Here is a 50577-nt window from a genome sequence, read left to right on the forward strand (position 1 = left end):
CCGGGGACAGGTCAGTATCCAGCTGTCCCTGCATACGCCCCGTGGCGTTGTACTCCGTCTGTCCGTGACGGACCAAAAAGACCCTGCGCTCGCCCATGGTGAAGACTTATCAGCTTTTACAGCTCGTCGGCGTCCGGGGCAGGGCCGGCCAGCGGCAGGTCGTCGATGCTGGTGGCTTCCAGAACATCTACCTCTGCATCGGCGGCCCAGTTACTTCCACGGTCTACCTGCTCCACGCCCTCGACCTCGATCTGCGGGGCATCGCGCCACAGGCGGTCTAGCGCGTAGAACTCGCGCTCTTCCTTACGCTGCACGTGCACCACAACACTGCCGTAATCCAGCAGCACCCAGTGGCCCTCACCGCGGCCCTCGCGGCGGGTTGGCTTGGGCCCGTCCTGGCCCACCTCGTACTCCACCTCGTCGACGATGGAGTTCACCATGCGCTCGTTATCTCCGCTGACGATGACGAACACGTCCGTAATGGCCAAACGGTCCGAGACATCGAGGACCAGGATGTCCTCCCCCAGCTTCTCGGCCGCTGCGCGTGCCGCCACTCCGGCGAGCGCGATCGAATCTGCAGTAGCAGTCAAAAAATTTCAGCCCTTCATAATTGGTTTAAAACACATCCAGTTTAGCAACCCGCCAGCTATTCGCTGGGAACGTACATGCCGTGCTTGGCGATGTACTGCACCACGCCATCGGGCACCAGGTACCACACGGGTCGGCCATTCGTCGCCCTCTCGCGCACGTCGGTGGAACTGATGGCCATGGCGGGAATCTCCACCAAGGACAGGCGCCCGGCGGCGACTTCCTGCGATAGCGGATCGTCGCTGCCCTCGTCACCCTTCGGCAGTTCATAGCCGGGGCGGGTAACACCCACGAAGTGCGCCAGGTCGAAGATCTTCTCCCAATCCCGCCAGGTCACGATCTTCTGCAGTGCGTCGGCGCCGGTAATGAAGAACAGCTCGGCCTCTGGGTACTGGGTGCGAATGTCCGCCAGGGTGTCCACGGTGTACGTATCCCCGCCGCGGTCAATATCCACCCGGGAGACCAAGAAACGGGGGTTCGAGGCTGTGGCGACGACCGTCATCAGGTAGCGGTCCTCCGCCGCAGAAACCTGCTTGTGCTTTTTCTGCCATGGCTGGCCGGTGGGCACGTAGATCACCACATCCAGGTCGAACAGGTCCGCGACCTCACTGCCGGCCACCAGGTGCCCGTTGTGGATGGGGTCGAACGTGCCGCCCATGATGCCAACCCGGGTGGGCTGTGTGGTGGTGTTCTGCACTGTTGATTCTGCCTTTTCTTTCTCCGGGCCGTCTGCGGTCTTTATATTGACTGCCGGAAGATTCTAGTCTGGGGATGTGTGGGCGTTCGATCGCCCAAATTATAGGTGAAACAGCAGGGAGTGTCCGATCTAGCGATGAGTACAAACGCGTGGGTTCCAAACCAGCACGGCGCATGGGCGATGCTCATTCTGCCAATCACCACAGGTCTGATCACCGCCGCCGTTATCGCTCCGTCCTACGGCAATCCGGTGCAGTGGTTGGCATTGACTTTTATGCCTCTGGCCTGGGTATTCGGCTACTTCACCTTCTTCGCTTTCGGCCTGTGGTTCAAGACCCGCGCCCCTGCCCGCCGTCGCGCATACCTCTGGCCTACGTTGACCTACGGTGCGCTCACAGCCATTTTCACCGTGATTGTGTTGTATCTGCAGCCCCGATTGCTGTGGTGGTGCGTGCCGTTCGTACCGCTGATTGCGGTAGCTCTGATGGAGGTCTTCAGGAGGCGCCCCCGCAGCCTCATCTCCGGTATCTCCACCACGGTGGCAAGCGCCCTAATGTACATCGTCGCTGTTTCGGCCAGCGGTTTTTCGATTCTGCCGTGGTTCTTCAGCGAGGCGCCCGTCGCAATTTGGGTAACCACCCTCGTCATCGGCTTGTACTTCACGGGCACGATTTTCTATGTGAAGACGATCATCCGCGAGCGGGATAATGCCCCCTTCGAGCGGGTTTCGCTGCGCTATCACCGCATCGCTTTGTTGATCACGCTCATCACCTCGATCGCGGCCGTTATCGACGGTGGCTATACCGCCAGCGGCCCACTGATGATCCTGGTGATGGCAGCCGCTGCCCTGCGCGCCAAAATGATCCCACCGATCGCCAAGGCAAACCCACGCGAGTGGACGCCCAAGAAGGTCGGCATGTGGGAAATACCGATGTGTCTGGTACTGGCGCTGGGTGCGAGCCTTACGCTCGTGGTGTAGCTGTTCTTTCTTTATGACGCCCACTTTTCAACTGGCAAAGTGAGCGCCATCGCCACACTTAGGGGCGAACCTGGCCTTCGCCGTTGATAACCCACTTGGTGCTCGTCAGCTCCGGCAGCCCCATCGGGCCGCGGGCGTGCAGCTTCTGGGTGGAGATACCGATCTCCGCGCCGAAGCCGAACATTTCTCCGTCTGTCCACGCGGTAGAGGTGTTGATGGAGACAGCAGCTGCGTCGACGTACTGCTCGAAGTAGCTGGTGGTCTTGTAGTCGCGGGCGGCAATACCCTCGGTGTGGCTGGTGCCATAACGGTTGATGTGGGCCACAGCCTCCTCCACGCCGTCGACGATGGCCACTGCAATGTCAAAGCTCAGGTACTCGTCGGTCCAGTCGGTTTCTTCCGCCTGGACGACGTCGTTGATCAGCGGATCCAGCTGCTTCTTCTCACCGTGCAGGGTCACACCGGCCTTCTGCAGTTCCTGTAGGACGTAGATTTTGTCCGGGTCCGGCAGGGCGGAATCCAGCAGTACAACCTCGGTGGCGTTGCAGACGGAGCAGCGGCGGGTCTTGCCGTTAATAACCAGCTTGGTGGCTTCCTCGATGTCCGCAGAGGAGTCGATGTAGAAGTGGCAGTTGCCCGTACCGGTCTCGATGGTGGGCACGGTAGCACCCAGCACCACTGCGTTGATCAGCCCAGCGCCACCGCGCGGGATAACCAGGTCTACTAGGCCACGGGCGGTAATCAGGTCCTGCACCGAGTCGTGAGTATCGCACGGTAGCAACTGGACTAGCTCACGCGGCAGGTTGTGGCTTTCAGCAACATCCTGCAGGATCTGCACCAACTTCTCGTTCGTGTGGCGGGCGGACTTGGAGCCGCGTAGCAGCGGCACGTTGCCGGACTTGATGGCCAGGCCGAAAGCATCGACCGTGACGTTGGGGCGGGCCTCGTAGACCATGCCCATCACACCCAGCGGCACGCGCACCTGCTTCATGCGCAGGCCGTTGGGGCGGGTGTGTCCGCGTACGATTTCGCCCACCGGATCCGATAGCCCGATGACCTGGCGCAGACCGCCGGCAATACCGGAAATTCGCTCGGTATCCAGGGCCAGGCGGTCCAGCAGGGAGTCGGCGAAGCCGCGCTCCTTGCCCGCGGCAATATCTTTTTCGTTGGCGGCGATGATGTCTGCCGCATTAGCCTCCAGCGCATCTGCCGCGTCAGCCAGCAGATCGTTCTTCTGCTGGGTGTTCAGCAGCAGCTGGGAACTGACCTCCTTGGCCTTTTTAGCCTTGGCTAGAACCTCGTCGCGTTCTGCCTGACGTTCCGGGGAAAGGGCGTTCTCTTTAGCTTCGTTGGAGTTTGTCATACCAACCCATGCTAGCGAATTAGCCCCTAAGCTGCGGCACGTTGTTGGAAACCTGAATACAGCATCGGTTCCTTGAGGGTAGTGTGACTTAAAGCACCACTTCCCCGAAGTTGAAGCATATTTTCATGAACTGCTTTGTCTTCGACTTTCGCAGAAAGGAATCCGAATGAGTGCCCTAGCAACAGGCGGCAGCTACCTTTTGGCTGCCGTTCTCGCCGGTGACGCATTGATCTCCGTCAAACCGCCTAAGTTCATACGCCGTTGCCTGGAGGGCGTTAAGTTTCCCGAAGATTGGTGGTGGACGCTGATCGCGATCAAGTCTCTCGCAGCCACAGGACTGGTTTACGGTGCGGCTACCGGCAACGCCTCAGTCGCGACAACCGTCTCAGTAGGTGTACTGGGCTATTTCCTTTCCGCAATCATCGCTCACATTAAGGCGAACTTCCTCGGATCAGAATTCTGGATCAACTGCCTGGGAATGACGGCTCTTAGCGCAGGCGTCCTCTCCTTTAATGCGAAGTCCATGTAGGGGCTTGCTTCACCACACAACGAAACCTCCGCATAGTTAACGTAGCTTGAGCCCTCCGGGAGACAAGGGCTCACTCCCTACTAGCCCCTAAGCTGCGCCCGGTTAGAGTAATGGGACATGTAGTCGGCGTGCACCACCGGCCTGCGGGCAAACTCCGGCAAGTCGGAGGTCGACTGGCCTATCAGGTCGTGCAGCATGGCGGAATCGTATGCCACCTCGCCACGGCCAACAATGTTGCCGTCCGGCCCGACCAGGTCCACCACGTCGCGCTGGGAGAAATCGCCCTCGACCTTGGTGATACCCACCGACAGCAGGGATTTGTGATTATCCGTCACGGCGCGCACCGCACCGGCGTCCAGGTGTAGCTGGCCATAAGAATCTGCGGCGTACAGCACCCAGAACTTCCATGCGCTCAGGCGATCCTGGTCCGGCCAGAAGCAGGTTCCTACCTCCGCGGTATCCAGGGCCGCGCCAATGTTCTCCGTGGACGTCAGTAGCACCGGCACACCCGCGCGGGAGGCTAGGCGGGCAGCCGATACCTTCGCCGCCATACCACCGGTGCCCAGGCGGCCACCGTCGCCTGCGGCCACGCCCTTCAGATCCTTGGAGGTTTTCACCTCAGCGATGAACTGGGCACCCGGTTCGGCCGGGTTGCGGTCGTACAGACCGTCCACGTCAGAGAGCAGTACGCAAGCATCAGCGAAGGCCAGGTGGCTTACCAAAGCGGCCAGGCGGTCGTTGTCGCCAAAACGCATCTCAGAGGTAGCAACCGTATCGTTCTCGTTGACGATCGGCACGGCCTTCAGCTGGCGCAAGCGGTCGATGGTTCGCTGGGCGTTGCGTGCGCGGTCGCGCTCTGCGGCGTCCGAAGCAGTAAGAAGAACCTGGCCGATAGTACGACCGTAACGGGCGAAGCTACGCGCCCACTCCTGAGCCAGCAGCACCTGTCCGACAGACGCGGCGGCCTGCTTGGTAGCCAGGTCGGTGGGGCGCTGGGCAAGCTCCAGAGGGCCCATGCCGCAGGCCACAGCACCGGAAGAAACGACGATGAGGTCGGTGTCGCGCGCCATGCGCGCCTCCAGCGCGTCGGCGATCATGTCAATCTGGTTCGGATCCACACGGCCGTCGTCGTCGGTCAGGGAGGAAGATCCGATCTTCACCACCAGGCGGCGGGCGTGAGCAATGTCCGCACGCACATCGGAATCGTGCCCCATCGCCGGATCGTCTTCGTCCGCCTCCGGTTCGGGAAACTCAATGGACGTCGCGGGCACCACTGGGCCCGGCTCGTGCACTGGCCTTTGCCCGTAGGTAGGCACGGGCGCGGCTAATTCGGGAGTCATCTCCCCCGGCCCTGCGTAGCTAAACGCGGACTGGGCTGAACTGAACTCTTTTTCGTCTGCAATGTCGGAATCGGAGGATGACATACACACTAGTATGCCAGCCCCGCTCCCGAGGTTGTGCAGATTGGTTCAACGTGGCTACCCCTGCCAGCGCTCGCGCTCTGCGACCTCCCCGTCGCCGAAATCGTTCTCGTCGATCAGGCCACGGCGGGCCTGCGAGGCACGCTTGCGCTCCTCCGGGGTAGCACGAGTGTTCTGCTCCAGGCGGATGTCGGTGCCGCGCCCACTGCGCATCACGTCCACACCGGCAGCGGTCTGCGGATCCCACTCGAAGGTGATCTCCCCGATCGTTACCTCGCTGCCCGCATCTGCGCCGGCCTTGTAAAGCGCTTCCTCCACGCCGGCCTTCGCCAGACGGTCGGCCAGGTAGCCCACGGCCTCGTCGTTTTCGAAGTCGGTCTGGCGGATCCAGCGTTCAATCTTTTCGCCGCGGACAATGAAGGCGTCCTCGGCGGACGGGTCAGCTTCCACCTCGAAGTCGGCGAACCGCCCGCCGGAGCGCTTGCGCAGCCCCTTCGGGGTAATCACCTGCGCGGGCTTCTCCTCCACCGGGTTGGCCTTGCGGTGTGCCTTCACAATGTCCAGCAGCGCGTACTTCAGCTCGTCCAAGCCCTTGTGCGCCACGGTGGAGATGCGGAAGATCGGCCAGCCGAACTCCTTGAGTTCCTCCTCCTGCAGGTCGGCCATGTCGGCGGCATCCGGTACGTCCATCTTGTTCAGGATGATCACACGCGGGCGCTCGCGCAGGTCGCCCAGCCCGGAATCGCTCGCCAGTTCCTCCTGGTAGTTGGCTAGCTCCTTTTCCAAGGCCTTGATGTCCGCGACCGGATCGCGGTCTGCCTCCAGCGAGGCGGCGTCCACCACATGGGCCAGAACGGCGGTGCGCTCGATGTGGCGTAGGAAGTCCAACCCCAGGCCCTTGCCTTCGCTAGCGCCGGGGATCAGACCCGGCACGTCGGCGACGGTGAACACCTCGTGGCCAACGTTGACCACACCCAGGTTCGGCACCAGGGTCGTAAACGGGTAGTCCGCGATCTTCGGCTTCGCAGCCGACAGCACGGAAATCAGCGAGCTCTTACCTACCGACGGGAAGCCCACCAGGCCGACGTCTGCCATGGACTTGAGTTCGAGGATGACGTCCTTTGCCTCGCCAGGTTCACCCAGTAGCGCGAAGCCCGGGGCCTTCCTGCTTTTGGACGCCAACGCTGCGTTTCCCAACCCGCCGTGTCCGCCCGCGGCGACGATCATCCGCGTGCCCTTGCCTGTTAGGTCGGCAACCGCCTCACCCTTGGAGTTAAGCACCACGGTGCCCTCCGGCACTTGGAGTACGAGGTCTTCCCCGCGCGCACCGTGTCGGTGATCGCCGGCGCCGTTGTTGCCGCGCTGGGCCTTGATGTGCGGGTGGAAGTGAAAGTCCAGCAGGGTGTGTACCTGCGGGGATACTTCCAGGATGATGTCTCCACCGTGGCCGCCGTTTCCGCCGTCGGGGCCGCCGAGGGGGACGAACTTTTCGCGGTGGACGGAGGCGCAGCCGTGGCCGCCGTCACCGGCCTGCAAATGCAGCACTACGCGATCAACGAACTGTGGCATGGCTTTCCTTTCGCCCCAATTAAATCTTCGGGTTCCGAGTCTATCGGCTATTCGGACATCAGCCTAAAGTGCGCACTCCTTTGGCATACACGGGGCGCAGGTGAGGCATAGACGGTCGAAAGAGCACCCCCTCCCTTTCAACCACAATCACCATGAACTATAGTTAGCCTACCCTTGCTCCTATAAGGCTAGGCTAACCTTTTGATCGAGGTTGGCCTTCTGAACACACCCCTCACACAAAGGAATAACTATGCGTTTTTCTCCGCTACGCAAAGCCTGCGTGGCTGTAGTTGCAGCAACCGCCACCTTGGGCCTCGCAGCCTGTGGCGCAGCCGGCACCAGCAACTCCGAAAGTTCCGATGGCGCCAACGGATCCGGTAACGCCGTTACGATCACCGACGTGACCGGTCGCCAGGTCCACCTTGATTCGCAGCCGAAAAAAGTCCTTCTCGCAGAAGGCCGCGGACTGTTTGCCACCTCGCTGCTGAACAAAGAAAACCCAACGGAAAACGTGGTGGCCATCGGCTCCGATCTGCACAAGGCAGCTCCGTCCTACGAGGCGAAGCTCTCTGCGGTGCATAAGCAGTACAACGACCTGCCGACGGTGGGCAACATCGCCAAGGGTGACGTCAGCGTGGAGGCACTGCTTTCCCACAAGCCGGACATCACCGTCCTCTCCCTGGACCACAAAAAGGCCGCTGAGGAATCCGGTCTACTGAAGAAGATGGATCAGTCCGGCCTGAAATACGTGTTCAGCGATTTTCGGCAGAAGCCGCTGGAGAACACCACGAAGACAATCGCCATGTACGGCCAACTTTTCGGCAAGGAAGATAAGGCGAAAGAATTCAATGACTTCTACGACAGCAAGGTAAAAGACATCACTGACCGTGTCAGCGCGGCTAAGAACAAGCCAAAGACTCTGGTATGGCGGGCAGCCGGCATGAAGGACTGTTGTTCCACTGTGAAGGATTCCAACCTTGGTGACCTCGTCAATGCCGCCGGCGGCAAGAACATGGGCGATGAGTTGTTGGATACCGAATCCGGTGACCTCACTGCAGAAAAGATCCTTGCTGAACAGCCCGAGCAAATCATCGCAACCGGCGGTTCCTGGGCCAAGGATCCGGACGAGCCAGAGGTGCTGCCCCATGTCGAGCTCGGTTATCGCGCTCAGCCTGCTACTGCAGAAAAGACCCTCAAGGGGCTTCTTTCGACGCCAGGTTTCACCGCCCTAAAGGCTCCGAAGAAAGGAAACCTGCACGCTGCCTACCACCAGTTCTACGACTCCCCGCTCAACGTGTTCGCCCTAGAGCAATTCGCCCAGTGGCTACACCCGGAGCTGTTCCAGGATGTTGATGTGGAACGCGATTTCGCAGACTTCCACAAGCAGTGGATGCCTTTTGAGTACTCCGGAACGTTCTTCACTTCCGCCAAGAGCTAACCCCAACCGAGAAGAAGTTCGATGTCTCAGCTTGTAACCCCAACCTCATCCCCTGCCACTAGCACTCCCGATTCAGTCGGCCCCACCGATCCAGATGACTCAGTCGATGCACGCGCGGCCACTGGTGACGTCATAGCGGATTATCGCCGTCAATCCCGGCGCAAGATCCTGGCCATTATGGTCCTGACACTTGGCGCCTTAGTGGCCTTCACCGTCGCGACCGTTGTCGGCCCGATTAACCTCAGCTGGGCAGAACTCTGGAATGGACTGTTCAACCCCAACGGTGTGGACGAAACTACCCGCACGGTGTTGTGGAACCTGCGCCTGCCGGCCGCGGGCATGGCGGTTCTCATTGGGGCAGGACTTTCCTTGTCTGGCGCCCACATGCAGACCATCCTGGACAATCCCCTCGCAGAACCCTTCACTTTGGGTATTTCCGCAGCAGCAGCCTTTGGAGGTGCCGCCTCCATCGTGTTGGGCTGGACGGTGCTGAGCAACCCACAATTCAATCTCGCCGCTATGGCGTGGGTGGCGGCCTTGGTTGCGGTGTTCGTTGTGGCAGGCGCCGCAGTGTGGCGGGGAGCCAGTGCGGAATCGATGATTCTGCTGGGAATCGCTCTGGTCTTTCTTTTTCAGGCGATGCTTTCCCTTATGCAATACAGCGCCACCACTGAGGCCTTACAGCAGATTGTCTTCTGGACGATGGGCTCGCTGCAGCGAGCGAACTGGACGTCTAACGCCATCCTCCTGGGAACCCTGGCTATAGCAATCCCCTTCACGGTTGTGAATTCTTGGAAGCTCACCGCGCTCCGGCTAGGCGACGACCGAGCCGCAGCTTTGGGAATCAACGTCCAACGCCTGCGCGTGACCACGCTGGTTGTTGCATCCCTGCTGGCTGCCAGTGCGGTGGCTTTTGCTGGCGTGATCGGATTTATTGGCCTGGTAGGCCCTCACGTCGCGCGAATGCTGGTAGGCGAAGATCAACGGTACTTCGCCCCGGCCTCCATGGCCGCCGGTGCGCTATTGCTGTCTGCTGCCCATGCGGTTTCCATCACGATTGTTCCAGGTGTCGCGGTCCCCATAGGCATCATTACGTCCCTGGTGGGCGTGCCGTTCTTCCTGATCCTAATCTTCGCCCGCCGACGCACCATCTGGAGGTCTTAAGCATGCTCGCTCTGGAAGATATTCACGTCCACTATGGCAAGCACTCGGTGCTGAAGGGAGTTACCGCTACCGGATTCACGCCAGGCAGCATCACAGGCCTGCTAGGGCCGAACGCTGCTGGTAAGTCCACCCTGGTGAAGACGATCGCGGGGATACAGGGGGCGTCATCAGGCACCTGCCACATCACCCACAACGGCGAAGCACTAACCGGCAGTGCGCGGCGCGAAGCTATCGGCTATGTGCCGCAAGATCTGCTGTCGAGTGCGTCGCTCACGGCGTTCGAGTCGATCCTTGTGGCTGCGCGCCGATCCTCGTCGGCGCAGGTCAACATCAACGGCACTAGCCCAGCTAAAGCCGCACAGGAGCGAGCCGCCGCGGTGATGGACAGGCTCGGGATCACTCATCTGGCTTCGCGCCACGTCCATCAGCTTTCGGGCGGGCAACGCCAGTTGGTTGCCGTCGGACAGATGTTGGTACGCGAGCCGGAGGTTCTGCTTCTCGACGAGCCAACCTCGGCGTTGGACCTGCGGCACCAAGTCGAATTGTTGCAACTCATTAGTCGCGAAGTGCGCCGGAACGATTCGATGGCGCTGATTGCGATTCACGACCTGAACTTGGCTGCTCGCTACTGCGACCGGCTGATTGTGCTGCACCAGGGGTGCCTAAAGGCGCAAGGACAGCCCGCGGAGGTGCTTACTCCGGATCTGCTTGAGGAAGTCTACGGCCTGCGGGCCAAAGTGCTCGATGATGACGGCACACCCGTCATCTGCCCGGTAGAGGAGTAAGCCCGCCCTCCCTGGTGGCTTTTGGTGGTTTGTGCACCGGGAGGGCATGTCAAAATAAAAAATCCAGTGCACGCATCCGCTGCGTCCACTGGATTCTTGTGGTTTTGAGGCTAGTGCCTAAAAGGCGCTAGAAGCTTAGGCCTCTACTGCCTCGTCCTCGACGATGTTCACCACGCGACGACGGCGCTTGGTGGCGAACTGGACGGCGCCGGCCTTCAGGGCGAACAGAGTGTCGTCACCACCGCGGCCAACGTTAACGCCCGGGTGGAAAGAGGTACCACGCTGGCGGATCAGGATCTCGCCGGCCTTGACCTGCTGGCCGCCGAAGCGCTTCACACCGAGACGCTTGGACTCGGAGTCACGGCCGTTGTTGGAGCTAGATGCACCCTTCTTGTGTGCCATTAGTCTCTCCCTCCTTAAGGAAGAAAATCGAAGTGTCTCGGTAGTTTACTTGATACCGGTGACCTTCAGAACCGTGAGGGTCTGACGGTGGCCGTAGCGGCGCTTGTAACCGGTCTTGTTGCGGTAGTGCATGCCGCGGATCTTCGGTCCGCGAACGTGCTCCACGATCTCAGCGTTGACATTTACAGATGCCAGCTTGTCACCGGTGGTGACGTTTGCGCCATCGACGACGAGAACCGGGGTGAGAGCCACGGACGAACCCGGCTCACCCTCGATCTTCTCGACCTTGACGAGGTCACCTTCGGCAACCTTGTACTGCTTTCCGCCGGTCTTGACGATCGCGTACATGTAGGGCTACCCCTTTATTTCTCTAATCGGCTCAGGCAGCCCCCTGCGGGAAGGAAGCATCCTGACTGTTACTTTTGCTTAGCTGCGTTCGTTCCCCCAAAAATGCCCGGGGCACTTCTGTGCACACTGTGCGAACGCACCCTGCTGGAAGCTGGTGCACTCGCGCAGTCCCCGGCGACGCGCGCGTTAAGGCTGGTCACCGGCGGAACGAACAGCGACTGGTTAAGACTACCCGGTCAGGGGGCTAAAAACCAAATCCCTTCGCTTTCGCTCGGAACTAGTTCGTCTTGCGCACCACTCGCCGACGCCGGCCGCGCGAACGGGTGTTCTTGGTCTTGTTCTCGGCGCTCTTTTCGGCGCCCTTCTCGGCACTCTTGTCGTCACTATTTTTTGTGACGCCGAAGTCCTCCGGCCGTGGGGCAAAGTCAGACTTGGAGTTGCCCCGTGTCTGCCGCTTCCGGCGTGGAGATTCCTCGAACTCGCGCTTGGCTTCCTCGTACCTGGATCGGTTAGCGGAGGAAGAGTTGGCGTCCCGATCCGAAGAAGAACGAACACTGCGCGCGCCGGTGTCCGTCGAGCGCACCACGCGGCGGCGACGGCGAGACCTAGTGTTCGCGGTCTTATTCTGCTCCGGGCGCTCGGCGTTGTTGGCTGCCGAAGGCTCGTCCGGATCCTCCTGGGCGGAGCGCTTGCGGGCGTTGGCGACGATGCTGTCGATGTCACTGTTAGACGCCTTGGAGTTGCGACCCTGTCGCTCTCGCTCCGCGGCCTGGGCGGCGTGCGGGTTGCCGCGGCGGACTACGCGGCGGACTCGACGGCGAGTGCCCTGCTGAGGCTTATCATTCTGAGCTTCGCTCTTCTTGGGCTCACTTTGCTGGGACTGTTGCTGGGACTGCTTGTCCTCGCGCTGCGTGTGCTTGTCCTCGCGGTGTGCTCGTTTATCCTCGCGGTGGTTCCGCTCCGAGTCCTTGCCCTGGTTCCGGCTCTTGGCCTGGTTCTGGTTCCTGCCCTGGTTCTTAGCCTGCTGGCGCTCCTTGCGGTGCCCGTGGTCGCGTCGCGGCTCCGGATCCTTCTGCTCCACCGGGTCCGGATGCATGATGAATCCGCGGCCATCACAGGCCTCACACGGGGTGGAGAAGGTCTCCAGCAGCCCGGTGCCGAGGCGCTTGCGGGTCAGCTGCACCAGGCCCAGCGATGTCACCTCGCCCAGCTTGTGGCGCGTGCGGTCGCGGCCCAGGAACTCTGACAGGCGGCGCAGCACCAGATCCTGGTTCTGCTGCAGCAGCATGTCGATGAAGTCCACGACGATCATGCCGCCGATGTCGCGCAGGCGCAGCTGGCGGACGATCTCCTCGGCCGCCTCCAGGTTGTTCTCCGTGACCGTGGCCTCGAGGTTGCCACCGCTGCCCACGAAGGAGCCGGTGTTCACGTCGATGACCGTCATGGCCTCGGTGTGGTCGATGATCAGGTAGCCGCCCGATGGCAGCCACACCTTGCGGGCCATGGCCTTTTCCAGCTGCTGGTCCAGGTCCAGCGGCGCGAAGGCATCCTGGCCGTCGTGCTTGCCACGGTTCCACTTGTTCACGCGATCCATCAGTTCCGGGGAGGTCCGGCCCAGGTAGTCGCGCACGGCCTGCCAGGACTTATCGCCGTCGATGATCAGCTCAGTGAAGTCCGCGTTGAAGACGTCGCGCACAACCTGGATCAGCATGTTCGGCTCTTCGTAGAGCGTCACCGGCTTGGAGCCCTTGGAGTTGCGCTCCTTGTTCTCTAGCTTCTGGATCTCCTGCCAACGCTTCTCCAGGCGCTGCACGTCCTCGGTGATCTGCTCTTCCGTCGCGTTCTCCGCGGCGGTGCGGATGATTGCGCCGCCATCGCCAGTGATGACCTCGCCCAGGATGTCCTTCAGGCGCTTGCGCTCGCCCGCGGGGAGCTTGCGGGAAATACCGGCAGTCGTGCCCGCCGGGAAGTACACCAGGTAGCGGCCGGCGAAGCTAATGCGGTTGGTCAGGCGCGCACCCTTGTGGCCGATCGGATCCTTCAGCACCTGCACCAGAATCTGGTCGCCCGGGCGCAGCGCCTGGTCGATCTTACGGTTCTTGGAGTGCAGGTGCGGCGAACGCCAGTCCATCTCGCCTGCGTACAGCACGGCGTTACGGCCCGTGCCGATGTCCACGAAGGCGGCCTCCATGCTGCCCAGCACGTTTTGCACGCGGCCCAGGTACACGTTGCCGATCAGCGACTGGTGCGTCGCATCCGCTACGAAGTGCTCGACCAGCTGGCCATCTTCGACCACGCCGACCTGCGTCATCATGCCCTTGTGGTCGGTGCGCTCCGAGTCGCGGACGATCATCGTGCGCTCCACGGACTCGCGGCGCGCCAGGAACTCGGCGCGGGTGATGGCCTTGTAGTTCTTGTCGCGGTTCTTCGCCCGCCAGCGGCGCTGCGATTCGAGGCGGGTGGAGCCCTTCATCTTCACCGGCTCGTCCACCAGATCTTCGGTGGCGCGCTCGGCCGGGTGCAGATCCTCGGGCGCGACGTTCTTCGCGGGGGTCTCTTCCGGTGCGTCACCGCGGTCGTTGTTGCGTTCGCCCTTTTCTTGTGACGCCCGCTCCTCCGCCCGGCGCGCACTTCCCACGCGGCGTACGACTCGGCGGACTCGGCGGCGGCGCACCGGCTTCGGCACGGAGTTCTCTTCCTGAGCTTTCTCCTCCTGCAGCTCCTGCGCTGCCTCCTTTACAGCAGGCTTTGCCGCCTTCTTCGTAGAACGCTTGGCAGTTCGCTTGGCCGACTTTTTCTCTGACTTCTCAGCAACCTCCTCGGCAGGCTGCCCCACCTGCTCGTTCTCCTCAGCGGGCTTCTCCTCGGCAGGCTCGGCGGACTTCTTGGCGGCCGTCTTCGTCTGCTTCTTCGCCGACTTCTTCGCAGTCTTCTTTGCCGTCTTCTTGGTGGCCTTTTTTGCCGTCTTCTTCGCAGGTTTCTTGGCTTCCTTCTTCGGCTCCTCAGCTGCAGAATCCTCAGCAGCCGAAACCTCGGAAGCTTCCGCCTCCGCAGGCTTCTTGTCTTCCTGAGATGGTTCAGAGTTGGCACTGAGGGCGTCCAAAACAGAAAAGACCTGCGCCTGAGTCAGCGACGAGGCCGTCTTCTTCCCCTCAATGCCGTGGTCCGCCAGAATGGCCAGGAAGTCCGTCGCGCGGATCCCCAACTGCTTGGCAACAGTGTGGACGCGAACCTTCTCCCCCACACTCTCTCGATCAATTTTCGCAGCCTGAGCTGCAATTTCCGGGCTGGTAGTCGCCACGAAATCTCCTTTTAAAGTCTTCAAAGTTTTCCTGATCGCCATGCCGCATCGTCGTTGTGGGCATCCGATCTGTCCCCCATTGTCTCATATCACTGCATATCCATCCGACAACCCATCCGACAACCCTGTGCTAAAGCGCCCGGCTGTTACGCTGAACGCTATGCCCACCCCCTCGTCGCCCTCCGTCGCCTTTGACCAGACAGTGCTCAACGATGTCCAAAACGGCATGCGTCCCAGCAAAGCTGCGCAGTTTGTGATTTCGCTGATTTTCGGACTGATGTTGTTCATCCTCTGCGCGCCAGTCAACGGACCGTTGCCGGCGCTGGGGATCCTCGTCACTGCCGTCCTGGCCTGCGTCGTGTGGTGGCGCTACCTGCGGCGAAGCGGCGTGCGAGGCAACGACTACTCCCCTATGAAGACAGACGCCGAAGCCGCCCGCACCCCTTTTAGCTGGAAGGAGGAAGGCCGCCTAGTACTGGTGCTTGCGCTTGTTTTCGGACTCTCGCAGGCCGCAAGCATGTTTAGCGGCCAAGCCAGGTGGGGCTTCGCCGCTATTGCCGCCCTGATCACCGTTGGGTTGATGTACTGGGTCGTTACTTTTGACGCCTGGCGCCCCGCCCGCTACACCGACCCGAAGAAGCTGGGGCAGGATATGGAGATTGAGAACCCCACCGAGTGGCTGCAGGCATTCCTCTACTGCCGCCGCTGCGTCCCGGGCGGGCTGCAGATCCTGAGCGACACCTTGAAGGAGGATCTGTCGCACTACGGCTGGACCGCTCACAGCGTGAACGAGGCACTGGACAAACTGGTCAAACAAGGCAAGGCCGTGACGATCCGGGAGCTGCGCTCGGCCGATGGAGCGCGGAAATGGGTCACGCTGACGGAGGAAGGCTCGCAAGACTTCCAGGCACGCCACGGCGGCTAACCCTTAAAGCCCCGGATATACGCCCCGGATACGCAAAAACCGCGGACGCGCTGCGCCCGCGGTTTACTTGTCCAGCCTTCTTACAGGTTCGGGAACCAGATGCCGATTTCGCGCTCTGCGGACTCCGGGGAGTCGGAGCCGTGCACAACATTCTCGCCAACAGTCAGGGCGAAGTCGCCGCGGATGGTGCCCGGGGTGGCCTTCTCCACCGGGTGGGTGCCGCCGGCCAGCTGACGCCAAGCGGCGATAGCGGACTCGCCCTCAACGATGCCTGCAACCAGCGGAGCGGAGGTGATGAAGTCCACCAGCTCGCCGAAGAAAGGCTTGTCAGAGTGCTCAGCGTAGTGCTTCTCCGCGGTCTCGCGGTCAGCGGTACGCAGGTCCAGCTCCACGAGCTTCAGACCCTTCTTTTCAATGCGGGAGATAATTTCGCCCACGTGGCCGTTCTTAACACCGTCGGGCTTAATCAGAATCAGAGTGCGTTCAGTCATGCCAGTGATTCTACACGTGGCGTCACCGCACCACAGTGCTGCAACGCCTCGGCGCTACACGCGATTGCGGATCTGATTCATCAGCGCGTAGGCACGGTCACCCGGGCATGCGGTCGCAGTTGAGACGTCACCCCAGTCACGGTGGCCGGTGATCGTGCGGCGGGTCAGGTTCAGGCGGGCCGCGTTGTTCACGTAGCGCACGTGGCCACGCGGATCCAGGCCCAGCCCACGGCACAGGTGGCCGAGAACGCGCACCAGAGAGTTGATGGCGGCGGGGGTAGGAGCCTGCTGCATGAAATTACCCAGCAAGCACACGCCGATGTTGCCATCGTTCGCGTTGTACACGTGGCCTGCGGTGACGGACATGGGCGATGCGCCCAGGCTGCCAGATTGGAAGACCGCCTGGCCATCCGTGCCGGTAGTGCGCCCCTGGAACACGGTGCCATCCGGGGCGATCAGCAGGTGGTAGCCGATGTCGCCCCAGCCGCGCCCACCGTTCGCCCGGGAGGCGTGGAAGGCGTAGATGCTGCGGACGTTCGCAGCGTAGTCGCCGTTGGCAGGGGTGGCCATCGCCGTGTGGTGCACAGTGATGAGCTGCGCGCGGGTGAAGCGGGGAGTCCACCCCATCAGCGACTCGTTGGCGCCCCACTCGCGGCGGGAAACCACTCGCAGGCCGTTGATCACGTTCGCACCACCGATACCAGCGCCGCCACCTGGAGTCGGAGCACCCGGGTTGGCCAGGCCACTGGACTGCAGGATCCCGGCGATGGTGCCCGCCAGCGCAAGTGAACCAACCACGGCCGCAGCTCCGGTTTCCAGACTGCTTTGCAGCTCAGCCGGGTTTGAGGGCAAGTCCATCGGTGCAGCATAGGGCGCAATGCCCGCTCCGAAGATCTGCTCTTCCTGCCCCTTCGGAGCCTCCACAATATGGAGGAACAGGCGCGTCGCCGAGTCGTTAACCTCGCCGGGCAGCCACACGGCAGTGGCACCCTCGGGCAGGTCTACGGGCTCGGACTTCAGTTCGGAATCATCGTCCTCGCGGTCGTGAGCCTCGGGCTGGACCACGCGGTCTTCGGTGCGGCCACCAGGGAACTCGAAGCGCAGGGTCGCCTGCGTGCCCTCGGTCGCTGCGGGTGCAAAGGTGATCGTGAGGTACCCGGCGCCTCCGGGTAGCTCGCCCTTTTGGTTGACGCCGATTCCCGTTCCGGTAAAACCCTCCGGCTCGGCAGAGTTCAGGGCGCCGGCAGCTCCGGCGGGATCTGCACCGGGGAGTGCGTCGTCAGCGGAGGAGAAGACCCCCATGTTGTTGCGGTTGGCAAAGAGGAGGGAGCCACCAACGGCGGCCCCCAGGGCGGTGGAAGAACGGAAGAATGCACGGCGCGTTAACGTCATGCACCGGATAGTAAACCACATTCGGGGGTAGCGGGAGGCTTACCCCTATTTAAGGGTATTCCCAGGTGAGTGTTGCTGGTGTTAAAGGCGGTGCGAATGTGGCGTCATGAAGACTAGTCAGCGGGGGTAGCCGGGCGCCGCACGTTACCTTCCTCATCGAGGTGCTGCGAGGGCAGCAGGCCGCGCTCCATGCGGCGCATCAGGTTGGATCGCAGGTGGTAGATGTACCACCAGCACAGGGCGAAGATCACGCCCATCGCCCCCATCGCCGGGTGCACGATAAAGCCCGCGATGGCCAGCACCTGCAGGGCAATGTTCAGCCAATCGGCCCACTTGGCTTTCTGCAGGAAGGCGGCGACGATCATCGCAATCCCCAGGCCGATCACGTAGGCCATATTGAAGGTCGTGGCGGAAGCACCGGCATCCACCCGGGTGATGACGGTCAGCACCAGCAGGATCACGATGGCTTCCATGATGTGCGTTCCGGCCATCACGCCGCGCAGCCCCTTCATCGGATCGTTCGCCGGGGTCTGGCCGGGGCCCAGCGGACCGTACTCGCCCTGTCCACTGCCCTCGCCAGCCTTACTGCGGTTGTCCGGGTTCTGTGCCACGATTGTGCAGCTCCTTGGTAGTTCTTCCGTTTGAAAATTCTTCCGGCGCCTACGCCGGTTCCTTGCCGAACAGCGTACGGGCTTCCCCGGCCGTCACCACTGAGCCGGTGATTAGCACACCCGCGCCGGACAGCACGCCGTCCTCGTCATCCTCGGCCAGTTGGGTGGCGATCTCCACTGCTCCAGGCAGGTTCGCTGCTACGTGCACGCGCTCTTCGCCGAAGGCATCCCGCGCGTACTCGGCCAGCACGTCGACCGGCAGAGCGCGCGGCGAGTTCACCTCAGTTACCACGATCTCGTCCATCACTGGCTCCAGGGCGGCCAGGATGCCGCGGGCGTCCTTGTCCCCCAGCACTCCGACCACACCGACCAACCGACGGAACTCGAAGTCGCGGTCGATGGCCGCCGCCAGGGCCTTCGCCCCGTGGGGGTTGTGTGAGGCGTCGATAAACACGCTCGGGGTAGAGCGCACGCGCTCCAGTCGGCCGGGCGAAGCGACAGAGGCGAAGCCCTCCCGCACCGTGTCCACGTCCAGCTGCCGCTCGGCGCCGGCCCCGAAGAACGCCTCCACAGCTGCCAGGGCCACGGCGGCGTTGCGCGCCTGGTGTTCGCCGGAGAGCGGCAGGAAGATGTCTGTGTACTCGCCGGCCAGTCCGCGGATGGTCACAGTCTGCCCGCCCACGGCGATCTGGCTGGAGAGCACGCCGAACTCACTGCCGGCGCGGGCGACGGCGGAATCCTTCGCCACGGCCTCCTCCAGCAGCACGCGCATCGCCGCTGGCTCCTGCTCGGCGACAACGGTCACGTTATCTGGTGGGGTGAGCAGATCGTCGGCATCCCAGCGGGCCTTGATAATCCCCGCCTTCTCGCCCGCGATGTCCTCTAGCGTGTCGCCCAGGTAGTCCGTGTGGTCCAGCCCGATCGGGGTGATCACGGCAACGTCGGAGTTCACCACGTTCGTCGCGTCCCAGCGTCCGCCCATGCCGGTTTCTACCACAGCAACGTCCACCGGTGCGTCGGCGAAGGCCGCGTAGGCCATGGCCACCAGCACTTCGAACTTGCTCATCTGCGGGCCGCCTTCGGCCTGGCTCTTCGCGTCCACCATTTCCACCATCGGCTGAATATCGCGCCAGGTGTCCACGTAGTCGCGTGGGTGGAGCGGCTTGCCGTCGATGGCGATGCGCTCAGTGACGAGCTGCAGGTGCGGACTGGTCGTCCGCCCGGTGCGACGGTGGAATGCGCGCATCAGCGATTCGATCATTCGCACCACGGAGGTTTTGCCGTTGGTTCCCGCCACGTGGATCACCGGAAACGCCCCCTCCGGGTGGCCGAGCAGGTCCATCAGCATTTCGACGCGCTCGAGCGTCGGGTCGATCTTGGTTTCCGGCCAGCGCTGGTTCAGCTCCGCATCGACCTCGGCCAGCGTGGCAAGATCCTCGGGCGTAATGGGACGTTCTTGTACGGACGCCACCTCGGGCTCATCCGCCCCCACACCGTCGATAGGCAGGGCTAGGCCTGCCTCGTCGAGCGTGACCTCTTCCGGGTAGCTATCCCCGACCTTGTCCTCGGTGAACTTGTCGTCGGTCATGCCTTCGGCAGGCCTTCCAGGCGGGCAGTGATGCGCTCGAATTCCTCCTGTGCGACGCGCTGGCGCTCGCGGATTCCTTCGACGACCTTCTCCGGAGCCTTGGCCAGGAAGTTTTCGTTACCCAGCTTCTTCGCCGCGTTGTCCAGCTCCTTCTGAGCTGCCGCGAGGTCCTTCTCCAGGCGCTTGCGCTCCGCGGCAACGTCGACGGTGCCGGAGGTATCCAGCTGCACTGCGATGGTTGCCTGGGACAGGCGCACCTCGATGGACGCAGTCTCCGCGAAGCCTTCCTCCGGGGTTTCCAGGCGCACCAGGGAGCGCACGGCCTCTTCGAAGTCGGCCAGGTCGGCGGCGGCGAAGTCCAGGGCAGCGGGCACCTTCTGGGAGGGCTTAACGCCCTGGTCGCTGCGGAAGCGACGGAGCTCGGTGACCAGCTTGTCCACGTCCGCCATGCGGCGTACCGCATCGGCATCGGTCTGCGACCCACCGTTGGTGAGGTCGGCGGTCGGCCAGTCGGCGGTAACCAGAGAATCGGAGTAGCCCTCTTCCCCATCGGTCAGTGCCTTCCACAGCGTCTCGGTCACGAAAGGCATGGCCGGGTGCAGCAGACGCAGTACCGCGTCCAGCACGCGTCCCAGCACGATCTGGGTGCTGATGCCCCGTTGGACCTGTTCCTCCGTGGCGCTATCCCAGTCGCGCGGGATCTGCACCTTGGCGATCTCCAGGTACCAGTCGCAGAACTCGCCCCAGGCGAAGCGGTACAGGTTCTCGTTCGCCAGGGAGAACTCGTAGCGGTCCAGCGCGTCGTCTACCAGCTGGCGGACCTCTTCCAGGCGGTCCAGGATCCAGCGGTCGGCATCCGTCAGGGTCTCGCGGGCGGGCAGCTCGCCCACACGCGCGCCGTTCATGAGGGCGAACTTGGTGGCGTTGTATAGCTTGGTGGCGAAGTTGCGGGAGGACTGCGCGGCATCCTCGCCCACCGGCAGGTCGGAGCCAGGGTTGGCGCCGCGCGCCAGGGTGAAGCGCAGCGCATCTGCGCCGTAGTCGCGCACCCAGTCCATCGGGTCGATGCCATTGCCCAGGGATTTGGACATCTTGCGGCCGTGCTCATCGCGCACCAGACCGTGCAGGAAGATGTCCTCGAACGGGATCTGCGGGCGCCCGTCCTTTCCCTCTCCGAGCACATCTTTGGTGTGCTTAGAGGCGAAGGTAGCGAACATCATCATGCGGGCCACCCAGAAGAACAGAATGTCGTAGCCCGTCACCAGCACGCTGGTTGGGTAGAACTTCTCCAATTCCGGGGTCTTCTCCGGCCAACCCATCGTGGAGAACGGCCACAGGGCGGAGCTGAACCAGGTGTCCAGCACGTCCTCATCTTGGCGCCAGCCCTCGCCCGTCGGGGCTTCGTCGTCCGGGCCGCAGCACACGATTTCGCCGTTCGGGCCGTACCAAATTGGAATGCGGTGGCCCCACCACAGCTGACGGGAAATGCACCAGTCGTGCATGTCGTCCACCCAGTCGAACCAGCGCGGTTCCTGGGAGGATGGGTGAATCACCGAGTCGCCGGAGCGGATCGCATCGCCCGACATCTTCGCCAGCTCGTCAACCTTGACGAACCACTGCTCGGACAGGCGCGGCTCCACGGCCTCCTTGGAGCGCTCGGAGTGGCCCACGCTGTGCACGTAGGGGAACTTGCGGGCCACGATGCGCCCCTGCTCCTCCAGCGCCAGGCGGATTTTCTCGCGCGCCTCGTAGCGCTCCATGCCATCGAACTCAGTGCCGGTGTTCGCAATGTGGCCGGTCTCGTCCATGATCACCGGCATCGGCAGGTCGTGGCGCTGACCCATCGCAAAGTCGTTCGGGTCGTGCGCCGGAGTGATCTTCACCGCGCCAGTACCGAACTCCGGGTCCACGTAGTCGTCGGCCACCACGATCATCTGCCGGTCCGGCAAGAACGGGTGCGGCAGGGCCTTGCCCACCAGATCCGCGTAGCGCTCATCCTCCGGGTGCACGGCAACAGCCACGTCGCCCAGCATCGTCTCCACACGAGTGGTCGCCACGACCACGTGCGGCTCGGAATCGTCCAGCGAGCCATAGCGGATGCTCACCAGCTCGCCCTCGTCGTCGGAGTACACAACCTCGATGTCGGAGATCGCCGTCTGCAGCACCGGGGACCAGTTCACCATGCGATTCGCGCGGTAGATCAGACCGGCGTCAAAAAGCTCCTTGAACATCGTCTGTACAGCGCGGGACAGACCATCGTCCAAGGTAAACCGCTCGCGCGACCAATCCACGGAATCACCGATGGCGCGCATCTGGCGCTGGATCACGCCACCGTACTGGTCCTTCCACTCCCAGACCTTCTCCACGAAATCCTCGCGACCGTAGTCGAAGCGGTCCTTGCCCTCAGTTTCCTTCAGGCTGGCCTCGACCTTCGTCTGCGTGGCGATGCCCGCGTGGTCGGAGCCGGGCAGCCACAGGACCTCGAAGCCCTGCATGCGCTTGCGGCGGGCCATCGCATCCATCAGCGTGTGGTCCAGCGCGTGGCCCATGTGCAGCTGGCCGGTCACATTCGGCGGCGGCAGCACAATGCTGAAGGGCGGCTTGTCGCTGGAAGGATCGGCCTTAAAATAGCCGGAATCCACCCATCCCTGGTAGAGGTTTTCCTCTACTGCGGCGGGATCCCATGCCGCGGGTAGCTGTGCCGAACGGTCGGCACCAATCGGGTTAGAGCCATTTGCCTTAGAACTGGAGTCACTCACGTCTGCCAAGTCTAGTAGACGGCCCAGACAGGGCATACACCCCGCCTACTACCTGCCTGCAACTCACTCACCCACTGCGCATTTACATCTCGAGCGCCGCCCGCAACACACCGGCAGCCTCGTCCAACGCCCGCCCGGAATTACGCCACACGCCCGAAGAATTCACGAAGGGGTGGATCAGGCCGGGGTGGCGTCGGAAAGAAACAGGCACACCTGCTTCCCGTAGCTTCTCGGCATAGGCAGTGCCCTCGTCGCGCAGCGGATCGAAGCCGGCGACGGCGACATAGGCCGGAGCCACCCCGCTGACGTCCTCGGCGAGCAGAGGTGAAACATCCGGGTCCAGCCGCTGCACATCGTCGGTGAGGTATTGGTCGCGGTACCACTGCATGTGCGCCTGGGTGAGGAAGTACCCCTTGGAGAACTCCTTGTGGCTGGGCGTATCCAACCTGGAAAGGTCCGTGACCGGCACAAACAGCAGCTGTGCACGCGGCTGCTCCTGCCCTTCGCGCTTACGGCGCAGGCATACCACGGCGGCCAGGTTGCCTCCCGCGGAATCACCGCCGACGGCCACCCTGTTCTTATTGACGCCCTTAACCTCGCCCGCCATTGCGGCATCGACTACGTCGCAGCAATCGTCCGGCGCGGCGGGGAAAGGATGCTCCGGGGCCAAGCGGTAATCCACGGAGAGCACTGCCACGCGGGCAGCCTCACACAGCCAGCGGCAGGTGGAATCGTGCGAATCGAGGGAGCCGACCACCCAGCCGCCGCCGTGGAAATACACCAGGGTTGGCAGGTCCTCGTCCGGCGAGACGGCACCGGTGGGACGGTAGTGGCGCACGCGCACGCCCCGGATCCGCTCCTCCACTACGGAGCCGACCTGGGTAACGTGCCCGCCGGCCATGTACGCGGCATCCTCCACAACCGCTCGGGTTGCCTCGACGGACTGCTGAGAATAGTCCGCCGGGTGTATCAGGTCGGTGACCAGGCTAGAGGCACGGACGTCGGAATTCAATCGTTCACCGTCGGAGTTGGTGCGAGAGCCGAATATCCGCAGAACTGGCTCGGGGAACGCGGGCAGCAGCCACCCGGCGCGGGCGGTGAGCTGGCTGAAAAGCGAGTGCTGGAGTGGTTGGGAGTGGATCGGAGCTGTGGTGCCAGTGGCTTCGGTAGATTCAGTGGGATTTGTCATGCCTAACATAAAACCACCCGACCAGGCGGCCGGGTGGCGATATGCAGAAAAAAGTTTTTCCTTAAGAAACTACAGAAAAACTACAGCAGGCCAGCCTCCACGACAGCGGCCTTTTCGTCCTGCAGCTCCTTGATGTTTGCGTCGATGCGCTCCTGCTGCGCCGGGCTGATCTCCAGGCCCTGCACGATCTCCCACTCGCCATTGACGGAGCGGCAGGGGAAGGAGAACACCAGCCCCTCCGGGATGCCGTAGGAGCCGTCGGATGGCAGGGCGACGGAAACCCAGTCGCCCTCAGCGGTGCCGTGTACCCAGTCGCGCATGTGATCCAGCGCGGCGCTGGCTGCGGACGCTGCCGAGGAGCGTCCGCGAACCTCGATGATCTCCGCGCCACGCTTGGCTACGCGCGGAATAAACTCGTCGTTAACCCACGCCGCATCCAGCTTGTCAGCGACCTTCTCACCGTTCAGTGTCAGCTCCGCAACGTCCGGGAACTGGGAGGCGGAGTGGTTGCCCCAGACGGTCATGTTCTCCAGGTCGCGCACGGCCACGCCCAGCTTGTCCGCTACCTGCGCCAGGCCACGGTTGTGGTCCAGGCGGGTCAGAGCGGTAACGCGGCGCGGGTCGAGGCCTTCGGCGTGGGCTGCAACGATCGCGGCGTTGGTGTTGGCCGGGTTGCCGACGACAATCACGCGGACATCATCGGCGGCGTGTTCCGCGATTGCCTTGCCCTGCGGGCCGAAGATCTTGCCGTTGGCGGCCAGCAGGTCGGCGCGCTCCTCACCCTTCTGGCGGGGCTTGGCGCCCACCAGGAAGACTGCGTTGGCATCCTTGAAGCCCTCGTCGAGTTCGGTGGTGATAGCGACCTCCCCCAGCAGCGGGAAGGCACAGTCAGCCAGTTCCAGGGCCACACCGCGGGCGGCCTGCACGCCCTGCTCGGTCTCCAACAGACGCAGGTTCACTACGCGGTCGCCGAAAACCTCCCCCTTGGCGATGCGGAACAGCAGGGAGTAGCCGATTTGGCCGCCTGCGCCCGTGACGGTGACGGTAACGGCATTCTGGTTGTTGGTGGTCACGCGGGGCTCCTTAAGCGATGCGTTGGTGAGAGTTTTCTTAGATCCTCTCCCCACTGTAATAACCTGCCCGACACCCTGCACTCTCACTGCACTCTTACTTCCAGCCACCCCCGCACGAGCCTGGATTAGCTGCACATTGCTGCAGGTTCGGCTTCTTCATAGATAAACTGAATTGGTGCAGAATAAGCCCCACCTTCCCGCCTCTGCGGCCTGGTACGGCCTCGGAGAACAGCAGTACATCCAGGCCATGAACACCGCCGTGACCATCGCCATCCGGGTCGGTGCTGCATTCACGCCGGAGCACCTGGCCACGATCGCCCAGGCTGCACGCCTGCCGCAAAACTGCGAGCTGCTGAATTCCCCGACCCGACTGTACGAGGAGGCGTTGCGCTATGCCCACTCCTCCATCTGGCCGGTGCCGCTGAATGGTTATGGCAACCCGGAGATGGATAACTCCCCGGTCCGCGAGATGCGCAAGCTAGTCGCCGCCACTTACACGCGCTTTGCCACGCACCCGGACGCGGTGCGCCTGATTGTCGCGGAGAACCTTCTGGGCGATCCGGAGCTCGTCCACCGCGTAGGCGTGTTGGAGGATTCCCCGGTGGTACTACACCTGGATCGCGTGCTGATGCGCGGCCACGATATCGGTGCGTTCCGCAGTGGCGTGTCCGCGGAGGATGCTTATGCGCTCATTACCGCGTTGTGCTCCTTCGCCGTCACTCAGGGCCCGACTTTCCACGCCCTGTATGGGATGGATTCAAACGCCCCCGAAAACGAGGATGGCCTGCGCAATCTGACCTGCGATGCGGTCATCGCTTTCCTCACCACCACGATGCCCACCAACCAGGGCGCGTCGTACACCCACGCTTCGCATTCTTCGGTGATTGGTTCCTCGGTCGCCGCGTCGCTCTACCACCATGCGCGGCACGAGGATGAAGAGGTTGATGACGCCCCCTCGGCGCCATCGGACCTATATCACGACTAGGCGCTCTTCTTATCCCGCTTGGCGACCTCTTCGTGGGTCAGCAGGGTCGGTTCCGCTTCCCCGCGGGCACATGCACCGGTGATGATGACCTCGCCGGTTTCCTCATCTTCCGGAATGGCGAACATGGTCGGCAGCAGCAGGGTTTCCATGATGGACCGCAGGCCGCGGGCGCCAGTCTCGCGCGCCAGCGCCTTTTGGGCGATCTCCCGCAGCGCCTCGTCCTCGAAGGTCAGGCGCACACCGTCCATGTCGAACAGGCGCTGGTACTGGCGCACTAGGGAGTTCTTCGGCTCGGTGAGTACGCGCACAAGGGCGTCCTCGTCCAGGTGGCCAACGTGGGTCAGTACCGGCAGGCGGCCGATCAGCTCGGGGATCAAACCGAACTTCACCAGGTCCTCCGGCTCCACGAACTGGAACGGGTTCGGATCCTCCTCGGACTTCGCGCTGATCTCCGCGCCGAAACCCAGACCCTTCTTGCCGCGGCGCTCGGAGATGACCTTCTCCAACCCGGAGAACGCACCCGCCACGATGAACAGCACGTTCTTCGTGTCGAACTGGATGAACTCCTGGTTCGGGTGCTTGCGGCCTCCCTGCGGCGGCACGGCGGCAACGGTGCCTTCCAGGATCTTCAGCAGGGCCTGCTGCACGCCCTCGCCGGATACATCGCGGGTGATGGACGGGTTCTCCGACTTGCGGGAGATCTTGTCCACCTCGTCGACGTAGATGATGCCGCGCTGGGCCTTCGCCACGTCAAAGTCGGCGGCCTGGAGAAGCTTCAGCAGGATATTCTCTACGTCTTCACCGACGTAGCCGGCTTCGGTCAAACTGGTGGCGTCAGCAATGGCGAAAGGCACATCGAGCATCCGGGCGAGCGACTGCGCCAGATAGGTCTTGCCCGAACCAGTCGGCCCCAACATCAGAATGTTGGACTTCGCCAGCTCCACCTCGTCGTCAGAGCGGCGGGCAGCAGCGTTCGACTCCTCGACCTGAATGCGCTTGTAGTGGTTGTACACGGCAACGGCCAGGGTGCGCTTGGCCTCGTCCTGACCAATCACGTAGCTATCCAGGAACTCGGCGATGGCCGCGGGCTTCGGCAGCTTCGCCGAGCTCTCTGCGGGATCGACCGCCAGCAACTCCTCTTCGATGATCTCGTTACAAAGCTCGATGCATTCGTCGCAAATGTAAACACCAGGGCCGGCAATCAGCTTGCGGACCTGCTTCTGGCTCTTACCACAGAAGGAGCACTTCAGGAGCTCTGCGCTTTCAGGCATGCGGGAAATCAGGCTTTCTTGGGTCGGGTAACTTGCGGGACAGCTAGATTAGCACCCTCGTAGGCCTTCAATTCTACTGCGCCACACCAAAAACCCCGCGGAAGCTGAAAGCCCCGCGGGTCGCTAGTGTTTGCCGGGCGCTAGTTCTGCGCCGACAGCTTGCGGTAGTCGAAGACCTGGTCGACGATGCCGTACTCCTTGGCCTCCTCGGCCGTTAGGATCTTGTCACGGTCGGTGTCGATGCGTACCTGCTCGGCGGACTTGCCGGTGTGGCGTGCCAGGGTCTCTTCCATCAGCTTGCGCATGCGCTCGATCTCCTTGGCCTGGATCTCCAGGTCGGAAACCTGGCCCTGCACACCGCCGGTGGCGGGCTGGTGAATCAGCACGCGGGCGTTCGGCAGGGCAGCGCGCTTGCCCGGGGTACCGGCGGCCAGCAGCACAGCAGCCGCGCTGGCGGCCTGGCCGAGGCAGACGGTCTGCACGTCCGGGCGGACGTACTGCATCGTGTCGTAGATAGCCATCAGGCTGGTGAAGGAACCGCCGGGAGAGTTGATGTACATCGTGATGTCCCGGTCCGGGTCCAACCCCTCCAGCACCAGCAGCTGCGCCATGATGTCGTTGGCGGAAGCGTCGTCCACCTGGGTACCCAGGAAGATGATGCGCTCCTCGAACAGCTTGTTGTACGGGTTGGATTCCTTCGCGCCGTAGCTGGAGTGCTCCACGAACGACGGCAGGATGTATCGCATTTCTGGCATCTGCATCTCTGACATGTCTTAGCTCTCCTTCGCAGAGGTGATGACGTGGTCGACGAAACCGTATTCCTTGGCCTGCTGGGCGGTGAACCAACGGTCGCGGTCGGAATCCTTGGTGATCTGCTCAACGGTCTGGCCGGTGAACTCCGCGATCAGCTCCGCCATCTCCCGCTTGGTGTAAGCGAACTGCTCCGCCTGGATGGCGATGTCGGCGGCGGTGCCGCCCACGCCTGCGGAAGGCTGGTGCATCATGATGCGGGCGTGCGGCAGGGCGTAGCGCTTACCCTTCGTGCCTGCGGAAAGCAGGAACTGGCCCATGGACGCCGCCAGGCCCATCCCGTAGGTAGCGATGTCGCACGGCGCGTACTTCATCGTGTCGTAGATAGCCATACCCGCGGTGACGGAGCCACCGGGAGAGTTGATGTACAGGCTGATGTCGCGCGTCGGATCCTCTGCGGACAGCAGCAGAATCTGGGCGCACAGCTCATTGGCGATCTCATCGTCCACCTGGCTGCCCAGGAAGATGATTCGCTCGCGCAGCAGGCGCTCGTAGACTGAGTCTCTATGGTTTGGGGTTTCCGAACTCAACTTCGCTCCTTGCCGAAAGTTTTACGAAAGTTCACTTTTGTATGCGCCCCAGCCTAGTCACACCCGTCGGCAAAGCGTGCCTTCCGGTGGGGTTGTTCGCTGTCAGCGCACGATATGGCTGCGCACCGGGGCGGGTAACGGGAAAGGCGGGACAAAAAGAAAACCGCCAGAACCTCGCGTGGAGGTCCCGGCGGTGTAGGACGACTCTTAATCTTCCTTCTTCTCCGCTGCCTTCTTTGCAGTGGTCTTCTTGGCAGTGGACTTCTTCGCCGTAGACTTCGTAGCCTTCTTGGTGGTCGACTTCTTGGCCGTGCTCTTCTTAGCAGTGGACTTCTTGGCGGTCGACTTCTTGGCCGTGCTCTTCTTAGCAGTCGACTTCTTCGTGGTGGACTTCTTGGCAGGAGCCTTCTTCGGCTTCTCCTCGGCCTTATCAGTCTCGGCCTTGTCTGCCTTGTCACCCTCAGCCTCAACGTCGCCGAAGTACTCCTTCGGATCAACGTCCGCACCGTCAGTGTCCTTCACGGAGGTACGGGCGATGTTCAGCGCCAGTGCCTTGCCGCGGCGGACGTCAGCGAACAGGCTGCCCAGCTGGCCGGCCTGCTGCAGCTGCATGATGAACTGGTTCGGATCCATGCCGTACTGGTTTGCAGTGAAGGCGATGTGATCCATCAGCTCTTCCTGGGAAACCTCCGGCTGCTCCTTGTCCGCAACAGCATCCAGGAACAGCTGGGTACGCACGGAGTCCTCAGCGGAGCTGCGTGCATCCTCTTCGAACTTCTCGCGAGTCATGTCCTGGGCAGCCAGCATGGACTCGAAGACCTTCTCGTCGCCACCGAACTGCTGGATGATCTGCTGGATCTGCGCGTCGACCTGCTCCTTAACAACACCCTCGGGCAGCTCGAACTCGGTCTGCTCCAGAGCCTCGGCCAGAACCTTATCGCGGATCTCGCCAGCCTGGGTGTTCTTCAGCTGCTGCTCGACCTGCCCCTTCAGGGACTCCTTCAGCTCGTCCAGGGTATCGAACTCGCTGGCCAGCTGCGCGAAGTCGTCGTCCAGCTCCGGCAGCTCGCGCTCCTTGACGGAACCGAGCTTGACGGTAACCTCAGCCTCTTCGTCAGCGTGCTCGCCGGCAACCAGCTTGGAGGTGAAAGTGGACTCCTCGCCCTCCTTCATACCGACCAGCGCGTCATCCAGGCCCTCGATCAGGGAATCGTTGCCGACCTCGTGGGACAGGCCCTCGGTGGTGGCCTCGTCAACGGTCTCGCCGTCGATGGTGGCGGACAGGTCGATGGAGACGAAGTCGCCCTTCTTCACTGCGCGGTCAGCCGGCTTCAGGGTGCCGAAGCGAGCCTGCAGGTTCTTCAGCTCCGCGTCGATGGCTTCGTCGTCGGCCTTCAGCGGTGCAACCTCAACGGAGATGGCGGAGAAGTCCGGAACCTCGATCTCCGGGCGAACGTCGACCTCGGCGGTGAAGGTGATGTGCTTGCCGTCCTCCAGCTCGGCGATTTCGATCTCCGGCTGGCCCAGGGCCTTCACGTCGTTCTCCTCGACAGCCTGGCTGTAGCGAGAAGGCAGCATCTCGTTGATGACCTGATCCAGGACAACGCCACGGCCCAGGCGAGCCTCCAGAATCTTCGCCGGTACCTTGCCCTTGCGGAAGCCCGGCATGTTTACCTGCTGCGCGAGGGTTGCGTAGGCCTTGTCGAACTCTGGCTTAAGCTCCTCGAATGGAACCTCAATCGTCAGCTTGGTGCGGGTGGCGCTCAGCTTTTCTACAGAGCTCTTCACGAATGCACACTCCTGTGTATTAATAGCTTCTTTGGCACCGCGGTCTCTCGTTCATCTCGCAGCGCTTTTACGGTCGGTGCTCAATTTTATAGAACCATCGCCAGACGCATCACGCTGGGGTGTGGTTTTCAGGCTCCTTGGCCACGAAACGGATTGCCGAATCCCTTACCGATCCAGAATGCGAACCCCCATTTCACCTTTTCAATGCGACGAACCGCAGGGTGGCGTCACAAAGAAAAAGAGTGAAAATAAAAAATGTCGGGATAACAGGATTTGAACCTGCGACCCCTCGCTCCCAAAGCGAGTGCGCTACCAAACTGCGCCATATCCCGATCTTTGCATGCCCCGAAGGGACGTTGCGCCCGCTACTTTACTGGCTGGTTGCTGGGAAATACAAAACGGCAGCTCCCCCGCCGTTGCACTCGCCTGCGCTCGGGGGAACTGCCTTAAAGTTTGGAGGGAATGACGGGAATCGAACCCGCGTCTTCAGCTTGGAAGGCTGAGGTATTAGCCACTATACGACATTCCCACTGGAAGCTAGCTTCCGTTACGTTGTGCGATGTTACACCATACACCCCACCATCCAGCAAAATCACCCCAGCACAACTAGCTAAAAAGCCTTACAACCTGCATAGTTGCGGGGGTATGCAGGTGTAGCAAATGCGCCACTCTAATTGTATGAGTTACCTATGGGCTGTACATTCTAGTTTTATGGAACCAATTATCGTCGACAAAAACACCGGCACGGAGCTCTGGACCGCATCACAGTGCGCTGAGTACTCCGGCACAGCTCGTGGCACCTTCACCAGCTATGCAGGCCGCGGTCGCGCACCCCGCCCAGTGGCCAAGTACAACGGGCTGACCCTGTGGGATTCCAGCGTGGTCAAGGAATGGCAGCAAAAACGCGATGGCGCCCCAACCTCGTCGGACACCACCGCGCAGAAGTAGACCTCGCGAGTAGATCTCGCGCAAACGTAGATCTTTAGTTCTCCGGCAGAGCGGGGGCCTCCCCCGTGCGCTCGTACTCAGCCAGGATGTCGATGCGGCGCTGGTGGCGCTCCGCCTCGGACCACGGCTGGGTGACGAAAGCGTCGACGATCGCCAGCGCCTCCTCCTCGGAGTGCATACGACCGCCCAGCCCGATCAGCTGGGCGTTGTTGTGTTCACGGGCCAGCTTCGCGGTCTCCACGGACCACGCCAGAGCACAGCGCGCGCCCGGAACCTTGTTGGCGGCAATCTGCTCGCCGTTGCCGGATCCGCCGAGCACGATGCCCAGCGAGCCCTCATCCTCCACCACGGACTTGGCCGCTGCGATACAGAACGCCGGGTAGTCGTCGTTCGCGTCGTAGGTGTGGGCGCCACAGTCCACAACCTCGAAGCCCTTGGAGGTCAAGTGATCCTTGATCACGTTCTTCATCTCGAAACCGGCATGATCTGCACCTAGGTAAATACGCATGGTGCCAGTCTAGCCGGTTGCCGACCGCTCGCGGGCGCTACTCCGCAAGTGTTCTACCGCGGATGTCTTACTCAGCGACCGGAGCTTCGGTGCGGGAACGCTTCAGCTCAAAGAAGTGCGGGTTCGCCGCCAGGGTCACGGAGGCATCGAATAGCTTGCCTGCATCTTCCCCACGCGGGATGCGGGTGATGACCGGCCCGAAGAAGGCTACGTCGCCCAGCTGCACCACCGGGGTGCCGACCTCGTCGCCCACCAGCTCGATCGCCTTGTCCTGAGATTCGCGCAGCAGCGCGTCGACAGATCCTTCGTCGTCGGCAGCTAGGTGACCAACCTGTGCCAGTTCGGCGGGCAGCTCAGCTTTTTCCAGAGCCTCGGCGATCAACTCGTCGTAGCCGTGCGGGTCGGTTGCATCCGCGCGCTCCTCGTTGTGGATCTTGGTACCCATGGCGGTGTACCAGGCGGAAAGCTTCTCTGGGTGCTGCTGCCAAATCGCGGTAGCCACGCGCGCCGGCGCCCACGCGGCATCCATCTTCTCGCGGTAGGCGGGGTCCAGGTCGCGGCCCTCGTTCAGTACGGAGAGGCTCATCGGCTGGAACTTCACCTCCACGTCGCGAACCTCCTGGACCTCCATCAGCCAGCGGCTGGTAACCCAGGCGAAGGGGCAGATGGCGTCGAAGAACATGGTTACGGTCTGGTTCTGGTTATTGTTCTGGGTAGCAGTCATGTCCCCCACTCTAGCCATCGCGCGGGAACCCTGTCCGACGCGCCTACTAGGGTGGTCTGCATGACTTCCATCAACCTAACCCGTACCGAGGCCGAGCATCGCGCCAGCCTCATCAGCGATGTTCACTACACCATCCAGCTGGATCTTTCCGGCGGCGAGAAGCCCGAGAACAAGCACTTCCGCTCGCTGACCCGCATCACCTTCACCTCCGGCGACGGGTCCACCTTCCTGGACCTGCGTGCGGACTCGCTGTCGCGGGTGGAGCTCAATGGCGCAGAGCTTGGGGACTTTACTTATGACGCCACTACGGGCATTCCGCTCGACGGCCTGTCTAGTGGCCAGCACGAGCTGCTGGTGGAGGCAGAAATTCCGTACTCCACCACGGGCCAGGGCCTACACCGCTTCTTCGACCCCAGCGACGACCAGGCCTACATGTACACCCAGTTCGAGACGGCGGACGCCAAGCGGGTTTTCGCCTGCTTCGACCAGCCGGACATCAAGGCGACCTATGACGTTGAGCTCACCACGCCAGCCGAGTGGACTGTGGTGACGAACAATGAGGTTTCCGTGGCGGAGGCTGAGGGCGTCAATAAGAAAAAGCACAGTGCGACCGTGGATTACCTGCTGTCGACCTACCTCATTGCGTTCTGCGTCGGCCCGTGGCACGTAGTGCGCGACGAGTGGCGCGGCACGATCACCGAACACCCCGAGTCCGCGGCGGCGAAGGAAAAGAACCTGCAGACCAGTGGGGAAATGCGCGTGCCGCTGGCCCTGTACTGCCGCCAGTCGCTGGCGGAGTACCTGGATGCCGACGAGCTATTCGAGGTGACCAAGCAGGGCTTCGACTACTACGCGGACAAGTTCGGCATCGGCTACCCGTTCTACAAGTACGACCAGATCTTCTGCCCCGAATACAACATGGGTGCCATGGAGAACGCGGGAGCGGTGACGATCCGCGACGAGTACATCTTCCGCTCCGCGGCCAGCCACTACCAGTACGAACGCCGTGCGGATACGATCCTGCACGAACTGGCGCACATGTGGTTCGGCGACCTGGTGACGATGAAGTGGTGGGACGACCTGTGGCTGAATGAATCCTTCGCCACCTGGTCGGCGGCCATGAGCCAGGCGGGGGCCACGAAGTACGACACTGCATGGGTGACCTTTAACAGCAAGGAGAAGGCGTGGGCGTATGCGCAGGATCAGCTGTCCTCCACCCACCCGGTGTTCTCCGACGCGGGCGACATCGAGACGGTGGAGGCCAACTTCGACGGCATTACCTACGCCAAGGGCGCCAGCGTGTTGAAGCAGCTGGCGGCCTACGTGGGGCTGGAGGAGTTCTTCGCAGGCATCCGCGCGCACTTCGCGGCACACGCCTGGGATAACGCAACGTTCGCGGACCTGCTGGGGGCGCTGGAGAAGGCTTCGGGGCGTGACCTTTCCGACTGGTCGGACCAGTGGCTGCGCACGACGGGCATCAACACCCTGACCCCGGTCTTTGAGGTAAACGACGGGGCTTACACTTCCTTTGCCGTGGAGCAATCCGGCGCGCAGCCCGGCGCGGGCGAGACCCGCACCCACCGCATTGCCGTGGGTGTGTACAGCTTTGACGGGGATGTGCTGAAGCGCACCAAGCGCGTGGAGTTGGATATTTCCGGCGCGCGAACCGAGGTTCCGGAGCTGGTGGGCGTGCCCGCCGGCGACCTGGTGCTGGTCAACGACGATGACCTGGCCTACGGCAACATGGCGTTGGATGAGGGCTCCCTGGCAACCGCGATCGGCGGCGGGGATAGCGACGAAGCCGAAGGCGGCAAGCCGAACATCGTGCGTATCACGGACCCGATGGCGCGTGCGCTGGTGTGGTCCGCGGCCTGGCAGATGACGCGCAACGCGCAGATGAGGACCCGCGATTTTATCGGCCTGGTTGCCGGTGGCGCGGCCGAAGAAACCGAGCTGGCAGTGCTAGAGCAGATCTTGGCCCAGGCCCGCACGGCGGCTGCAAACTACGCAGACCCGGACTGGGCGGACGAAGGCTGGGCACAGCTGCGCGAGGCCTTCCTGGCTGCAGCGCGCGAGGCTGAAGGCCCGGCCCAACTGGCGTTCGTCCGGGCCTACGTGGGTTGCGTGCACTCCGCAGAATCCGCGGGCGTGCTGCGCGCGCTGCTGGGTGAGGCTGATGGCGCTGAGGTGATTCCGGGCCTGAACGTGGACCAGGACCTGCGCTGGGCGATCATCATTGCGCTGACCGCCGCAGCGCGTGCCACCGGCGAAACCGCCGAGCAGGTGGAGGCGCGCATCGCCGCCGAGGAGGCCCAGGACAAGTCCTCCAGCGGTGCGGCGCTGGCGCTGCAGGCGCGCTCCTCCGTGCCGGATGAGCAGACCAAGCAGCAGGTCTGGCGCGCCCTCACCGTGGAGGCTCCGCAGCAGAGCAACCTGAGCCTCCGCCACCGCAACGCAGGCCTGGTGCACGTCGGCCACGCCGACCTGTTGCAGCAGTTCAGCGAGGATTACGTTGCCCACGCAGTGGAGTGGTGGAAGTCCCTAAACTCGGAGATGGCTCTACGCACCCTGGAGGGCATCTACCCCTCCTGGGATCACAGCGACGCCACGGATGCCGCCATCGCCGACCTCGTCAAGGCCGAGGACACCCCGAGTGGTCTGCGCCGCGTGCTCTCCGAGGGGCGCGACCGGGTGGCGCGTGCCAAGGCCGCCCGCGTGTTCGACGCTGCGGGAGAGTAACCGCCCGGCTGCGCCCATGCGGCAGGTTGTGCTGCGCCCCTGCGGCCGTGGCCGCGCCCAACCTGCCCCGCCGGCTATGGCAGAACAGATATGGTTGGAGGCATGACTTCTAGCTTCTACGACGCTGTTGGTGAGGAGACCTTCCGCGCTATCGTCCACGAGTTTTATCGCCAGGTCCGCACCGACGATATTCTCGGGCCGATGTACCCGGAACAGGACTTCGAGGGCGCCGAAGATCGACTGCGCTGGTTCCTGGTGCAGTACTGGGGCGGCCCGGCGGAGTTCAACGCCCGGCGTGGCCACCCGCGCCTGCGGATGCGCCACGCCCAATTCCGCATCGACACGGCCGCCCGCGACCGCTGGCTGGAACTCATGGGCAACGCCATGGCCACCATCGATAAAGAACAGCTCCCCGACGAACACCGCGCGGCCATGTGGGAACACATGGAGCGAGTTGCACACATGCTGGTCAACACTCCCGATCAGTTCTAAAAGTGTTAGCCGACCTTTCTGCCGAGGCATTTTCAGTCCTCGCAGTGGGATCCTTCGTTGCAGGTTTGATTGATGCCATCGTCGGCGGCGGTGGTCTCATCCTCATCCCCCTCATTTTGATCGTGGCACCCGCGACCCCCGAAGCCTCGGCAATGGCGACAAACAAGTTGGCGGCGGTTTTCGGCACCTCATCGGCCGCAGCACGTATGCTCCGCGCATCCGATGTCCGCCAGAAGATCGATCGGCGCCTGGTGGCCTACGGAGTCCCGCTGGCGTTCGTCTGCGCGGCCTCTGGCGCGCTGCTGGTAGCAGCACTCAGCTCCGAGGTTCTGCGTCCCCTGGTGATTATTCTATTGCTGGCGGTTGGCACATATGTCGCCCTCAAACCCAGTTTCGGCACACCCCAACGCGCCCCATCACAGAGCCACCGCCGATGGCTCATCGCGCTCTTCGCAGTGGGAGTTATCGCCGCATACGACGGCTTCTTCGGCCCGGGCACCGGCACGTTCCTCATCATTGTTTTCACCGCGCTTCTTAGCAGATCCTTCGTGGAATCTGCCGCACTTGCGAAGATCATCAACACCGCCACGAACCTGGGCGCGCTGACTGTATTCGCCATCGGTGGCCACGTGCTCTGGCTACTAGGCCTCGGCTTAGCGGTCTTCAACGTGGCGGGAGCACAAATAGGAGCACGCCTGGTGCTTTCCAAGGGAACCGGCTTTGTCCGCATCGCGCTGCTCATCGTTGTCGTGGTCATGAGCACCAAGTTGGGCTACGACATGTACGCCGGTTCCTAATCCACTCACCGCGCCCCTCACACGGAGGCTCCCCTACCCATCTAGCGTGGCCCGGGCACCCGCGCCAGCCCACCGGGGCGGGGCGCATACACACTGCCGACCAGTGCATCCACACGAATCCACGACCCACTGGCGCTCACGCGCACATAGTCATAATCCCGCAGCTTCTCCCCCGGCTCTGGAACCAGCCGCAGGCCACCAAGTGCCGCAATGGTTCGGCCCTCCAGGGCAACGGAGGCGGTGGCGTCATTACCCTCTGCTCCCCCGTGGGCACCGTCTGTGCGCTGCACTGAAAGCACCTGCTGCTCCAGCAGGCTACGCGCAATCCCCATCGGCCCGGAGTTCGCCTCATTTTCCGTGGCCATGTCCGCGTGTAGGCCGCGCACCACGTCCCCCGGCACCGTATCGATCAGCTCGAATCCCTGCTGCGGAGGCGGCGAGCCAACCCACATCAGGTCCATGTCCGCACCCAGGTCAAGGGTCTGCTGGCCGGGTTCAAATGCGACGATCGTCTCCAGCGCGTCGCTGGCATAGGCCACCGTGCCGGTGCCGCCTGCCTGTCCGGGCACTCGGACGGAAGCCACGCAGCCTAGGGGCGTCGAAATAAAAAGATCCGTCGACCGCTCCCCCACAGTGCTTAAGCGCACCAGCGCGCCCGGATCCATCACCAGCGCGCGTTTCATCACCGCCCCCGCGCGCCGCATGGCACTCACCGCCGCGGTCGCGGATCGCGAATCAATTGTTCCCTGTAGATCGATTGTGACGCCCATAGTTCCCCCACCTTAGCCCTCCCCCAAAGCTTTAACCCTCGCGGGCTGGGCGCTTACCGGTCAGTGAATCAGCTCTGGGCTGAATGCGCACTGTTAGAAGCGGGCAGCGGTGGTGGCGCGGTCGGTGACCACCTCGTGATCCTCCGGGATCAGGAATTGGTTGATGTTGTTGACATCCTGCTCGCTCCACTCGCGAGACTTCCCGGTCATCACGTCGATGCCCACCATGACAGCATCGATGGTGCAAGTGATCCGTCCGACGGAATCCTGGACAACCTGGCGCATGGTGCAGGATTTGCGCCCGACGTCGATGAAGTAGGAGGCCACGGCCACTTCCGACTCCCCCGGAGACAGCGGGAACGGATAGTCGATGGTGGTGTGGCGCGCGAACATCGGGGGCACGGCAATGTCCATTTCCATCAGAACGTCTTTGAGGAAGACCATCCGCGCGTCCTGGCCGAATTCCAGATACTTTGCGTTGTTGACGTGCTGGTATTGGTCGAAGTCGGACCAACGGAGCTCGCGGCGGCAGGTGTGCCAGCGAGTCCCGGTGGCCTCGTGTTCGATGAAGGGCATTGCGTTTCAAACCTCGCTTAGAACCTCACAGGTAACTTTTGTTTCGTGAACCAATCTTGCCACATCCTTCACACAGGTTCACGTTGTTACACGGTTTCAAGCGAGAAACGCGGCGCAGGCCTATTGGTTAGCCTGCGCCGCCGAGCCGCTTTAGCGTGCTGTCCGACTAGCGGGTCAGCTTGCGGTGCGTTACGCGGTGCGGACGTGCAGCCTCCGGGCCGAGGCGCTCAACCTTGTTCTTCTCGTAGTCCTCGAAGTTGCCCTCGAACCAGTACCACTGGCCTTCGGCAACATTGCCCTCCCAGGCCAGAATGTGGGTACAGGTGCGGTCCAGGAACCAACGGTCGTGCGAAATGACCACGGCGCAGCCCGGGAACTGCTGCAGGGCGTTCTCCAGGGAGGACAGGGTTTCCACGTCCAGGTCGTTAGTCGGCTCATCCAGCAGGATCAGGTTGCCGCCCTGCTTCAGCGTCAGCGCCAGGTTCAGACGGTTGCGCTCACCACCGGACAGCACCTTGGAAGGCTTCTGCTGGTCCGGACCCTTGAAGCCGAACGCGGACAGGTACGCGCGGGAAGGCATTTCGTTCTGGCCGACGTGAATGAAGTCCAGGCCGTCGGAGACGACCTCCCAGACGGTCTGCTCCGGGTCGATGTTCTCGCGGTTCTGATCCACGTAGCTCAGCTGCACGGTGGAGCCGACCTTCACCTCGCCGGAGTCCGGCTCTTCCAGGCCAACGATGGTCTTAAACAGGGTGGTCTTACCCACACCATTCGGACCGATGACGCCCACAATGCCGTTGCGCGGCAGGGTGAACGACAGGTCCTTGATCAGGGTGCGGCCGTCGAATCCCTTGTTCAGGTCCTTGACCTCGACCACCTGGTTGCCCAGGCGCGGCGGGGTCGGAATCTGGATCTCTTCGAAGTCCAGCTTCTTGTACTTCTCCGCCTCAGCAGCCATCTCCTCGTAGCGCTGCAGACGGGCCTTGTTCTTCGCCTGACGGGCCTTCGCGCCGGAGCGGACCCACTGCAGTTCTTCCTTGAGTCGCTTCTGCAGCTTCGCGTCCTTCTTGCCAGCAACTTCCAGGCGCTTGGCCTTGGTCTCCAGGTAGGTGGAGTAGTTGCCCTCGTAGGGGTACAGCTTGCCGCGGTCGACCTCACAGATCCAGCCGGCGACGTGGTCCAGGAAGTAGCGGTCGTGGGTGACGGCCAGGACGGCACCCTTGTAGTCCTTCAGGTGCTGCTCCAGCCAGAGCACGGACTCGGCGTCCAGGTGGTTTGTGGGCTCGTCGAGCAGCAGCAGGTCCGGCTCGGAAAGCAGCAGCTTAGCCAGGGCCACGCGGCGGCGCTCACCTCCGGAGAGGTGGGTCACCGGTTCATCGGACGGCGGGCAGCGCAGCGCTTCCATGGCCTGCTCGATCTTGGAGTCCAGCTCCCACGCATCTGCAGCGTCGATCTTCTCCTGCAGAGTCGTCATCTCTTCCATCAACTCGTCGGTGTAGTTGGTGGCCATTTCTTCGGCGATCTCTTCGTAGCGCTGGCGGATTTCGAAGATCTCGCCCATGCCTTCTTCGACGTTCTGGCGAACGGTCTTTTCCTCGTTCAGCGGCGGCTCCTGCAGCAGGATGCCGACGGTTGCGCCGGGGTCCAGGAAGGCCTCGCCGTTGGAGGGCTGGTCGATGCCAGCCATGATCTTCAGGATGGAGGACTTACCTGCACCGTTCGGGCCCACCACGCCGATCTTGGCGCCGGGGTAGAACGCCATCGTGACGTTATCCAGGATGACTTTGTCTCCGTGCGCCTTGCGCACGTTCTTCATGGTGTAAATGAACTCGCCCACGGTGAACTCTTTTGACCTTTCGTGGTTAGTGTCCCAATGTATTCGCCCACCCAGTGTACGTGGTGCCACCGTGCAAAGGCCGACCTGGGCTACTCCCCCGAGCTGCCCAAGTCGGCCTCACCATCTAGCGCCTATTAAGCGCTTGGATTAGCGCTGAAACTAGCGCTTAGAATGCAGGTTCCACTTCCTCTTCCTGGCCACCTGCGCCGACACCCACCAGCTCCGGCGAGCCAGTTGGGTTCTGCGCCGGGTTCTGCTCGGCGTTCTTCTCAGCGTTCTGCTCCACGGCCTTGCGAACGTTCACCAACACGTTCCGGGCGCTCAGATCCGGGCCGACGTGGGTGGCACGCACGCGCAGCACGCTGCGTGTCACGGACTTGCCGTCTTCGCCGTTGGCTTCCCACGTGCTTTGCACGATGCGTCCGACGACGATCACGGACATTCCCTTGCACACCGTCGCGCTGACGTTATCGCCCAGCGCTCCCCAGCACTGGACTTCCATGTAGCACGGGTCGCCGTCCTTCCACTGTCCGTCCGCGCCTTGGTAGCGGTGGTTCATCGCCACGCGGAACGTGGTTAGTGTCGGCCCGCCGTCTAGCCCCTTGATTCGAATCTGCGGGTGGTCAACCGCGTTCCCCACCAGATATGCCTGCGCCAGATTGTTGCTCATCTGACTTGTCCCCTTCCTTGTTGTCGCACCGAAGCTTGTTCCCCGGCGCGTGGCTTTATTGTTAGCGCGTTTCGGGGTTTTTCTTTTTCTTCGTGACGCCACCCTGTGGACAACTCCGCCCATCAAAGGCGCTTATCCACAGGTTGAAAAGAAGGGGGTTGACAGTTTGCGGCCGGGTGTGCGTTAGTCCGACTTCCCGCGGGCTTGCTTATTCTCGGCTTTGGTTTCGGCCTGGTTCTGAGCCTGGTTTTTACCCTGCTCCTGAGCTTGGCGCTGAGCTTGGCTCTGACCCCTGTGTTGGGCCTTGTGCTGCGACTTGTGCTTGGCCGAGTGCAGGGTGCTCTGAACGTCCTGGTCGTGGTAGTCATCGCCGTAGTACGCGCGGTTGCCGGTATCGATCTGCCCGCTGGAGAGCCCAGCCAGCATCGCGTTGTACGCCTCCAGCTCTTCATCGCCAGTGCGCTCTTCACGGCGGTCGAAACGCTTGGCTTCGCGCCGGTCGGAGCGCAGCCATTGGAATCCGTGGGCGATGGAAACCACCAGCAGCGGAATCTCGCCCAGAGCCCAGGTGATGCTGCCGCCCAAGTACTGCTGGTGGTCCAGGTCCACTGGGAATGGGAAGTCCAGCTGGTTGTAGAACTCCGCGTTCAGCGGCTCGGAAATCTGCATCATCGCGATACCGAACCATGCGTGGAAGGTCACCATCGCAAAGAGGGTCAGCATCTTGATGAACGGCGAGAGGTTCCGCGGTGCGGCATCCACGCCGATGATCACCCAATAGAAGATGTACCCCGAGATGATGAAGTGCAGCATCATAAACAGGTGGCCGGCGTGCTCACCCGCGATGGCGTCAAAAAGCGGCGAAAGATAGAGGTAGTAGAAGCCGACAACGAACTGCGTTCCGGCGACGATGGGGTGCGTCAGGAAGCGCGAGAAGGGGTTGTTGATGAACACGACCAACCATTCGCGCGGTCCCGGAACGCCATTGCGGCCAGCGGCGGGCAGGGCGCGCAGCAGGAGTGTCATGGGGCCGCCGAGGACCCAGAACACGGGCACGGCCATGGAGAGGATGACGTGCTGCAGCATGTGCGGGCCGAACATCGCCATGGAGTACATGCCCAGGCCGGAGCTGGTGGCGAACAGCAGGGTGACGTTGCCGACGGACCACCAGATGAGGCGCTGGATGGGCCACTCGATGCCGCGTTTGCGGATGCTCAGCCAGGCCCACATGTACCCGGCCTGGAGGAGGATCGCACCCACACCGAAGATGAGATCCAGGCGGAACATGGTGAAGTAACGCCCGATACTCGGCGGCTCGGTGAGGGTGTAGCCCAGCAGTACGTCCTGCTGGGTGAGGTCAATGACCTGCTCGATCGGCGGCGGGATGCGGCCCAGGGAGACGGCGATGCCGATGGTGGCGGCCATGATGAAGATTTCCAGTGCAGCAAAGCGGATAAACGGCCTGCGCTGGGCGTTGGTGGTCTTGCCGTTTTCGCCCTCGCCGTCGCGCAGTTTCGGGATGATGCGGGAGCGCTGCTCCCAACCGAACCAGGCCAGGAGCAACGTCATGACCATTTTTGCGACGATGACCAGGCCGTACTGGGTGGTGAAGAGCTCGTCCAGGTGGACGCGCAGCAGTGCGTTGATGAAGCCGGAGATCGCAACGGCAATGATGCAGAACAGTGCCAGGGTACTGTAGCGCTGGACGAGGAGGGCCAGGTGCGGGCCGCGACGCTTCGCGTGCGCCAGGAGGGCCAGCAGGCCACCCACCCACAGCGATACGCAGATGATGTGCCAGAGCAGAGAGTTCACGCCGTAGTCGTGGTTACCGCCCGCCGCGGAGTGCCCCTCCAGGGCCAGCGGAATCAGCGAAAGCACCGACAGTGCCAGGAAGATCGGCTGCCAGATCCACTTCCGCGTGAGCAGCGACAGCCCACCGGCCACGCCAGCGAAGATGGCAACCCAGAGCCAAGCCTTCGACGCCGACACCTGATCCAGCGCAATCCCCCAGTACTCAGGCTTGAGCACCTCTGTGAGGGGGCTGCCGGAAATATCCGACATGTACATGGGGATCAGCAGGATCGACAGGACTGCGAAGCCGATCATTCCCCAGGTGCCCGTGCGTGCGGCACGGAAGCCGTCGAGCGTGAGGTAGCCCTGCTTATCCGGGGGCGTGCCGAAGGCGGCCATAAGGAACCCGCCGAGGCCTAGGCAGCCGATGAAAATCGCCGCGCCGCGGACGAAGGGCAGACCGACGGTGGTCAGCGGGCCGGGGTCCGGAATGCCCAGCAGGGCGAGCGATTCGCCGAGGAAGGAGTAGCCGATGACCGCGCCGAAACACCCGGCGACGAGAGCGCCGATGAGGTACACGAGGCCGGGGTTGCCCAGCTTCGCGGGCTGGGCCGGGGTTTGCGCTTCTTGCTTAGCTTCCTGATCTGCCTGGGAGGACATGTTTCGAACCTTACCCTGCGCTCCGGACAGGGTGAACTTCCTGGTTTTGTGATGTTGATTGCGTCACAGTGGTGGTGCGCTACCCCGGCGCCTACCTGCGCGGCTGTGCCACGCCAACGGCATGGTTGCCCCGCGATTTCAGCGCGTGGGCGCGTGCATTATCATCTACTCGTATGCCTCCGTAGCTCAGTGGATTAGAGCAGTGGGTTTCTACCCCATGTGTCGCGGGTTCGAGTCCTGCCGGGGGCGCCGTGTGTCATGAGTCGCGACATGGTTGACACTTCAATCGCGACTACGTGGACAAACCAGGGGCTTGGTTTTTCTTTCCCGAGGCGCGGACTTCGTTTTTTAGCTAGAGTGTCCGACGGATTTCGTCAGGCGCTTTCCTCTGTAAGCAGCCCCTTCTTGCCAAGTTCTGCGATCGTGCCGTCTTCATTGAAGCTCAGCTCCACCACGAAGAAGCGTCCTTCACTGTCCGCAATCTTCCACGCGCGTTGCTTGTTCTCCGGCTCGATTTCCTCGACTGTCCAGTCCTCGCGCTGATGCGCAATCCCTTCGATGCTCCACACCGGGTCGTCGCATTCCAACAATATGGCGTCGAACTTGACGAACATCACCGACAGATCCGTCTCCTCCATAGGTGGGTTGAACGAATCCATCAAGTAAATCCGGATCTCGGACTCGTCTTCGTTCGGAATGCTTGCGTAACAAGCATGCGAACCAAAGATTTCGAACGCGCTATCCCCTACATCCTCCGAAACGGCTGCCGCTACAATTGACTGCGCATACAGCTCGTCGCCTTCTTCGCCTTCCTCATCTTCCGCGTCTTCCCCGCTACCCGATTCTGCTTCATCGCCGTCCCACTCGGGAACCTCGTAAGGCACCACTGGGGTCGTAAATCCGAACAGGTCTTGTTCCTCACCCCACTCGCGCATCGCCTCCGCGGCAAGGCGCCGACCAAGTTCTGCAGCTCCGGAAACAGCCGCTTCATCCGCCCATTCCCACTTGAGAGTCGCAGACTCCACATCAACGGTCGCGACGAGTTCCACTCGAGCATTGGCGAGCTTAACCCGCCCCTGAAACTGGTAGTACTGCTCGCCTTCAATTTCACCTACGGCAATTCCCCAGTCATCGCCAACGCGGTCTTCGATCTGTTCCATGATGTGCTCACAGCGCGCATGGGCATACAGCGCGGCGTGTTGTCCAACTCTGCGAATATCGGGGATCATGTATTAAGGCTAACCGAGGCCCGCTTTCCCCGCGGAACACATTTTCCAAACGCTTCAACAGACCACGCAAAACTAAGCACGGAAGTGAACCAAGTGAATTCTGCCAGTATGCGTTACCGGGAACTTACCGCCCCACAAGCCCGCGACGCCTTTGTCGCGGCCCTCGCTTTTCTTTCTGTCTGTGGACTCTTAATTGCCCAGGTGTTTGGACTCTCCGAATCATCTGCCAGCGACAAGACCACATGTATTGTCATGGCCTTCACGCTTCCGATCACTTTCGGTGCCCCGATGTGGCTTTTGCTTCGATATTTTCGAAAGCACAACATCGAATCGGGCTTTCTTCCGCTATCAAACAAGGCTGGACATCTTTTTTGGCAAATTCCGCTCGTTTCCATCGGCGCCGCTACAGCCGCAATTTGCTCTAACAACCTGCTGGACAGCATTTTCAGTGAACAATGCCCCGCCGCCGAAGAGTCCAGCTCCATTTCGGTGCACCTTTCGGTAATCTTCGTGTTCATCGCGTATCTCTTAGTCGGCCCGTTTCTCGAAGAGCTCGTCTTTCGTCGCATTCTGATGGGCTATTTTGACACGATCATGCCCGTCGCCTTGAGTATCGGCCTGAGTTCACTGCTGTTCGGGCTCGTGCACATTAGCCCGCCCATCATCATCTACGCCACCTTGTTGGGTCTAGGCTCCGCGCTCTTCACCCGCTGGCAAGGAACCCTCTGGGGCGGGCTTTTCCTCAATTTGTTCAGCAACGCTCTCATCACACCAATTGTCCTCATAATGGTGTTCGCCTAATTCTTCCTGGCTCTCCATTCACCCCCACTTCTCCGCGCTTTAGCGTGCCCCGCCCCCTGTCCGCACCGCCCGCTATGGTTGTAGCCATGACTGCGAATAGCCGCTTTAACCCTATTGACGCCCTCCGCTCCCTCCCCCTGGGCAAGTCCCAGAAGTCCGAGGGGCTGGACCTCCCCGCCCCCACCCCGGGCTCCTACGCTGTGATCACCGGCGCTTCCTCCGGCATCGGCAAGGCCATCGCCGAGGAGCTCGCCCGGCGCGGCTACGACCTGCTCCTGGTCGCCCGCACTGTGGCTCCCATGCAAGAGATCGCAGATGCCTTCCCGGACCGCGACGTGCAGATTCGCTCCGTCGACCTGGCGGATGCGCCCGCCCGCGCGGAACTGCTGGAAGAGCTGCGCACCACCCCGGTCAGCATCATCATCAACTCTGCTGGCATCGCCACCTTCGGCCAGTTCAAGGACCTCGACTGGGACTACGAGCGCCTGCAGTTCGAGCTGAACGCCACCGCACTCTACGAACTCACCCAGGCCGTACTACCCGGCATGCTGGAACGCGGCGAGGGCGGCATCGTCAACGTCGGCTCCGCCGCCGGCAACATGGCCATCCCCGGAAACGCCACCTACGTCGGCACTAAGGCGATGGTCAATACCTTCACCGAGTCCCTGCACTACGAGCTCAAGGACCACGGCATTAAGTGCACCCTGCTGGCACCCGGCCCGGTGCGCGAAGCCCGCAAGGAAGACGAGCAGCTCACCGAGGTTGACGATGCCGTCCCGGATTTCCTCTGGACCACCTACGCGGACTGCGCCATCGACACCCTGACCGCCCTGTCTAAGAACAAGCTCCGTGTAGTCCCCGGCCCACTGTCCAAGGCCATGAACTTCGTCTCCACGTACCTGCCGCGGAAGGTCACCGCGCCGATCGTGGGTAAGTTCTACGCCCAAATGGCAACCGAAAGCGACTGATTCCGAGGGGGCGTCACCAAAAAAGACATAGAATTATCAACAACAGAAAGGAACATCCGTGAACACCACCCCGAATCAAGTTGCCAAGAACGATCGACTCGTGTGGGTCGACTGCGAAATGACGGGCCTCGACCCGGACCAACACGTGCTCGTCGAGATTGCGGTGATTGTGACGGATGCGGACCTCACCCCACTCGACGAGGGGCTGGACCTGGTGATTCACGCAACCGAACGCGACCTCGCCCGCATGGATGCCGTCGTGACGAAGATGCACGGCGAATCCGGCCTGACGGAACAGATCCGCGCCTCCGACATCACGCTGGAAGAAGCCGAGGAGCAGGTCCTCGACTACGTGAAAAAGCACGTGCCCACCGCAGGCGTGGCGCCACTGGCCGGCAACACCATCAGCGCGGACCGGAAGTTCATCAACCGCTACATGCCACACCTGGACCAGTACCTGCACTACCGCATGATCGACGTCTCCAGCCTGAAGGAGCTCGCCCGCCGCTGGTATCCCCACGTGTACAACGGCCAGCCCGCTAAGGGGATGTCTCACCGCGCGCTGGCGGACATCAAGGAATCCATCCGCGAGCTGGATTACTACCGCCGCGCGATGCTCGTGGAGGCAGACCCGTCGAACGCGGACGCGACGGCCGCGGCGAAGGCAGCGGTGGAGCGCTTCCCGATCTAGCACTGAGCCTAGGGCCACCTAGGCCCGCCTAGGCCTGTTTCACCCCTCGCGAGCTGGCCTTTTGGTTAAGACGCAGGGCGTGGGCTAACATGAAATCCGCTGTTTTCAACAGCAATGGTGACTGTAGTTCAGCTGGTAGAGCACTAGGTTGTGATCCTAGGTGTCGCGGGTTCGAGTCCCGTCAGTCACCCCAAATTTTTCCAAAGGTCTTGTGATGCTAATGAGTAACACCGATCTTGAAGCAGCGTTTCGAGATGTCTTCCGCGGACATCCAGCGGGGGTAACGCTGATCACCGCGACCGTCGACGGCGAGCCCGTCGGCCTGACCGCATCGTCTGTATCTTCACTGTCGCTTCACCCGCTGTCGATCAGTTTCTCGCTGATGAAGCGCACGGGCTCGGCAGGCAAATTGTTGCGGTCGAGCAGCATGTTGGTGCACTTTCTTAATGACGCCCAGTCCCCCATCGCGCACTCCTTCGCCGCCTCGGGCGCGGACCGCTTCGCAGAATCTCAAGGGTGGGTGACCGCGGAGACGGGCGAGCCGCTGCTGCCGAACTCCCGGGCTGTGATGCGGGCGCGTATTGCGGATACGGCCCAGGCGGGGGAATCTACGCTGGTGGCTGCGGAGGTTCTGGACGTGTCGGAGATCTCCGACGATTCGGCGCTGCTTTTCCTGGGCCACCAGTTCTACAGCATCGCGGGGCTGCGCCCCTTCTAGCGGCGGGGCGCTACGCGCGGGTGGCCTCGTAGCCGGCTTCGTCGACCGCTTCGATGACCTGCTGATCCGTCAGCTCCCCTGCTGCCCCGTCGTGCTCGAACGTCAGCAGCCCCTTGTCTGCGCTGACCTCAATGTTCGAAACGCCCGGAAGGTTGGAAACTTCCTCCTTGACGGCGTTTTCGCAGTGTCCGCAGCTCATTCCGGTGACGTTGTAGGTGTATGCGCTCATGATGCTCGCCTCTCTTTGTCGTTACTTTCGTAGCCTTCTTAATATTCAGCGCTTCGAAACACGCTTTATTCCAAGGTATACCTTTTGCGGGAACGCCTTAGTGAGCGTGCCTTTGCGGGCTGCATGGGCTCGCAGCGCCTGCATTCTCCTAGATATGCGCGCGGATATTCGCGGACTTCACCCTCCCCTCTAGAAGGCGAATGTCCCAAATCTTCCACTTTCGGGATTTTTTCGGTTTTGACGAATACGTCAAAACGTCCTTACCAGCGCAAACATAATAGTTATAAAAGCAGAGTGGAAGATTTGGGACATTTGCCCTCCCAGGGCACTCCCCAGCCTCCAAACCCTCGTGGGCTAGCATTAATCATCATGGCCCGCCTGCCCAAACTCCCCTTTCGTACACGCCCCAGCGCCAGCCCCACCGCACACCCCGCCGCCAGCGCCACCACACACCGCAGCGCCAGCGTTACCGCACACCCCAGCGCCAGCATCCACCACGACCCCGGCGCGCTGTACACGCAGGCCTCCACCGCCGCGGCCTCCCACATCATCCGCCACTACTCCACCAGCTTCTACCTGGCCAGCGAACTCCTCGCGCCCACGATCAAGCTGCACATCCGCAACATCTACGCCCTCGCCCGCGTCGCGGATGAAATCGTCGACGGTACGGCTGAGGCGCTGGGCGTGCCAGCCTGCGGCGTCACAAAGACCCTCGACGACTACGGACGCACCACCCTCAAGGCGCTAGACACCGGCTTCAGCACCGACCCCATCGCGCACGCCTTCGCCACCACCGCGCGCTGGGCGGGGTTTGAACGATCCTGGACGGTGGATTTCTTCGCGTCCATGCGTTCGGACGCCCCCAGCTCCAACCCCTTGCCACTTGCCGACTACGTGCACGGATCCGCGGGCGTGATCGGGTGGATGTGCAACGCGGTGTTCGCAACACACGCCGAGCAGGCTGGGAGCCCGCTGACCACGGAGCAGCGCTCCCGCACCGACCAGGGCGCCTACGCGCTGGGCAGTGCCTTCCAGAAGGTGAATTTCCTGCGGGACTACCAGGAGGATACGGTCGGGCTGCACCGCTCCTACCTGCCCAAACTCACCGAGGAGTCGAAGGCCGAGCTGGTTTCCGAGATCCGCGAGGAGCTCGCCCAGGCGCACGCCACCATGGCGCTACTGCCGCTGGCGGCCCGCGTAGGGGTGCTCGGCGCGCACGACCTGTTCGCCGCGCTGAACGAGCGGCTGGCTCGCACCCCCGTCGAGCAACTGAAAACGGCCCGCGTGCAAGTGCCGCGAGCCGAGAAGGCGAAGATCATCGCGCGCGCCGTCCCCCGCGCCGCGCGCCTGCGCTACTGCTAGTGCTAGTGCTAGCCTGCACTAGCCGACGTTAGCTACCCCTCCGTGTTCCCGGCCTTCCAGGTCTTCCACGGGATGTTCCAGTCGCCCAGGCCGTCGGAGCCATTCAGGGTCTCGCCCTGCGTGTTCTTCACCTCAACGATGTCGCCGCGCTTCATGTTATTAAACACCCAGGCGGCATTCTCCACACTCACGTTGATGCAGCCATGCGAAGTGTTGGTGTTGCCCTGCGCGTACACGCTCCACGGCGCGGCGTGGATGTAAATGCCGGAGTAGCTCATCTGCGTCGCGTACTGCACGTCCGTCACGTACGAGCCCGCGCCCGTCAGGCCGAACGTCGAAGAGTCCATGGTCAGTGTCTCGAACTGGTCGCCGATGATGTACTTGCCGTTCGGCGTGGGGTACTGGTAATCCCGCCCCAGGGAAACCGGCATGGTCTGCACGGTCTTGCCGTTCTTCTTGATGGTCATCATCTTGGTGCTGTCGTCCACTACGGCACGCATCGCGTCGCCGATAGTGAACTTCGCGCTGCGGTCTTCGCCGCCGTAGACGCCTTCGCCAATCTTCGTGCCGTACAGATCGGCCTTCACGCTGACCTTGGTGCCGGGCTTCCAGTACTTCTCTGGGCGCCAGCGCACCTCCTGGGCTGTGATCCAGTAGAAGGCACCTTCCACCTTCGGCGTGGTCTCCACGGTGATGGCATCTTCCACTGCCTTGCGGTCTTCCACGGGGGCGTCAAAACGAAGAGAGATGGTTTGGCCGATGCCCACGGTCGAGCCGTCGAGCGGGGCGAGGGCACCGTTGAGCGTCATGCCGGGGGTCATGGTGGTGAAGGTCTGCTCGAGCTTCTGGTCGCCGGACTTCGCGGTGAGGGTGTAGGTGCGCGAGTAGCCGAGCTTGGTGGGGACGGTCCACTCGGTCTTGTCCTCGTTGAACTTACCCTTGACTTCCTCACCTGCGTCGTTGGTCAGCGAGACCTTGTCGATCTTCTTGTCGCCCTTGACCTGCACGTGCTCGGTGACGTCGACCTCGGTGTCGCCGTCCTTCACGTTGGAGGTCAGCTTGTTTTCTTCCTTCTTCTCTTCGCCCTCGCCGTTCTCGCCGGTTGAGGCATTAGAGCTGATCTGCGGGTCGTCGCTGTCGCGGTCGATTGTGCACGATGCGGTGAAGGTAACTAGGGCGATACTTAGTGACGCCGCAGTGATCCGTGAGAAGGTTTGTCCGAAAACCTTGGTGTTGCGCAAGACTAACTCCAAGAAAGGGAAAGGTGTGTGTAAGAAAAGTGACTGTCCTAAACCTTAACGCTTGGCTGCAGTGGAGCGTTAGTCATTTCGGCGGGTTCCAGCAGTTCGTAGCGTAAACGTTATAAACGGCGACCGGGTTTACGGTGAATGACTCGGTGAGGTCAGCGGCGTGGGGTGCACTTGCGGAGCATGGGGCGTGCATGCGGGACGTCCGTGCGGGGCGCGTGCGAAGCATGAGGGGCGTATACGAAGCACCGGGGCGTGCGCATAAGCCCTGAACTCACACATCAATTTACCCGCCCTGACCAGGCGATTTGTATTGTTAGGCCATCTGGGTATAAAGTTTTCCACGTTGCCGAGGCGCACAGCGCTTCGAATAACGCGGGCTATTAGCTCAACTGGCAGAGCAGCTGACTCTTAATCAGCGGGTTCGGGGTTCGAGTCCCTGATAGCCCACATTTTAACCCTCGTTCGCTTGGAATCTTACCGAGCGGGCGAGGGTTTTACTTTCGCTTCATCAGCTTCAACGGCCGCGCGGGTTAAGTAAAGAAAAGTGTGTCTTTTCCGGGCGTGTTGCGGTTATTTGATCCAGCCTTTTTGGATGCCGAGGTTGTGTTGGTAGCTGGTGTCGATGGCGGTGTCGTATTCTGCTGGTGCACCGATGTCATTGGTAGTGGCTGTGGTGTTGTGGGTGATCAGGTCTGTTGCTGTGGAAAGTGCGTCTTGACCCCATCGTTGGTCCCTGGCGATCTTGACCGGATCGTCAGGGACTTCTGTATGTAGATACAGCCACCAATCCATCACTGTGCGTTGATGCGGTAGTGATAGTCC

Annotated in this window: 46 protein-coding genes, 5 tRNA genes and 1 pseudogene (1 of these 52 cut by a window edge); 19 read left to right on the forward strand and 33 right to left on the reverse strand. The window is 62.2% G+C overall.

What is annotated here, in order from left to right:
* The 3 genes in view from JQ46_RS03165 to nadD are tightly spaced (at most 56 nt apart) and all read right to left on the reverse strand, a layout consistent with a single transcriptional unit that may run on beyond the window.
* Positions 1–97, reverse strand: partial view of a histidine phosphatase family protein gene (locus JQ46_RS03165; RefSeq protein WP_034985369.1) — the beginning only. 713 nt of this gene lie to the left of the window's left edge; only the first 97 of its 810 coding nucleotides appear in the window; it begins with the start codon at positions 95–97; its stop codon lies off the left edge, out of view.
* Positions 98–116: 19 nt separating this feature from the next.
* On the reverse strand, positions 117–590 hold the full coding sequence (rsfS, locus tag JQ46_RS03170) for a ribosome silencing factor (RefSeq protein ID WP_034985370.1): 474 nt from the start codon (positions 588–590) through the stop codon (positions 117–119).
* A gap of 56 nt (positions 591–646) precedes the next feature.
* The gene (nadD, locus tag JQ46_RS03175; RefSeq protein ID WP_080719484.1) at positions 647–1285 is read right to left on the reverse strand and encodes a nicotinate-nucleotide adenylyltransferase; all 639 of its coding nucleotides are present in this window, start codon (positions 1283–1285) and stop codon (positions 647–649) included.
* Between the two features lie 135 nt (positions 1286–1420).
* Here nadD and JQ46_RS03180 point away from each other — a divergent pair, with 135 nt between their 5' ends.
* Complete coding sequence (locus JQ46_RS03180; RefSeq protein ID WP_111712238.1) at positions 1421–2263, forward strand: YwiC-like family protein; 843 nt, start codon at positions 1421–1423, stop codon at positions 2261–2263.
* 58 nt (positions 2264–2321) lie between these two features.
* Here JQ46_RS03180 and JQ46_RS03185 read toward each other — a convergent pair whose 3' ends face one another.
* Positions 2322–3626, reverse strand: coding sequence for a glutamate-5-semialdehyde dehydrogenase (locus JQ46_RS03185; RefSeq protein ID WP_034985371.1), 1305 nt, complete (start codon positions 3624–3626; stop codon positions 2322–2324).
* A gap of 166 nt (positions 3627–3792) precedes the next feature.
* Here JQ46_RS03185 and JQ46_RS03190 point away from each other — a divergent pair, with 166 nt between their 5' ends.
* Positions 3793–4155, forward strand: a complete 363-nt coding sequence (locus tag JQ46_RS03190; protein WP_034985372.1) for a DoxX family protein — start codon at positions 3793–3795, stop codon at positions 4153–4155.
* An 80-nt stretch (positions 4156–4235) separates the two neighbouring features.
* Here JQ46_RS03190 and proB read toward each other — a convergent pair whose 3' ends face one another.
* Entirely contained in the window at positions 4236–5495 is a 1260-nt protein-coding gene (gene proB / locus JQ46_RS03195) for a glutamate 5-kinase (RefSeq protein WP_424647994.1), read from the reverse strand.
* A gap of 138 nt (positions 5496–5633) precedes the next feature.
* The gene (gene obgE / locus JQ46_RS03200) at positions 5634–7145 is read right to left on the reverse strand and encodes a GTPase ObgE (RefSeq protein ID WP_034985375.1); all 1512 of its coding nucleotides are present in this window, start codon (positions 7143–7145) and stop codon (positions 5634–5636) included.
* 250 nt (positions 7146–7395) lie between these two features.
* Here obgE and JQ46_RS03205 point away from each other — a divergent pair, with 250 nt between their 5' ends.
* The 3 genes from JQ46_RS03205 (at position 7396) to JQ46_RS03215 (ending at position 10532) form a co-directional block, all read left to right on the forward strand.
* Positions 7396–8583: an ABC transporter substrate-binding protein gene (locus tag JQ46_RS03205; RefSeq protein WP_034985377.1), complete on the forward strand. Its 1188-nt coding sequence runs from the start codon at positions 7396–7398 to the stop codon at positions 8581–8583.
* 177 nt (positions 8584–8760) lie between these two features.
* Positions 8761–9747: a FecCD family ABC transporter permease gene (locus JQ46_RS03210; protein ID WP_051876220.1), complete on the forward strand. Its 987-nt coding sequence runs from the start codon at positions 8761–8763 to the stop codon at positions 9745–9747.
* Positions 9748–9749: 2 nt separating this feature from the next.
* Positions 9750–10532, forward strand: coding sequence for an ABC transporter ATP-binding protein (locus JQ46_RS03215; protein ID WP_034985378.1), 783 nt, complete (start codon positions 9750–9752; stop codon positions 10530–10532).
* A 135-nt stretch (positions 10533–10667) separates the two neighbouring features.
* Here the strand turns inward: JQ46_RS03215 and rpmA are convergent, their stop codons facing one another.
* From rpmA to JQ46_RS03230, 3 genes are all read right to left on the reverse strand, one after another.
* The gene (gene rpmA, locus JQ46_RS03220; protein ID WP_034985380.1) at positions 10668–10934 is read right to left on the reverse strand and encodes a 50S ribosomal protein L27; all 267 of its coding nucleotides are present in this window, start codon (positions 10932–10934) and stop codon (positions 10668–10670) included.
* A 45-nt stretch (positions 10935–10979) separates the two neighbouring features.
* Positions 10980–11282: a 50S ribosomal protein L21 gene (gene rplU / locus JQ46_RS03225; RefSeq protein ID WP_034985382.1), complete on the reverse strand. Its 303-nt coding sequence runs from the start codon at positions 11280–11282 to the stop codon at positions 10980–10982.
* Positions 11283–11559: 277 nt separating this feature from the next.
* Positions 11560–14625: an Rne/Rng family ribonuclease gene (locus JQ46_RS03230; RefSeq protein ID WP_051876221.1), complete on the reverse strand. Its 3066-nt coding sequence runs from the start codon at positions 14623–14625 to the stop codon at positions 11560–11562.
* A gap of 118 nt (positions 14626–14743) precedes the next feature.
* Between JQ46_RS03230 and JQ46_RS03235 the strand changes: the two genes are divergently transcribed.
* The gene (locus JQ46_RS03235) at positions 14744–15508 is read left to right on the forward strand and encodes a hypothetical protein (RefSeq protein ID WP_237744693.1); all 765 of its coding nucleotides are present in this window, start codon (positions 14744–14746) and stop codon (positions 15506–15508) included.
* Between the two features lie 80 nt (positions 15509–15588).
* Here JQ46_RS03235 and ndk read toward each other — a convergent pair whose 3' ends face one another.
* The 7 genes from ndk to JQ46_RS03270 all read right to left on the reverse strand — a co-directional run bounded on the left by ndk (position 15589) and on the right by JQ46_RS03270 (position 24611).
* Positions 15589–15999, reverse strand: a complete 411-nt coding sequence (gene ndk, locus JQ46_RS03240; protein ID WP_005296491.1) for a nucleoside-diphosphate kinase — start codon at positions 15997–15999, stop codon at positions 15589–15591.
* Between the two features lie 54 nt (positions 16000–16053).
* A complete protein-coding gene (locus tag JQ46_RS03245; RefSeq protein ID WP_237744694.1) occupies positions 16054–17391 on the reverse strand; it encodes a peptidoglycan recognition protein family protein in 1338 nt (445 codons plus the stop codon).
* A 113-nt stretch (positions 17392–17504) separates the two neighbouring features.
* Positions 17505–18002: a DUF4233 domain-containing protein gene (locus tag JQ46_RS03250; RefSeq protein ID WP_034985389.1), complete on the reverse strand. Its 498-nt coding sequence runs from the start codon at positions 18000–18002 to the stop codon at positions 17505–17507.
* Positions 18003–18051: 49 nt separating this feature from the next.
* On the reverse strand, positions 18052–19590 hold the full coding sequence (gene folC, locus JQ46_RS03255; protein ID WP_034985391.1) for a bifunctional tetrahydrofolate synthase/dihydrofolate synthase: 1539 nt from the start codon (positions 19588–19590) through the stop codon (positions 18052–18054).
* Positions 19587–22385 carry a valine--tRNA ligase gene (locus JQ46_RS03260; RefSeq protein ID WP_034985393.1) on the reverse strand — a complete coding sequence of 933 codons (2799 nt, stop codon included), beginning with the start codon at positions 22383–22385 and terminating at the stop codon, positions 19587–19589. The genes folC and JQ46_RS03260 overlap by 4 nt, the downstream gene beginning before the upstream one ends.
* A 46-nt stretch (positions 22386–22431) precedes the next feature.
* On the reverse strand, positions 22432–23538 hold the full coding sequence (locus tag JQ46_RS03265; RefSeq protein ID WP_237744695.1) for an alpha/beta hydrolase: 1107 nt from the start codon (positions 23536–23538) through the stop codon (positions 22432–22434).
* 80 nt (positions 23539–23618) lie between these two features.
* The gene (locus JQ46_RS03270) at positions 23619–24611 is read right to left on the reverse strand and encodes a malate dehydrogenase (RefSeq protein ID WP_034985394.1); all 993 of its coding nucleotides are present in this window, start codon (positions 24609–24611) and stop codon (positions 23619–23621) included.
* Between the two features lie 175 nt (positions 24612–24786).
* On the opposite strand from JQ46_RS03270, the gene JQ46_RS03275 reads away from it, so the two are divergent.
* The gene (locus JQ46_RS03275; protein WP_237744696.1) at positions 24787–25596 is read left to right on the forward strand and encodes a hypothetical protein; all 810 of its coding nucleotides are present in this window, start codon (positions 24787–24789) and stop codon (positions 25594–25596) included.
* Here the strand turns inward: JQ46_RS03275 and clpX are convergent.
* The 6 genes from clpX to JQ46_RS03305 all read right to left on the reverse strand — a co-directional run bounded on the left by clpX (position 25593) and on the right by JQ46_RS03305 (position 30524).
* Entirely contained in the window at positions 25593–26867 is a 1275-nt protein-coding gene (gene clpX, locus JQ46_RS03280; RefSeq protein WP_011273210.1) for an ATP-dependent Clp protease ATP-binding subunit ClpX, read from the reverse strand. The two genes, JQ46_RS03275 and clpX, sit on opposite strands and share 4 nt — an antisense overlap.
* A gap of 140 nt (positions 26868–27007) precedes the next feature.
* Positions 27008–27637 (reverse strand): ATP-dependent Clp protease proteolytic subunit, encoded by a 630-nt coding sequence (locus JQ46_RS03285; protein WP_011273209.1) that lies wholly within the window; start codon positions 27635–27637, stop codon positions 27008–27010.
* Positions 27638–27640: 3 nt separating this feature from the next.
* A complete protein-coding gene (locus JQ46_RS03290; protein ID WP_011273208.1) occupies positions 27641–28207 on the reverse strand; it encodes an ATP-dependent Clp protease proteolytic subunit in 567 nt (188 codons plus the stop codon).
* 207 nt (positions 28208–28414) lie between these two features.
* Positions 28415–29995, reverse strand: coding sequence for a trigger factor (gene tig / locus JQ46_RS03295; protein WP_011273207.1), 1581 nt, complete (start codon positions 29993–29995; stop codon positions 28415–28417).
* Between the two features lie 258 nt (positions 29996–30253).
* Positions 30254–30327, reverse strand: a tRNA-Pro gene (locus JQ46_RS03300).
* 122 nt (positions 30328–30449) lie between these two features.
* A tRNA-Gly gene (locus tag JQ46_RS03305) sits at positions 30450–30524 on the reverse strand.
* A 182-nt stretch (positions 30525–30706) separates the two neighbouring features.
* Between JQ46_RS03305 and JQ46_RS03310 the strand changes: the two genes are divergently transcribed.
* Positions 30707–30943 carry a helix-turn-helix transcriptional regulator gene (locus JQ46_RS03310; RefSeq protein ID WP_034985399.1) on the forward strand — a complete coding sequence of 79 codons (237 nt, stop codon included), beginning with the start codon at positions 30707–30709 and terminating at the stop codon, positions 30941–30943.
* A gap of 34 nt (positions 30944–30977) precedes the next feature.
* Here JQ46_RS03310 and JQ46_RS03315 read toward each other — a convergent pair whose 3' ends face one another.
* Both JQ46_RS03315 and JQ46_RS03320 read right to left on the reverse strand, forming a co-directional pair.
* Complete coding sequence (locus tag JQ46_RS03315) at positions 30978–31451, reverse strand: ribose-5-phosphate isomerase (RefSeq protein ID WP_005296514.1); 474 nt, start codon at positions 31449–31451, stop codon at positions 30978–30980.
* Positions 31452–31518: 67 nt separating this feature from the next.
* Positions 31519–32193 (reverse strand): disulfide bond formation protein DsbA, encoded by a 675-nt coding sequence (locus JQ46_RS03320; RefSeq protein ID WP_080719486.1) that lies wholly within the window; start codon positions 32191–32193, stop codon positions 31519–31521.
* A gap of 42 nt (positions 32194–32235) precedes the next feature.
* Between JQ46_RS03320 and pepN the strand changes: the two genes are divergently transcribed.
* The 3 genes from pepN to JQ46_RS03335 all read left to right on the forward strand — a co-directional run bounded on the left by pepN (position 32236) and on the right by JQ46_RS03335 (position 36203).
* Positions 32236–34914: an aminopeptidase N gene (gene pepN / locus JQ46_RS03325; protein ID WP_034985400.1), complete on the forward strand. Its 2679-nt coding sequence runs from the start codon at positions 32236–32238 to the stop codon at positions 34912–34914.
* A 102-nt stretch (positions 34915–35016) separates the two neighbouring features.
* Positions 35017–35406, forward strand: a complete 390-nt coding sequence (locus JQ46_RS03330; RefSeq protein ID WP_051876225.1) for a globin — start codon at positions 35017–35019, stop codon at positions 35404–35406.
* A 2-nt stretch (positions 35407–35408) separates the two neighbouring features.
* A complete protein-coding gene (locus tag JQ46_RS03335) occupies positions 35409–36203 on the forward strand; it encodes a TSUP family transporter (protein WP_011273202.1) in 795 nt (264 codons plus the stop codon).
* 41 nt (positions 36204–36244) lie between these two features.
* On the opposite strand, the gene JQ46_RS03340 is transcribed toward JQ46_RS03335, so the two are convergent.
* The 5 genes from JQ46_RS03340 to JQ46_RS03360 all read right to left on the reverse strand — a co-directional run bounded on the left by JQ46_RS03340 (position 36245) and on the right by JQ46_RS03360 (position 42507).
* A complete protein-coding gene (locus JQ46_RS03340; protein ID WP_034985402.1) occupies positions 36245–36973 on the reverse strand; it encodes a hypothetical protein in 729 nt (242 codons plus the stop codon).
* 93 nt (positions 36974–37066) lie between these two features.
* The gene (locus JQ46_RS03345) at positions 37067–37549 is read right to left on the reverse strand and encodes an acyl-CoA thioesterase (RefSeq protein WP_034985405.1); all 483 of its coding nucleotides are present in this window, start codon (positions 37547–37549) and stop codon (positions 37067–37069) included.
* A 166-nt stretch (positions 37550–37715) separates the two neighbouring features.
* Positions 37716–39386: an energy-dependent translational throttle protein EttA gene (gene ettA, locus JQ46_RS03350; RefSeq protein WP_034985406.1), complete on the reverse strand. Its 1671-nt coding sequence runs from the start codon at positions 39384–39386 to the stop codon at positions 37716–37718.
* A gap of 166 nt (positions 39387–39552) precedes the next feature.
* Positions 39553–40056: a single-stranded DNA-binding protein gene (ssb, locus tag JQ46_RS03355; RefSeq protein WP_034985409.1), complete on the reverse strand. Its 504-nt coding sequence runs from the start codon at positions 40054–40056 to the stop codon at positions 39553–39555.
* A 183-nt stretch (positions 40057–40239) separates the two neighbouring features.
* Positions 40240–42507 carry a cytochrome c oxidase assembly protein gene (locus tag JQ46_RS03360; protein WP_051876223.1) on the reverse strand — a complete coding sequence of 756 codons (2268 nt, stop codon included), beginning with the start codon at positions 42505–42507 and terminating at the stop codon, positions 40240–40242.
* 175 nt (positions 42508–42682) lie between these two features.
* Between JQ46_RS03360 and JQ46_RS03365 the strand changes: the two genes are divergently transcribed.
* Positions 42683–42756 (forward strand) — tRNA-Arg (locus JQ46_RS03365).
* A gap of 125 nt (positions 42757–42881) precedes the next feature.
* On the opposite strand, the gene JQ46_RS03370 is transcribed toward JQ46_RS03365, so the two are convergent.
* Complete coding sequence (locus JQ46_RS03370; protein ID WP_034985411.1) at positions 42882–43736, reverse strand: DUF6882 domain-containing protein; 855 nt, start codon at positions 43734–43736, stop codon at positions 42882–42884.
* A gap of 84 nt (positions 43737–43820) precedes the next feature.
* Here JQ46_RS03370 and JQ46_RS03375 point away from each other — a divergent pair, with 84 nt between their 5' ends.
* The 5 genes from JQ46_RS03375 (at position 43821) to JQ46_RS03395 (ending at position 46914) form a co-directional block, all read left to right on the forward strand.
* Complete coding sequence (locus JQ46_RS03375; RefSeq protein ID WP_192816316.1) at positions 43821–44537, forward strand: CPBP family intramembrane glutamic endopeptidase; 717 nt, start codon at positions 43821–43823, stop codon at positions 44535–44537.
* 164 nt (positions 44538–44701) lie between these two features.
* Complete coding sequence (gene cmrA / locus JQ46_RS03380; RefSeq protein WP_034985455.1) at positions 44702–45505, forward strand: mycolate reductase; 804 nt, start codon at positions 44702–44704, stop codon at positions 45503–45505.
* Positions 45506–45563: 58 nt separating this feature from the next.
* Positions 45564–46196, forward strand: a complete 633-nt coding sequence (orn, locus tag JQ46_RS03385) for an oligoribonuclease (protein ID WP_034985415.1) — start codon at positions 45564–45566, stop codon at positions 46194–46196.
* Positions 46197–46313: 117 nt separating this feature from the next.
* A tRNA-His gene (locus JQ46_RS03390) sits at positions 46314–46389 on the forward strand.
* A 27-nt stretch (positions 46390–46416) separates the two neighbouring features.
* Positions 46417–46914: a flavin reductase family protein gene (locus tag JQ46_RS03395; RefSeq protein WP_237744698.1), complete on the forward strand. Its 498-nt coding sequence runs from the start codon at positions 46417–46419 to the stop codon at positions 46912–46914.
* 10 nt (positions 46915–46924) lie between these two features.
* On the opposite strand, the gene JQ46_RS03400 is transcribed toward JQ46_RS03395, so the two are convergent.
* Positions 46925–47143, reverse strand: coding sequence for a heavy-metal-associated domain-containing protein (locus JQ46_RS03400; RefSeq protein ID WP_034985420.1), 219 nt, complete (start codon positions 47141–47143; stop codon positions 46925–46927).
* Between the two features lie 369 nt (positions 47144–47512).
* Between JQ46_RS03400 and JQ46_RS03405 the strand changes: the two genes are divergently transcribed.
* Positions 47513–48505, forward strand: coding sequence for a squalene/phytoene synthase family protein (locus JQ46_RS03405; RefSeq protein ID WP_237744699.1), 993 nt, complete (start codon positions 47513–47515; stop codon positions 48503–48505).
* Between the two features lie 32 nt (positions 48506–48537).
* On the opposite strand, the gene JQ46_RS03410 is transcribed toward JQ46_RS03405, so the two are convergent.
* Positions 48538–49746, reverse strand: a complete 1209-nt coding sequence (locus JQ46_RS03410) for a L,D-transpeptidase (protein ID WP_034985422.1) — start codon at positions 49744–49746, stop codon at positions 48538–48540.
* A gap of 383 nt (positions 49747–50129) precedes the next feature.
* Here JQ46_RS03410 and JQ46_RS03415 point away from each other — a divergent pair.
* A tRNA-Lys gene (locus JQ46_RS03415) sits at positions 50130–50202 on the forward strand.
* Between the two features lie 123 nt (positions 50203–50325).
* Here JQ46_RS03415 and JQ46_RS03420 read toward each other — a convergent pair.
* Positions 50326–50577: pseudogene (locus tag JQ46_RS03420) on the reverse strand (IS1249 family transposase); the annotation flags it as partial.

Origin of the sequence: Corynebacterium jeikeium (assembly GCF_000738175.1) — a bacterium.
Taxonomy (GTDB): Bacteria; Actinomycetota; Actinomycetes; order Mycobacteriales; family Mycobacteriaceae; genus Corynebacterium; species Corynebacterium jeikeium_C.

Coding starts and splice junctions, on each gene's coding strand:
- JQ46_RS03215 (WP_034985378.1), top strand. CDS start 9,750: ATGCTCGCTCTGGAAGATATTCACGTCCACTATGGCAAGCACTCGGTG.
- folC (WP_034985391.1), bottom strand. CDS start 19,590: ATGACCGACGACAAGTTCACCGAGGACAAGGTCGGGGATAGCTACCCG.
- rplU (WP_034985382.1), bottom strand. CDS start 11,282: ATGTACGCGATCGTCAAGACCGGCGGAAAGCAGTACAAGGTTGCCGAA.
- pepN (WP_034985400.1), top strand. CDS start 32,236: ATGACTTCCATCAACCTAACCCGTACCGAGGCCGAGCATCGCGCCAGC.
- JQ46_RS03230 (WP_051876221.1), bottom strand. CDS start 14,625: ATGGCGATCAGGAAAACTTTGAAGACTTTAAAAGGAGATTTCGTGGCG.
- JQ46_RS03405 (WP_237744699.1), top strand. CDS start 47,513: ATGGCCCGCCTGCCCAAACTCCCCTTTCGTACACGCCCCAGCGCCAGC.
- JQ46_RS03310 (WP_034985399.1), top strand. CDS start 30,707: ATGGAACCAATTATCGTCGACAAAAACACCGGCACGGAGCTCTGGACC.
- ssb (WP_034985409.1), bottom strand. CDS start 40,056: ATGAGCAACAATCTGGCGCAGGCATATCTGGTGGGGAACGCGGTTGAC.
- JQ46_RS03210 (WP_051876220.1), top strand. CDS start 8,761: ATGGTCCTGACACTTGGCGCCTTAGTGGCCTTCACCGTCGCGACCGTT.
- JQ46_RS03345 (WP_034985405.1), bottom strand. CDS start 37,549: ATGCCCTTCATCGAACACGAGGCCACCGGGACTCGCTGGCACACCTGC.
- JQ46_RS03320 (WP_080719486.1), bottom strand. CDS start 32,193: ATGGCTAGAGTGGGGGACATGACTGCTACCCAGAACAATAACCAGAAC.
- rpmA (WP_034985380.1), bottom strand. CDS start 10,934: ATGGCACACAAGAAGGGTGCATCTAGCTCCAACAACGGCCGTGACTCC.
- JQ46_RS03260 (WP_034985393.1), bottom strand. CDS start 22,385: ATGCCCTGTCTGGGCCGTCTACTAGACTTGGCAGACGTGAGTGACTCC.
- JQ46_RS03205 (WP_034985377.1), top strand. CDS start 7,396: ATGCGTTTTTCTCCGCTACGCAAAGCCTGCGTGGCTGTAGTTGCAGCA.
- JQ46_RS03330 (WP_051876225.1), top strand. CDS start 35,017: ATGACTTCTAGCTTCTACGACGCTGTTGGTGAGGAGACCTTCCGCGCT.
- JQ46_RS03395 (WP_237744698.1), top strand. CDS start 46,417: ATGAGTAACACCGATCTTGAAGCAGCGTTTCGAGATGTCTTCCGCGGA.
- JQ46_RS03315 (WP_005296514.1), bottom strand. CDS start 31,451: ATGCGTATTTACCTAGGTGCAGATCATGCCGGTTTCGAGATGAAGAAC.
- JQ46_RS03245 (WP_237744694.1), bottom strand. CDS start 17,391: ATGACGTTAACGCGCCGTGCATTCTTCCGTTCTTCCACCGCCCTGGGG.
- JQ46_RS03235 (WP_237744693.1), top strand. CDS start 14,744: ATGCCCACCCCCTCGTCGCCCTCCGTCGCCTTTGACCAGACAGTGCTC.
- JQ46_RS03340 (WP_034985402.1), bottom strand. CDS start 36,973: ATGGGCGTCACAATCGATCTACAGGGAACAATTGATTCGCGATCCGCG.
- JQ46_RS03190 (WP_034985372.1), top strand. CDS start 3,793: ATGAGTGCCCTAGCAACAGGCGGCAGCTACCTTTTGGCTGCCGTTCTC.
- proB (WP_424647994.1), bottom strand. CDS start 5,495: ATGACTCCCGAATTAGCCGCGCCCGTGCCTACCTACGGGCAAAGGCCA.
- clpX (WP_011273210.1), bottom strand. CDS start 26,867: ATGCCTGAAAGCGCAGAGCTCCTGAAGTGCTCCTTCTGTGGTAAGAGC.
- JQ46_RS03370 (WP_034985411.1), bottom strand. CDS start 43,736: ATGATCCCCGATATTCGCAGAGTTGGACAACACGCCGCGCTGTATGCC.
- obgE (WP_034985375.1), bottom strand. CDS start 7,145: ATGCCACAGTTCGTTGATCGCGTAGTGCTGCATTTGCAGGCCGGTGAC.
- JQ46_RS03265 (WP_237744695.1), bottom strand. CDS start 23,538: ATGACAAATCCCACTGAATCTACCGAAGCCACTGGCACCACAGCTCCG.
- JQ46_RS03180 (WP_111712238.1), top strand. CDS start 1,421: ATGAGTACAAACGCGTGGGTTCCAAACCAGCACGGCGCATGGGCGATG.
- JQ46_RS03360 (WP_051876223.1), bottom strand. CDS start 42,507: ATGTCCTCCCAGGCAGATCAGGAAGCTAAGCAAGAAGCGCAAACCCCG.
- JQ46_RS03400 (WP_034985420.1), bottom strand. CDS start 47,143: ATGAGCGCATACACCTACAACGTCACCGGAATGAGCTGCGGACACTGC.
- ndk (WP_005296491.1), bottom strand. CDS start 15,999: ATGACTGAACGCACTCTGATTCTGATTAAGCCCGACGGTGTTAAGAAC.
- JQ46_RS03185 (WP_034985371.1), bottom strand. CDS start 3,626: ATGACAAACTCCAACGAAGCTAAAGAGAACGCCCTTTCCCCGGAACGT.
- JQ46_RS03285 (WP_011273209.1), bottom strand. CDS start 27,637: ATGTCAGAGATGCAGATGCCAGAAATGCGATACATCCTGCCGTCGTTC.